This is a genomic window from Pseudocoprococcus catus (assembly GCF_019734885.1).
In the GTDB taxonomy this organism is placed as follows: Bacteria; Bacillota; Clostridia; order Lachnospirales; family Lachnospiraceae; genus Coprococcus_A; species Coprococcus_A catus.
Genome location: NZ_JAAXCM010000021.1, coordinates 173015 through 230685, shown reverse-complemented (window position 1 = coordinate 230685; position 57671 = coordinate 173015). Strand labels below are relative to the sequence as shown.

Below are 57671 nucleotides of genomic sequence, written 5' to 3'. Positions count from 1 at the left end.
AAACTTCTGAAGATGTACCGGCAAAAAATCCGGCCGCTGAACAATCTTATAAAAATCATAAACAAGCAGCACACCTTCACGGTCTGTATGATCCGCATTCTCCAGAAGCCAGGATGCCAGAAGCTTTAACTGCGTGTTAAAATTTTCTTTTCTCCCGGGAATGCAGGCTGCAGACAACGTATTTTCAGCCATATCCATGTACAGATATTCAGCTTCCAATAAGACGGCATCCGGATCCAAAAGATATTCTTCCATAGTCCGGTACAACTCCAAAATAAATACAATCAGCTGTTTCACTGCCTCCTGTCCCACCGACTGATGTTCCACATAGCTTTTAAATTCAATTTTACCGCTGACATCATAGTAGTATTTTTTCTGCTCATTTAATTGCTGTTCATGAAAGGGCAAAAGTGCAGAGGAATGCTGATTGGCCAACAATTTTTCTGTATCCTCCACGCCCTCTCCCAGAGAACCGTCTATCACCATATACGTCCGAAAAGCATCTCTGCTATACGATACATCCATCTGATTCTATTTCTTCCCCTTCCTCAAAATCACTGTCACCAGCCTATCCTGAGTATAATTGACCCGCACCGCACACATCTCCTTCTCTAACTGCCATTTTCCCCCTGTCACCATTTCCGCTCCCCTTGTTTTCATTGAGCCTGATACAGATACATTGACGCGCTTTCTGCTTCCAAGTACATCCAGCGCATTTGTCAGCCACTTTCCATCTGTCTTTTTCTCATGAAATCCAACCATGAAAACCGGCGGCCTGCCCTTTATTTCTTTTTCCCATGCTGTGCTTTCTGCCTGCCTCAAACTGTAGCTTTGCAGAACAGCCCGGTCATGAAGGAAAAAGCACAAATAAATAACAGCTGCCAGGATAAAAATAACCATAGGCACAACAACCGCTGCTTCAACCGTCATGCTTCCCTTATATTGTCTGTTCACCGCATCACCTTCCCGTAAAACCAGGAAATCTTTCCTATTTACCAGTAGTTCATCAAATAGGCTACAGCCAGAAAAGGCATAAAGGGTAATTCCATTCTTTTGCCGTCTTTCCTTCCTAAAAGGAGATAAACAGCGACACTTGCACACAACAGGCAGGCTGTAAAGCAGACAGAACAGACCATCCGCCACCCGATCACCATACCAAGTCCACCGATGACAAATGCATCTCCTTCTCCAATGGCACCTTCCGACCATCGGCTGAACAGCCATACTACCACTCCCGGTATACATCCTGTCAATATATCTATAAACTTTGTGTCTTTATTAAACAACTGTATAACAGCCATCAAAATACTCATGGCTATCACAGGCCAGACATAAAATTTTCTTTTGCGCAGATCCGCAATAACCGGATAGGTCAGCAGCAAAAAACCTTTTAACAAAAATCTTTTTATAATAAACATTCTCTCACCTCCTCAATGTTAACCGCAGCGCGAACAGGATCCTAATCCTTTTTCTTCTGCCTCATCCTGCGTCATCGTCTGAAGTTTCCGCTTCAGTCCGCTGCATGTGCGATCCGTATGCCATGCTCTTCCCGTATCCGTTATATAAACGGTTTCATTTCCAGCTGCATGCTTTCCGCAGCGTTCACATTGAACATATTTTGCACCATACTTATTTCTCAATGCCTGTATATCCTCTTGTCTGCATTGACGAATCGAAAGTTTCAGGTAACTGCAGCTTTCACTCTGGTGATAAACAACACCATTTTCTGCTACATATACTATTTTTGACTGTTGATTGTCTGAATCTTTTTTGTTTCTTCCCGGTGAAGCTCCCAACCAGGGGCGAACGTACACACTGTCCGTTATCCTGATATTCCTGGACAATCCGAAAAATCCTCCGGACTTTATAAAATAGGTTACCTTAATCTTTACAAGATCAGATTCTTTTGTCATAACAGGCACCAGTCCTGCCATACCGCCAACAATATCATCACTCTCTATACCGCTGTTCCGAAGATCTGCATAAAATAACTTGTACAGATCCCCACTGTCAACGCCATCAGCAGCTTCACTGTAGGCTGCCAATTTCCGACCTGTGCTACACAAATAACTATTGACCTGCTCATAAACTTCCAGTGTCTGAAATATCCCCGTCAGCAGCAATACAGCTCCCAGAAAAATCGGCATAACAAGTGCTGCTTCAACAGTCAGACTGCCTGAAAAGGGGACGGAGAAAAATGTCCTTCTTTTACTGATATCTGCTTCTCCGATTGCCTTATCATCATTTTTATAAAAAATATTTTTCCGACAAGTCCGCGTTATAATGCTTTTTAAAAGGGTTGGGATCGCATATATTACTGCATCATAAATTTTTGAACCGACCTTTCTTCCAAATATTTTTCCTGTGTGTGACCGGTAAAAAAAGGACATTTTTCTCCGCCTCCTTCCCATCAATCCTGCATTCATCCTATCGGTTGTCAGTAGCCGTACACCACATCAAAGTCATGCTGCACCTTCCTAGGATGGCCATAAAATTTGCTCCCTATTTTCACAGTTCCTGAAAATTCCGCCTGCACTGCACATCTTGCCAGTGAAAAATCTTCATACCCCTTCACAAGACGAACATTGCACTCAATCAGCTGACTCATCCTGCCCATCTTTTTTCCTGAAGGCGTAAGAAACATAAAAATCATCAGATATTGGTTATAATCCAGTCCTTTGCCTGAATCATGGAAATAATCTGCCGCTCGTTTTCCTCCCTTTGCAATGCCCTGCAGATCGTCCATCGAAAGATTACAGCTGCTTTTGCTTTTTATAAGAGGTACTTTACCTCCCTCCGCCAGCCCTGCACAATCTACAACAGCTTCCGCAGCTGACCAGCAGGCCATAATCAGCAATTTGATTACCTCACCGGCAACAGGTACTTTTTCCAACAGCTTCATGGACTTGATTGCCTTTTGCAGTTCGGCATTTTTAGCCGGACTGGTGTAGACATAAATCAAATTCAGAAAAGTCCGAAGGGTACAGATGGACATCACTGCATTTTCAAGATTCTCGCGGTCACTGTCTTTTCCATACAAAATATATTCATACTCATACTTTAAAACCGTATGACTCTGATCTCCATCAGACTGACCGTTGCCCGCCATTGATGAAAATTTGTCATTTATGTAGAGATTAAGAAGCAGATTTTCTTCCTGATCTTCAATGCCGTCCTGAATCTGGGATAAAAGCCCCTGATCTTCCATATAATCTGTTACATTGCTATAATCATCAAAGTCTTCCATGGGTTCAAAACTTTTTGTCCGGGATGTCTGCCATGAACATCCGGATGTATCGATCCGCCTTCCGGAGACTTCCATGCCATCCATAACCAGATTCAAAACCCCTGTTTTCAGCCAGCCCGTAATCCCCTTCCTCGGATCCTCCATCTCAGGCTCTTCTGCTTCTTCTCCTTCTAAATTCTCTGCCTCTGATTCATTCTCTTCCATTTCGCTTTCAGCGGCATCCATCTCTTCCCCCTTTGACTCAAGATCATTCATATAATCTTCTGTCTTCTCATTGATCCCCGAATTCTTAAGCTGCCCTATCACATCCTGCATTTTATCAATTCCTTTTGACACAGCCGCCATTTTCTCATAATCTGCCGCCTGACTTTTTAAGGATTTCCAATGATGATCCTGCAGTGTACAGATATTACTGATGCCGTCCATTTTCACCTGTCCGTACATCCCCATTGCCCGATGGTTATTGCCTTCATTTTCCAGATTCAGCTTTAAATATTTTTCAAAATCTTCCAGCTTCTGCTGCCCGTTCCCCATATCTACTGCCAACAGATCATACTGCTCGGCAAGCGGCTGTACATATCCGGCAAAAACCATCTCAGCTGCCATATTCGCATACCGTTCACTCATCGTACCAATAGTGTACACCCGTGACGACTCTAAAAGTACCAGAAGCAATGAAACTAACAGTATAAAGACCAGGCTGAGATAAACCGTAATGACGCCTCGGCGCATTATATCTTATTACTCTCAGTTGTAATTTTCTTGAAAATATTATTAACAATGCTCGTCAGCTGCTTTTTAAAAATAACAACCAGACTGATCAAAACAACCAGAATAAGAATAATCTCAACAACGCCAACTGCTGTCTCCTCATAATAAAACCTTCTCCACAATGACATCATACTCATTCCTCCCCTTAACCTACATTGACAAAAATGCAGGTACCATTACAATCATCAGCACAATCACCAACAATAAGATCATTGGCAGCAAAAGCTTTGTTCCTGCCATTTCCCCCATTTGCTTTGCAAAATCTCTTCTCTGTTTTTCCGCTTCCTCAGCCTCCTGAAGCATTAACCCCTCCATCCCTCTGCTTCCCCGGCGTATATACTGTGTCAGCAGCTGCATAAATTTGATATACTGATGCAGCTCCGTACGTTTTCCAAATTCAATATAAGCCTGTATCTCCGGAACACCGGACTGCATCTGAATATGGGCATATCTGAGCTCCTTATACAGCCACTTTTCCTGCCCTCCGCCTTCTTTCTCATAATCCTCCATCAGCTGATACCAGCTTCTTCTTGATGTCATGCCGGCACCAAGCATCAGGACCATACGGTAGACAAATCCCGGATAATCATGAAGCAATTGTTCTGTACGCTGTTTTAATTGCGCCTTCAGCCGCTCCTCTTGATAAAGCATGAGACAAATTACAGCAATGATGCTAATCAGAATCAGCAGCGGCATCTGAGAATGAACCTGGTAGTGCCATGTTACAGCATGTCCGCTCACCGAATCCGGCAGGATGAGCTGAAGCTTTTCCTCTGATTGCTTATCTGCTGATTTCAAAGCTTCCTGAAGATCATCCTGAAGCTTCTCCTGTTCCGTCTTTTTCACCGAGACAATACAGATATCCTTCTCATATTCCTTCAGGACTTCATCCCCGTATCGAATTTCTGCTGTCACTTTCGTCTGAACCGGCAGAGAAATTTCTGTCATATCACCAAGTGTACCATCCTGATTGATCAGATTATAATCATCAGTGGCCCACTCTATCGTTATATTCTCTCCCGGAAACTGCTCCGGAAATACCAGATTTGTCTCCACATGGCTCAAATCTGTATTTTCCCCGGGAAGCACCTGATCAATGTATGCAATGACTTTTTGAAGCAGTGCTTCCTGCTCTGACTTTGAATACTTTCTTGGTGCAACGTTCAGCGTCAGTTTCTGTGTCCCCTCCACCGATTCTATCTCAGCCTCCACAGCAACATCCCGGATCTCTCCCCTTGCATCTTCCCTTTCAATCACATTATCGACCAATTCCGGCACACGGTCCGATAAACGATACAAAGTTAAAAAAAAGAAGGCAAAGAGGACACAACCATAAAAGAGCATAATCTTTTCTATCGCATGTCTGCGGCAAAATTTTTCTTTTCTGATCCCGGGATACAGCTTTCCGGCTGCTTCACCGGCATATCCGGTCAGCCACCGGGATTCTTTTACAGATTCCGGCAGATGGTACAGCATCCATACAGCCACCATCTGAAGCCACCCCATTCCCTTCGGTACAGGAAAATATTTTTTTGCTTTATGTCTTCTGCACCATCGTTCCGCCAGAAATACCGGCAGCAAAACAATGCACAGGAAAATACTGCCGAACAAAAACCACCCCATAAGGCACCCCCTCATACCTGTATATCCAGAATTTTATAACCGATCAACATGGCAATACCATATAATACCAGTGCCGCCGTCATTAGAATTCTTCCGGTTAATGTTGTATAAAGCACTGACATATAATCCGCAGAGCACAAATTCATATAAATCAGAATTGCCGGCGGTACGATCAGCATGACTTTCCATTCTCCTTTTTTCCCTGCCAGCAGTGTATCAATTTCTGAATTGATCTCCATCCGAAGATTCATCGTATCTGACGTATGTCTGATAATATCTGACAGCGCTCCGCCGCTCTTTCTGGCGATATTCAAAATTTTTACAAAATATAAAATATCTTTGTCATTGCAGCGATCTGCAAAATCATTGAGCACTGTTTCTACTGAAATATTCCGGTCCAGCTGAATACATATCTTTTCAAATTCCGGCAGCAGAACCTGATAACGACCGGCAGATACAAGCATATCCTTTCGCACGTCCCGGAGTGCTTTTTCCAGTGTTCCTCCTGCCGCCGTGCTGCTGTACATCATGGCGGTTACATCCTTAAATTCTTTCCATAACCTTGTCTGTCTCTGATTAACCCTCTTTTTTGCCTTAAATCTGATAAAAATCGGCAGCACGACCATTCCCGCCAAAGAAGCAATCAGATTTCTATAGCACAGCCAACCCACCAGAAAAATGACAACAGCCCCCTGCAGAATATCCATCAGCAATATTTTTCTATTCTTATCCATCATCAGATCTCCGGTGATTCCAGTGCCGCCGCCCGAAGTTTTCTCCTGTTCATCAAACGATAACCGGTTCTGTCAAGACCGCCGCGGACTTTCTCCGGGGCATTGCCGTAAACACTTGTTTCTCTCAGCAGATCATCCCTCTCGTTGAACTGAAAAAGCTTGTTCAGCACATAGCCATTCTGATCACAGGAAAGTACCTCTGTAATCTCCGTCACACGCCTGGATCTGTCACGCAGGCGCCCCAGCTGAATGATAATATCAATGGATGAAGCAATCTGTTTGCGTATGGCAGGCAGCGGCATATCCGAACCCATCAGGATCATTGTTTCGATACGCGACAGCATATCCTCCGGTGAATTCGCATGACCGGTGGAAAGAGATCCGTCATGACCTGTATTCATACTCTGGATCATATCCAGTGCCTCCGGTCCGCGCACTTCCCCTACAATAATTCTGTCGGGACGCATTCGAAGACTGGCTTTGATCAAGTCTCTGAGTGTCACACTGCTGACTCCCTCTGCATCCGCCTGACGCACCTCCATCCGAACCAGATTGGCTATGTCATGGAGCTGAAGCTCTGCAGAATCCTCAATCGTGATCACTCTTTCCGTCTTCGGAATATAATCTGCCAGCACATTTAAAAATGTCGTCTTTCCGGTACTTGTGGCGCCGCTGATAAAAATATTGTAGCCGGCCTGAACAAGAATCTTCAGATAATCTGCCGCCTCCTGACTTAATGATTCCCACTCAATGAGCTTTTCCATCGTAATGGCCTCTTCCGGGAACTTTCTGATAGTCAGGATCGGACCGTTTAATGCCACAGGATCTAATACAACATTTACTCTGGATCCGTCACTCAGACGGGCATCCACAATCGGTACGGATTCATTCACCTGTCTGTTGGATCTTGAAACAATCTGCTGGATTACATCTTCCAGCTTTTCCCTGGATTCAAAGTGTCTGTCCCATGTATATATTTTGCCATTGCGTTCATAAAATATAGAATCTGCACCATTTACCATAATCTCCGATACAGATTTGTCATCAATTAGTTCTTGAAGCAGATCCAGTCTCCGGATGGCATTAAATAATTCCTGTCTGAGGGTTAGTTTTGTCACTGAGCTCATGTACATATTCCTGCTTTTTTCCATAATCACTTCATCAATCACATCTCCGATCGCCTCATCTGATAATTCCGTACTCATATCCAGCCTCTGATGTACCATCTCCTGAAGCTCCTGCTTCATCACCTGGAATTCCCTCATGGCACCACCTCCCTGATCTTCAAAACTCTTTCTTCAAAACTGCCCTCTGTCATCCTACTGACAATAGAAATAAATCTTTCCGTCAGTTTTTCTTCCCATTCTGTCTCATCTCCGGCAATAATCCATCTATCTCCGGCCTCAAGCAAGACCGCCGGCGGCAGCATCGCCCCAAAATCAAAAATCACCTGATCATATACAGTGCCCTGGTACAGCTGTTCAAGGCAAAACTGCCAGTCTTCAGCATTTAATTCCTCGATTTCCGCCGGATTCGCAGACGGCATCAAATAATCAAATTCGGCTCTGGTTACCATCATCCCCAATCTGGTTCCCAGATTATCCTGCCGCTGCTTCACATAATAAATCATCTCCGATATTCCTTCTTTTCTGCCACCACTCTCCAATAAATCAGTAAAACATGTCACAGGTTCCAGATTCAAATACAAAACCTTCTGATTTTCTCCCTCTTTTCTGCAAAATTCCAATACACTTCTGACCCTCTTCTCACTGCTGACAGGCATATAAATACCTGTCAGCATCCACTTTCTTCCTTTGCTTCCCATAGGCACAACTGCATTTCCCTTATCTGCGCAGCATTTCAAAATTTCCCCGTAAATCTTTACTGCCGACTGATACTTATACACATATTCATTCTCTCCCTCTGCCTGTCTCCCCTCTTCATCCAATAGAATGACCTTTTCATTGCTCACTTTTTCCCCATACAAATCCATCAATGAAGAAGTCATCAAAACTACATCTGCCTTTTCCCATTGCTCATCCCCGATCGGATGTTCAAGATACAAATGAACATTGAAGGGTGAATCTGTCTGCCGGCTGATAAAAGCGGCCAGCCTTTCGCCATACCCCTGTCTATTCTCCAGCATGACCAATGTCATATTTTTCAAACACCTATCCACCTCCTCTTTCCATCAATTCTATCTCTAAATTTTTCCCATATTTGCTGCCAGAAATATCAGAACTGCCAGAAAAACCGGGACCGCAAAATGGATCGTCCACTTTTCACTCTTTTGCGGATACGCCATATCCATATACGGCTCCCTTCTGCCAAATGCCATCTGCTGCACATAATTGAAAAAGTAAATCATTCTTTCTTTGAATAATCCATACTTCAAAATTTTTGCCAGTGCCAATACTGCCCCGCTGATCAAGGCCAATAAGAGGACTTTCACAATTCCGTATGGTCCTGTATAGACACCGACCGCCATCAAAAGCTTCAGATCACCGGCACCTAACATTGCCAGAGCAAAAAGCCATCCGAACAAAATTAAAGGAATGGCAGCTCCCAATACCACTTTTAAAATGCCTGACCATCCATTTGAATATACTTGCAGAAAAGCGCCATTGCATGCAGCGACAAAAATAAGTGCATTCGGAATTCTGGCACATTGCCTGTCTTTCACTGCAGCCGCAGCTGTAAAAAGCAGCAGCGTCATTTTTAAAAGCATTGCCTCACATCCTGTTGCTATTTAATTTTTTCATAAGTTGGGGAAAATTAAGATGATTAAGAATTTGTATCTGGATTATATCAGCATCCAGACTCTTTGTAAATGCGCAGGCATATGATTGGCCCTATCATTGGTCGACCCTGCATGACCGCTTATGACAGCAGCTAAGGTCCCACGACATAATCAGACATACATCTGAACAAAATACAGCCCATAAACCAGCAAAATCCCGGGAAATCCCAGAAAAGCACAACTAAAAAAGGTGATAACATTCATTCCGATGGGTATCACGATTCCAAATAACGTCAGCACAAATGAAATCAAAGAAATACACCCGGTGCCCACAACTCCGCGAATCAGAAAACGCAGCATAAAATACCATCCTTTTGAGACTTGTCTGTTATAAAAGAATATGTCCCTGCTCTTTTTATAGAACAGGGACATATAAAATGCCTGTGTTATTTGATTTTCTTGTAATGGCCGGCAAGATGATGGATATCTTCGCGTGTATATTTCTTTGTCGGTAATTTCTCCGGCTCAGGCTCCGGTTCCACATAATCGAACTTGAAAATGCAGACACCATAAGCACCCAGATGATACTTGATGGAATAGTCCTTGAAATCCCAGCTTTCCTTAACTGCTTCAATCGGCTCCGGATTGACCACACCTGTCCCGCCGTATTCCAGGGCATTGCTGTTGAAAACCTCTGTGTATGTGCCCGGACACAGAACACCTGACTGGAATGTATCGTAAGCCACTGGTGAAAAATTAAAATGACAGAGTAAACAATGCTTCTTGTCCTTCGTCATTCGGCAAAATGTCAGCATATTATGCTCCGCATCGGAGCCATTGATCCATGCAAAACCTTCCGGTGAATTGTCAAGTTCATATAATGCCGGATAGTCATGATAAAAATGAAGAAGATCTTTGTAGTAACGGTTCAGCTGCTGATGCTCCGGATACCTTTCAAGCAGATACCAGTCAAGGCTCTTTGCCTCATTCCACTCTGCCGTCTGAGCAAAATCCTGCCCCATAAACAGCAGCTTCTTACCCGGATGCATCATCATCAGGCCATATGCTGCCCGGAGATTACCGAACTTATCAGGCATGTTTCCCGGCATCTTGTAAATCATGGACTTCTTCAGATGCACAACTTCATCATGGGACAGAACAAGCACGTAGTTCTCGCTGTAAGCATACATAAAACTGAATGTAATCTGATTCTGATGATATTTTCTGAAAATCGGATCACATTTCATATACTCAAGAAAATCATGCATCCAACCCATGTTCCACTTGTAAGTAAATCCCAGGCCATCATCTGCCACGTCACCGGTCACCTTCGGCCATGCGGTTGATTCCTCCGCGATCATCATCGCTCCCGGATCTCTCTTCGCCACGATGCCGTTTAAATGCTTGATAAATGCAATGGCCTCATAATTCTGATTGCCGCCGTCTTCATTCGGGATCCAATTGCCTGAAGAACGTCCGAAATCAAGATAAAGCATGGAAGCCACCGCATCCACACGCAGACCGTCAATATGGAATTTCTCAATCCAGAACAAAGCATTAGCCACAAGGAAATTTGAAACTTCTGTTCTGCTGTAATTAAAGCAATAAGTTCCCCATTCCGGATGCTCACCTTTACGCGGATCCTGATGTTCATAAAGAGCTGTACCGTCAAAACGCCCGAGACCGAATTCATCCTTCGGAAAATGTGCCGGTACCCAGTCTAAAATAACACCAATGCCGCGCTGATGCATGTAATTGACAAAATACATAAAATCTATCGGCGTACCATATCTGGCCGTCGGAGCATAATATCCTGAAACCTGATATCCCCATGAACCGTCAAAAGGATGTTCCGACAGACCGATCAGCTCCACATGGGTATAGCCCATATCCAGAACATACTCCGCCAGTTCAACTGCCAGCCGTCTGAAATTGTAAAACTCACCCGGCATATCCGGATCCTTCTTCCATGATCCCGGATGCACCTCATAAATGGCCATCGGCACATTGATCTGCTTCTCCTGGTGGGCCGCTCTCCATTCATCATCCTCCCAGGCAAAATGACTGATATCTGTCACGACAGAGGCGTTGTCCGGGCGAAGTTGGGATGCATTGCCGTAAGGATCCGCCTTCAGAACAGTATACCCCTGGCTTGTCTCCACAGCAAACTTATAAAGATCTCCCTTTTTGACACCGGGGATAAATAAATCCCATATACCGGACTGCTGAACCGGCTGCATCTTGTTGGCTTCGGCATTCCACTCATTAAAATCACCTACGACACCCACACTTCTGGCATTCGGTGCCCATACTGCAAAATAAGTTCCTTTCTCTCCGTTCTCTTCTGCCAGATGCGCTCCCATCTTCTCATAAATCTCATAATGTGTGCCCTTGGCAAATAAATACGTATCCAACTCCGATAATCTGTGTTTATATTCCATTCCGTACCTCCCCATTACTTTTAAACATAAATGCCGTGTAAAAATTGATGTACCAGCTCATAAGCCTGATGTTCTGACAAAGCCGGTCTGTCTTTCGATGATTTGTTAAACCAGTATAACATATAACTGTTCAGTAAGCCGAAGAAAACGATGCTGTACTGCTCCTGCCGTCCGCGCATATTGCCAATCCTGTCACCGGCAGACACAAACAGCTGCGTCATCATGGCTGTAATCTCCGACATATAAGGCCGAATCGCCTTATATGTATCCGATTCCTTTGCAGAATACATCATTGCCATCATTAATCGGTAATATGCCTCATGACTGCTGCAAAATTTAAAATAAAAATTCGTCATCCTTTCAAGGTTTAATTGAAGATCCCCCTGATATTGGATGGCTTCTGCCATTCCCGTCTGCAGATCCGCATATCCTTCCATGGCAACCGCCTGCAGCAGCCCATATTTACTGCCGAAATAATGATACAGTGTCGGCTTCGTCACACCGGCCGCATCCGCGATTTCCTGAACACCGATAGCATCATAGCCTTTCTCATAAAAAAGATGCAATGCCTTCTCCAGAATATTCATCCGATTGTCCATGCTTTATCCTCCTGATATCAGTATACCATTCGGTATAATAAAAAGCAATGAAATTTCACTCTGTATACAGAAAAAGAGCCCGGTCACTGCAAATTGCAGTGACTGGGCTCTTCCCGATTCAATCAATAACGATTATTCTTCGTCTTCTCTTCTGGATTTTCTTCTGAGTTTTAATCCCAGACCGCCGATACCAAGTGAGGAAACTGCCGCGCCAAGAAGGCCTAATACGCTTACAGGATCTCCTGTCTTAGGGGATTTCTTGGAAGTTGTTGTATTATTCTTCTTTGTTGTGGTTGTTGTATTGTTCTTCTTGTTATTGTTTGTTGTGCTATTCGTATTTATTGTTGCAGAAGCCTTCTTCAGACCATCAATCGCTGCCTGCAGATTCTTTTCTGCTGCATCTATAGATTTCTGAGATTCTTTTGCTTCCACTGCCTTTTCAGCATTTGCCAGCGCATTCTGAAGAGTAGTCCATGTTGCTGCTGTATAATCATTCTTCTTGAGATCCTTAGCTGATGTAATCAGTTTTTCCAGAGAAGATGTATCAACAGCATCTGTCTTATCCTTCTTATCATCAGGTGCTGCTTTCACAAGGGCATCGATTTCTAACTGCAGTGTCTTAGCCGCTGAATCAACTGCTTCCTGTGATGTCTTTTCTTCAAGCACACGTTTTGCTGCTGCTACTTCTGTCTGGAAGTGCTTCCAGCTCTCTTCTGTATAATCGGATTTATTCAGAGCTTCCGCTTTTTTAATCACTGCTTCAAGGGCTGATGTATCTACAACTACTGGTTCCGGAGCAACCTTTGTTGTATAAGTAAAGCTTACTGGCTGATAACCTGTAGATGTTACTGTGATTTCAAATGTATCACCTTCGGCAAATGGTGCTGCATCTGTCTTAATTGAACCATCTTCATTAATAATAACTGTTGCTCTACGGCCTGTTGCTCTGTAATCTGTGCCATTAACACTGACTACCGTAATATTCTTGATGTAATCTGCAAATTCTTCATCTGTTGCATCTGCAGTCTTAACAAGTGACTTCTTATCATCATCATATGCAGCCGGCATTGCTTCTGTATAAAGTTCAAAATCTGTCGTGATATCCGCATATTTGCCGCTCTTATCAGAAATCGTTAATGTATATTTTCCCTTTGCTGCATTGTCAAAGCTTAATACACCATTCTGGACACTAACACCATTAAGGCCTTCTACTTTGTACTCAGCATCATAATCATCAGGTAAACCTGTCACTGTCACATTTGTCTGTCCAGCTGTTACAGATGCATTTTCAACAGATAATTCATGTGCAAATTTCACAGGTACATAAATTTCTCCTAACGGAACACTGTACATACCTTTATCTGTATAATAAGTAACAGATGTGATCGTCTGTCCCATCATAGCTTTATAATGCTCAGAGGATGTCGGGCAGCCGTGAACAGATTCTGTAAAGCCAGTTGCCCAAGCCAGTTCTTCCATTCTCCAGATATTTTCAAGATGACGCAGACCATAGCTGCTGCCTTCTTTTGTATCCACAACAACTGCATTGACATTTGCTACGCCAAGTTCTGTCAGTTTATCACGAAGACCGGTAATGTCAAGCTGGTAATCACCATATCCTGTTTCTGTAGATAAATCACCGGTAAATCCATCCAATTCTGTTACATCACCAACAGTCTTACCGAATACAAGATTACCCTCTGCATCAACGAATACCTCTTTGTAATAAGATGGTGTCTCGCTTAATGTATAATATGCATAATCCGCATTCTGGTATAATGCATCCTTGCCTGTATAAGTTGTTGTGCTTGTCTGTCCTCTGTTAGTAACTGTAATTTCAACAGAATCATTATCTGTTACCTGAGTATATTTTGACAAATCTACGCCTTCTCCAACTTTTACAGGGAATGTAATACCATTGATTTTACTTCCATCTGTATTTGCATGATAGGAACCACCTGAAAGACCTGGTGTTCTTGTCTTATTCAGTGTTGCTGATGTAAATACGTCTACATCCACATCATTGTTTACTTCTGCCTTGTAGAACTCTGCATATGGGATGTTCATCAGTACATATCCAGCTTCTTCAACCTGATTCTTAACTAATGCATCAATGGCTGCATTCAGATGCTCTGTTGCTTCATTTACTGCTGACTGGCTGTGCTTTGCTTCCAGTTCTTCTTTTGCTTCTGCAAGTTCTGTCTGCATAGAAGCCCAGGAATCTGCTGTGTAATCTGCTTCATTTAATGCTTCTGCCTTTGCAATGGCTGCTTCAAGAGCAGTTGTATCCTGTACAGGATCTGGTTTTACAATATTCTCATCTGTTGCCTGGAACTGGTAGGTTGCATCTTCATAACCAAGAGCACTGATTGTAATTGTCCAGTATCCTGTGCCATCTGTTCCTTCTGGCAGCTGGCATCTTAAGGAATCTGTCAGACCAAGCTGAATACCCATTTTCTTATGCATCCAGTTATCTGCTGCAAATTTTGTACCATAGGATACTAATGCATTTGTATAAGTACTGTCTTCACCATAATATGTCCACTTAACAGCCTGCATATTGGCACCAAGATCAGCAAAATTAGTTGTCAGATCCACTCTCAGGAACTCACCATATGAACCATTCGCTTCTTTTACAGTCAGCCCGGCTTCTTCTGCTGATGGTGCGGACTTTAATGCCTGTCCTTCGATACCTGATTCTGATCCGTCTTCTCTGGATGAGAAACTGAAGCTGCCATCTGCATTCTTTGTAACAGTCTTCAGTCCATTTGTATGTGCTGTTACATTGGCTTTCACTGCATAGGAAGCAAGCTCACCTTCACCATATCCGCCTGTCAGATCCATGCCATTTTCTACAACTGCATAAGTTTTACAGAAATCTTCATAATCTGCTGCCGCTACTTTTACCGGTACGTATTTAATACCTGTAACGTCATATTCAACCATTGTTGTTGTGCTGCCATCTGCCTCTGTAATATTACCTTTTTCAAATGTAATTGTACTTCCGTCTGTTAAAACAGCTGTATTGCCATCTGTCCAATGGGATACTTTGTATTCTTTGCCGTTTGCACCTTCAATGATGGCTGTGCACTGGTAACTTCCTCTGTGAAGACCATGGTTTGTTGTTGCTCTTGTGACTGTATCAAAGGCACCTTTATCATGTTCGCCCTTTGTATCCACATCATCAGATGATGATGCATCACCAGCCGCATAAACACCTTCATTTGCCCAGTATTCTGCCCAGCTGAGACCTGCATAAACATACTTGTACTGGCTTTCAGCTGTATATGTGAATTTGTAATTGTTTTCATAACTTGCTGCTGTTACTTCAATTTCAAATTCCTGTCCTTCTTTTGCATCAGCAAATGGTACTGCTTCTGTATTGATACTGCCATCTTCATTAATAATCTTAACAGCACCTTTTCCTGATGCCGCATAAGCTTTGCCGTCTACAGATACAGATGTAATATTCTTTACATAAGCTGCAACATCATCTGCACTGTATCCGTCTGCAGGTACAAGTGCTTTCTGATTGCTGTCATATGTAATTGGTGTAACTTCTGTTGTTAACGTGAAATCAGCAGAGATGTCCGCATATTTGCCGCTCTTATCTGTTACCTTTAATGTGTATTTGCCAACCTTTGCATCAGCTGCTGTATAAGTCAGCACGCCATTTTCTACCTTAACATTTTCAAGACCTTCGACACTGTATTCAGCCTCATAATCTGATGGAAGATTGTTCAATGTTACTTTTGTTTCACCGCTGGATGCTTTGGCATCAGCAACTTCCACACTGCCGTCAAATTTTACAGGAACATATACACTCATAGGGATCTCATAGATACCTGCATTTGTGTAATAGGTTACTTTATTGATTGTCTGTCCCATCATTGGAACATAATCCTTATACTGAAGCTGGTTGCCGTGCGCTGTTGTCACAAAACCTGTGCTCCATGCCAGCTTAGATATTTTCCAGATATTCTCTACATGACGAAGGCCATAGCTATCGCCTTCCTTTGTTCCTACAACAACACCATACACGGTTGTAATATCATCTGGCAAACCTGAAAGATTCATCTGATAATCACCGTATTTTGATGATGTTCTGAAATCCGCAGTCACATTACTCAGTGTCTGTACTTCCGCGCCTTCTGCTTTACCAAAGCTTAATGTGCCGTCCGCATTGACAGTTGCTTCTTTGTAATAAGAAGGTGTCTCGCTCAAAATATAATAAGCGTAGCTTGGACTTTCAAATAATGCATCCTTGCCTTCATAAGTTGTTGTTGTCTCTTTGCCTTTCATTGACACGGTAATATCAACTTTGCTGCTGTCTGTCACCTGTGTCAGCTTCTCAAGGGCTGAAGCATCATCAAGTTTAACCGGATAAACAATACCTGTAATATCTGAACCATCACTGTTCACATGATAAGAACCTGCGGCAAGGCTGGATCTTGTCTTATTTAATGTTGCTGATGTGACAGCATCGGCATCATCATCACCTTCTGCTGCGTAGAATTTGTCATAAGGAATATTCATTAATACATAAACTTCCTTTGCCACTGCGTTCTTTTCAAGACCATCAATGGCCTTTGTCAGTTTTGCCTCTGCTGCATCTACCTTATCCTGGCTTTCTTTTGCTTCAAGGGCTGCCTTTGCTTCTGTCAGGGCATTCTGCATTGTCTTCCAGCTATCTGCTGTATAATCTGCTTCTGTGAGACCTTCTGCTTTTTTAATAGCCGTCTGGAGCTTTTCTACATTGACTTCAGCCGCTGCCTTTACAAGACCGTCAATGGCCTTTGTCAGTTTTGCCTCTGCTGCATCTACCTTATCCTGGCTTTCTTTTGCTTCAAGGGCTGCCTTTGCTTCTGTTAAAGCATCCTGCATGGTCTTCCAGCTGTCTGCTGTGTAGTCTGCCTCTTTAAGGCCTTCTGCCTTTGTAATGGCTGCCTGAAGCTTTTCTGTGCTCACTTCAACTGCTGTTGTCTTTTCTTCAGCTTTTGCAATGGCTGCTGCTGCAGCTTCTTTTACAGCCTTGGATGTACGTGTTGCACCGGAAACAGAATCCCAGCTATTGACTGTATCAGCAGTTGCTTCTTTGCCTTCAAGTAATGTCTTGATACCTTTTGACTTGTTATAAGCCTTGTTGAAATAGCTGTCATTTCCTGAATCATAACCACTTGCTGGTGTTACTTTGATATCAGTAAATTTACCATCAGCTACCGTCAGGGAAACTTCTACATCATATTCATCCCACTCATCGTCAGAATCCTCTTCTGTTCGTGTTACATGAGCTGTTGCTTTATATGTACCATCTTTTGCAACCTGTGCCCCTGTTACAGCAAATGCTGTTGTCGGGCAAACACCGGCTGTCATCGCTGCGATCATCAGACCGGCAAGTGTCTTATTGATTAATTCATTCTTTTTCATATCGTCCTCCTTGTAAGTATGAAATTTGTATTATGAATTAGGCGCCGCTCTTCAGATTCCAAAATAATGATATCTGAATGAAGCTTATATTAAAAATCAGCGTTAGCACACGCTAATCATTAATCCTTTTTATGGAGCTGTCTGCACATGGCAGCCCAGCCCCGGTTTTCTAATTGAATAAAAAATTTTTCAGCACTTTTTCACCAATAATTAGATTCCCAGCCAGATAAACAGGCCAAGTAAAATCAATGCTCTGATAATAGTAAAAATAACTTCATTACCTTTGATACCCGGCAATCCGCAGTGAATATTAGCACGCGGACAAGTGTCAATACACTTCTGGCACTGGAAACAGTCACCGCTGACATTCATGGATCCTGCCTCCGGCAGACCGATATCTGACGGACACTGTTTTGTGCAGGCACTGCAGCCTTTGATGCACTGTTCCCGTTCTCTTCTCAATGTAAAGAACGGAAGCATCGGCAGCCATGAGAAAACGGCTCCCATTGGGCACAGAAAACGGCAGAAAAATCTTTCCTGCACAGCCATGCCAATCATGATCAGCACCAGCAGCACAACACCAAGAAGATAGCCGCCCAGCTTAAAATTAAAAGCATGGAGCATAGAGAATACATCCCAGGGACTGTAGCCCTGTGTCTGACTGTAAACACCTTTGAAACAAAGAATAACAATAACAGCCAGCACAACATATTTCATCATAGTCAATTTTTCAGTTACTTTCTCCGGCAGTTTCACCGTTTTTTTCTTCATCTTTTTGCACACCCATACATAAATGGCATGCACGGCATCTCCAAAACTGCCGAATGCACAGGCGAATCCGCAAAAGAAACGTCCGAATACAATAGTGTACAGGCACAGTACAATCAGCACTGACACAAAGGAGGTCAGACCGATTTTTTCTCCTGCACCCAGTTGTGTGAATATATACTTAACACCGGCAAAAGCCGCCGTATAAGCCGATGGCAGAAACAAAAAATATAAAAGCTGTATCGCTGCTCTCAACCAGCTGTGCATTTGTCTGCGCTGCTTTTTTGTAAGATTATGTATATCGATTTTGTTCATTTATTTTGCCGCCTCTTCCAGTGCCTGTGTGACTGCATTCTTGATACCTGTGGAGCTGAATGTAGCTCCGCTGATGGTATCAACATCTGCACTCTGGGCATCTATGATTTTCGGAATGATATCCTCCGCCATGGAAAGATAAGCGCCATCCTCCTTTTCTGCTGATACAATACTGATATCTGTAATGGAACCGCCTTCAACCGTAACTTCCACTTGAATATCACCGCCAAATCCCTGTGCCGTACCTTTCCATACACCATTCGTGTAGGCTCCGCCGGATGCCGCAGCATCCTGCGACTGCAGGACAGCCTGCTTATATAAATTGGCACTTTCCAGTTCAGCCGTCAGTTTTGCGATCTGATCGTCCTTGTCACGCAGCGTCAGTACTGTATTGTATCCGATAATCAACGCCGCAATGAGCACCAGATTCACCCCTCGAACCCAAAATGTCTTCATCTCTACTTACCTTCCTCTGCCAGTTTTTTTGCTTCTTCCAGTGCTTTCTGGCAGCCTTCTATGATGGCATTGGATGAACAGGTTGCCCTTGCCACTGTATCAATGCCTTCAGGCATACCTTTTTCTGTAATCTGTGTCACAACACCGACATATTTTGACGTTCCCTGCGCAGCCTTTTTGATGTAGCTGTCATTGTCGCTGCTGCCGTTGCCCTTGATATTGGTAATATCTGTAATTCTGTCATTTTGAACAGAAACAGTCATAGACAGATCATAGGCTTCAAAATCCTGCTCTTCATCCGGCTCGCATACAACAGAAACTGTGTAATCACCGTCTGCATAAGTTCTGTCTGCCGGTTCTTCTGCCCCTGTCTCATCAGGCGCTTCCGGACGCTTTGCAGCTTCCAGTGCCTTCCGGCAGCCTTCTATGATGGCATTGGATGAGCAGGTTGCTCTTGTCACTGTATCAATTTCTTCAACAGTTCCTTTTTCTACAATCTGTGTCACAACACCCCGCAGCTTAGATGTACCTTCTGCTGCACGCTTGATGTAAGTTTCATTATCTTTGGAACCATCACCTGACAGGTCTGTGACTGCTGTGATTTTGTCATTTTTGATATGAACTGTCATGGACAAATTATAAGCTTCAAAATCCTCGTCCTCATCCGGTTCGCATACAACGGATACAGTATATTCACCGTCAATATATTCACTGTTTTCATTTGATGTTTCAGATTCCGTCTCTGTTTCTGTCTCAGTTTCAGTTTCTGTTGGTTTCGTTGTTTCCGGCTTCTTGCCATCTGTGGCATTCTTCGCCGCCTTGAAGGCTTCTTTCAAAGCTTCCATGATACCATTGGAACTGTAAGTTGCCCCTGATACAGTATCAATTCCCTTCAGATCCGTTGTCTGTTTTTTCAGGACTTCATTGATAATATTCTTTGCTCTGTTAAAGAAGGCTGCATCGTCTTCACATTTTGTAATCAGAACGGCTTTAATTGTCTTATCCTGAATAACCACAGCCAACTCGATATCACCGGCATAGCCTTCACCGGTTCCATAATATATACCATCCTTATAAGGCACTTTTCCTTCCGGAATAGCTGTATTGCTATTATTATTATCGCTGTTATTATTGTTATCGTCATTACTGTCATCCGTATCACTGTCGGAGCCATTGACAGCCGCCTGTTTTAAAGCGGCACGCACAGCATTGATAATACCTCTTGAACTGTAAGTTGCTCCTGATACCGCATCTACATTGGTGCTCTGAGTGCTGATAATATCTGAAATCAGACCTTCTGCCTGTCCCATAAAGCTGCTGTCATCATTGTGACTGATAACGCTGATATCACTGATCTGGCCATTTGCAATGACAACTTTTACTTTCACTTCACCATTAAATCCGGTACCGCTGCCATAATAAGTACCGTCTTTCCATGTCTGATCAGAATCATCCACCGTATCTATAGTTGGCGAACTCTGATTACTGCTGCTTGATGCGGAGGCTGGTGTACTTGTATCCTGTTCACCAGTCAATGCATTTTTGACCGCACTGATAATACCGTTGGAACTGTAAGTTGCCCCTGATACCACATCTACATCCAGTGTCTGTCCTGCAATAATCTTATCAATAACACCCTTCGCTCTGTTAAAGAATGCTTCATCGTCCTGTGTGCTGAGAATGTTAATAGCAACGATACTTTTATCTTTGATTTCCACAGAAACAGAAACCGTACCTGCAAAGCCTGTACCACTGCCCTTATAAATGCCGTCATCCAGATCAAAGTTTCCTTTCGCCTGTGTTGTCTCTTCTGTTTCCTGTTTTTTCTCCTTTGCCGTGGTCTCAGCCGTCTGAACAGTTTCCGGCTGCTCAATCTCATAAACAGGGGCTGCATATCCCTTTAATGATGTTCCAACGCAGGCTGCAATCAGCACAGTCGAAAGAATCGGCACATAACCGCCAAATTTTTTCCAAAATTTCATTCTCAGTCATCCTTTTCTACTATATTCACATCTCTGCCAGAAGTAAAACTGTCTTTGATTCCCTCTGAAACATAAAGCTGCTCGTCATCTGTCAGCAAAATCATATCAAACTCATCGCTGTATGTTCTCCAATAATCAACGGCTTTATCCTTCCCCATAACAAACAATGAAGTAGATAGGCCATCTGCCAGTGTACCATCTGCGCTGACAATCGTCACTGAAATCAATCCGTTCTCCGCAGGATAACCCGTTGACGGATCGATGATATGATGATAGGTCACACCATCTTTTTCAAAATAACGCTCATAACCACCGGAAGTGATGATTGCTTTGTCTTTTGTTTCCAGAACCCCCAGATATTCATCTTCCGCATCCGGACTCTGAACGGCCACACGCCACAGGCTGCCGTCCGGTTTTGTCCCTAGTACCTGTGCATTGCCGCCAAGATTGACCAGACCGCTTGTCACGCCTTTTTCCTTATAAATATCCATAATTCTGGAGGAGGTATAGCCCTTGGCAATACCTCCGAAATCTATTTGAACACCTTTTTCTTCAAAGTTTACATCCGCAGTCGAAGAATCATATTCAATCAGCGACGGATCTGCCAGCTGAAGCAATGATTTCAATGTTTCATCATCCGGCACCCGATAATTGCCATCCGTAAATCCCCAGGCTTTCATCACCGGGTAAATAGCGACATCAAAAACACCTCCGGTACTTTTATAAAGTTCCAGCGAGCGTTCCATTAAAATCGCACCATCCTCTGAAAAATGGCCGCCATTATTGGCATTGATCCTGGCAACTTCACTGTCTTCATTGCCGGTTGACAAAAGTGCATCCAACCGGTTAATCTCCTCCACAGCTGCCTCCACAGCCGCATCCCCCTGGGGTCCATAGGCTTTTACTGTCATATAGGTATCCATAGCAAAAACATCTCTGACTGCCTCCATATCCTCTGATACAGTTTCTGAAGTCAATTTCGAAGATGTGGAAACGTTTTCAGAATTCACCTCAGAAAAGGAAGTTTCTGTAACCGCAGAATTCTTTCCCGAGCAAGCTGTCAATATAAAAGCAACAGATGATATCATAATAATTCTTATTATTTTTTTCATTCCTGTAATTCCTTCCTAAGGTTAGACTCTGCTAACGTTAAGTATTTTATCGTGTAAAAAAAAAACTGTCAATCAAAAAAGCCTTATAAATAAGGCTTCTTACTGATAAATTCTCTTGATAAAATTTAGTTATCAAATTTTCTCATTTACTTTCAGTTACTTGAAAATAACTATCAATAACAGGAGTGTAAACTGTTTTCATTTATGTATTTTAACCATTTCTTATCCACATACTTCTCCTCCGCTTCAGTGTGTCTTCACTTCTTTTCAGTTAGTGCATGACCATTATCCAACGGACACTGTGTACCCCCTAATCCTATAAACTATGAGAAACACGCTCCGCGAGTTTCTCAAGTTATCGCGGCCTCTACACTCCGTTTCGGTCGTTGCTAAACAAGCGCCACTGGCGCTTAGCAACGCCAAGGTCTCGTGCAAGCACGAACCTTGGCTCGTTGCTCGCGTAAATCAAAAAAGCCCTGTGGCTAAAGCCACAGGGCAAACATATTCAAAATATGAAATTATGCGTTTAATTTCTTGATCTGCTCGATCATGATAGGGATAACTGTGAACAGGTCACCAACGATACCATAATCTGCTACGTCAAAGATAGGAGCTTCTGAATCTTTGTTGATTGCTACGATGCAATCAGATCCGGAAATACCAGCTGCATGCTGGATAGCACCTGAGATACCACAAGCAATGTACAGCTTAGGACCCACAGTCTTACCTGTCTGACCTACCTGATGTGCACGTGGAATCCAGCCTTCATCAACAGCTGCACGGGAAGCACCAACTGTAGCACCCAGTACGTCTGCTAATTCACGGATAACGTTGAAGCCTTCTTCTGAACCTACACCACGACCACCGGATACGATGATTTCAGCTTCTTCAAGGTTAACAGCTGCAGCAACTTCTTCGATTCTTTCGATCAGTTTTGTTCTGATCTGATCAGCTGCTACATGAATGTCTTCACGTGTGATTGTGCCTTCTTTGCCTTCAACAAGTTCAGGTTTCTTGAATACACCTGGACGAACTGTACCAAGCTGTGGTCTGTTGTCCGGGCAAAGGATCATAGCCATCAGGTTACCGCCAAATGCAGGACGTGTCCAAACCATGTTGCCAGCTTCTACATCATAGTCAAGACCTGTACAGTCAGCTGTAAGACCTGTATTCAGATCACAAGCCATCTTAGGACCAAGGTCACGGCCGTTGTTTGTAGCACCGATCAGGATTGCTGATGGTTTATATTTGTCAACAAGTGTCTTCATAGCGATGCTGTATGCATCTGTTGTATAGTTGTAGTATTCGTCGCCTTCAACGAGGATTGCTTCGTCAGCACCGTATTCGATTGCTTTCTTAGCGATATCTTCAACCTTACCACCGATAACAACTGCAACAAGATTAGCACCCATCTTATCTGCAAGTTCACGACCTGGTTTCAGGAGTTCATAGCCAACTGGCTTTACTTCGTTCTCTTCTGTCTCAACAAATACCCAAAGATTCTTATATTCTTCAAAGCTCATGCCCATATCCTCCTTACAGTACTTTGGCCTCAGCAAGAACTTCAACAAGTTTAACTGCTGATGTTTCTACTTCACCTTCGTCAACGATTACACAGTTCTTATTCTTCACTGGTGTAAAGGTCTTTCTAACCTTTGTAGGGGATCCTTTAAGACCGCAGCGAGTCAGGTCGATATCTGGAATATCTTCTGATGTGATAACAGTGATCTCTTTTCTCATAGCTGCCATCTTGCTCTTGATAGATGGATATCTAGGATCAAATTCAGTCTTAACAACTGTTACGATAGCCGGTTTCTGAACAGAAATCATATCATAACCTTTATCGCTTTCTCTCTTAACGATGATATCATCACCTTCAACAGTAACTTCTGCTGCATATGTAACCTGAGCAAGGCCCATATGTGCTGCGATTTCAGGACCAACCTGGCCTGTATCACCATCAATAGCCTGTTTACCAGCAAGAATGAGGTCAAATTTGCCTTCTTTTTCTTCGATAGACTGGATAGCGGAAGCTAAGATGTAGCTTGTAGCCAGTGTATCGGAACCGCCGAACTTTCTGTCGCTGCAAAGGTATGCTTTGTCACCGCCAACTGCGAGACACTCTCTTAATGCATCTTTTGCCTGATCTGGACCCATAGATAATAATGTGATTTCTGTGCCTGGGTTAGCATCTTTGATTCTTGCTGCAACTTCAAGAGCGCATGCATCAAAAGGATTGACAATACTTGGTACACCTGCACGAATCAGTGTATTCGTTACTGGATCGATCTTAATCTCTGCAGTATCAGGTACCTGTTTTACACATACTAAGATTCTCAAAATAAATACCTCCTTATTGTACGTAAAGCTTCTTTCATATGTATTCATACGAGAATATAACTACGCTATGAATCTTCAGAAACGCCACTACATACATCCTACACGGTTTAGAATGTTTTGTCAAGATTTTGACCAACTTTTCAACGTTCCAAAAAGTACGCGAATTATTCCTAAAATTCATTTTTCCAGCAGGATAATCCAAAATATTTTGTACAAAAAACACAGATATTTTTCATTTATAATTCAAAAAAAGTCAAAATTGCACATAGTATACAGATGTTTTGTTTGTATTTTGTTTTTATTTTCTTTAATTTTTCCAAACACTATTTCTTAAAAAAAAACATACACTCCAACGCTTCTTTTCATATATTTCGGTGTTTTTTGTCAAATCCCGAAAGTAATTTAACAAAAAATGAGGATTATATGCTTATCAGGCATGATAATCCTCATTGATTCTATCGCTCTTCTGTTCTAATCCGGGATATTGATGTTCTTGAAGTCCTCCGGCTGAAGCATAAACATCGCTGCTTCTTCGTATTTGTTGTCCAGAACCGTCATAAAAAGATTTTTCATATTGCGTTTTTCAAGGCTGGCAATTGCTTCTTCTATAATTGCCATGATATCTTCATATTCAACAGAATAACCGGACTGCATACGTTCACGGAGCAAAGTCTTGAGCGAAGCTGCCGCCGGTGCTGAAATCTCATATCCCTTTTTCTTGGCATAGCCATCCGCCAGCTGAACCAGCTCATTCTCATTGTACTTGCCGATATGAATAATATTCAGGAACTTGCTGTGAAGTACTGGATACTTTCTGAACAGCGTCTTGATACTCTCTTCTTCACCTTCCAGTACAATAGCCACATCCTGATTTTCCTGCTGAACAAAATCAGCAATAATGCCTGCTGCTTTGTCATCAAGATCACCGGCACCTTCCACAACCAGGCAGCCGCCTTTGAGTTTTTCGAAAATCATAGCGAATTCCCGGCCATTCAGATCCTCTGCTGTAGCCCGGACGAGCTTATTCTTGTCACAGATACCATATGTATTCAGCGCTTTTGCAATACCAATAGCAATCTGGGACTTGACGCTCATATCATAACCAGTAACAACAAAGTTGATATCATAAGGTGCCAGAAGATCCATGTTGTCAAGGGCAGGATCCTCAAACTTTGTAAAGGTTCTGGCCAGCTGATTCTTAATGCTGTCTACTTCTGTAACTGAACCAAAGATATTTAAAACAGTATCCGATGCATGAATGTCATCAGATATCTCATCTTCATCATCATCGTCACTATCATCATCCCTGACTTCCCCCGGCTGAGCTTCATCGATGACTTCGTCATCATCGTCGTCATCACCGTCATCATCAATCAGTTCTGCTTCCCGGCCGCTTCCTGCAAAGCCGAACAAATCATCAAATGTATTCTGTTTCCTGTTTTCCTGATCATCAATGTTCTCATCTTCAATGGTTTCGTCTTCATCTTCACTTCCATCGTCCTCAATAATTTCGTCGCCATCTTCGATTCCATTGTTCTCAATGACTTCGTCTTCATCTTCACTTCCGTCGCCCTCAATGTCTTCGCTGCCATCTTCGATGATCTCATCCTCATCGTCGTCCTCGATGATAACTTCTTCCGTTTTCTTATTGCGCACATAGTCCGCAGACAAATCTTCTCCCATGAGTTTTCCAAAGAAATCCGCATCTTCCTGGCTGAAACCATCTGTCAGAATACCCATATCATCTGATTTCTCTGTTTCCTCATATGCTTCATTCTCAGCTTCTTCATAATCCACATCCACAGTATCTGCCTCTGCTGCTGCATTTCCAGCTGTATCTGTCTCTTCCGTGGATTCAGCCGAAGGTATCTCTTCTTCCGGCACCGCTTCCGGATGCCCTTCAGTATTCATCGTTTCCGACACTTCCAGGCTATGATTCCCTTCTGATTCTGCCTCTGAAACTTCAAAAAGATCATCATCGCCGCGGCCTTCTGCTGCTGTAATAGCTGCCGCTGCCAGCTCGATTTCATCCGGCTTATCTTCTTTCTCTCTTGGAATCTTCAGCGTTGTCCAGTCAAAATGCTTTTCTTTCTCTTTTTTGCCAAACATAAGGGAGCTGAACAGATGGGCAATATGTGATTTTTCTTTTTCCTCTGTGACTTCCTCTTCCTTATCATTCGCATCATTGTCTGAATCATTGTCACTATCTATATCTGCAGTTTCTGCATACTCTGACCCAGACATATCTTCTGCTTTCTCTGGCACGGAAGCATTTCCTGATAATTCATCTGTATCCTGAAGCTGCATATCCGCGACTGTTTCTTCAACAGCTGCCGACGTTGTCTGCTCTGCCCCTGCAGCATTCTCGCTCACAGCCTGCAGGTTTTCTTCGGATCCGGTTTTCTTCGCAGCAGGAGTTGTATCACCATCCAATGCGCGCTGAATCAAGTCAAGGTCTATGCTTCCTTCATAATCAGCACCTGCAAAGCCTTCGATCCCCATCTCTGCTCCAAGGGCTTCTGTCATCTGCTTCTCGTGAGCTGCACGCTCCTCTTCCTCAACACGGTGCTGCTCAACCGTTGAAATCTCCGGCAGAGGCTGCCCTGTCAGTTTGCATTTTAATGCTATGGCCTTATCTACATATTCCCCGTGTCCGAACCAGAGAACAATCTCGTCACATTCATGAATACACTTCTTCGTCTCACCGCTGGCTTCATATAATGTGGCCAGTTCATACGCCCACTCTTCGATATATTCATAGTCCTTTAACTTCTCAAGGGTATCGATCAGTACTGAAAGGCGTTCACCTTTGCCTTTGTCCAATCTGTATCTTAAAATATAACGATGCAGATCTCTGGAAGCCACACCTATAAATTCCTTGTAGTAATATTCCGCTTCAGAATATTCACCTTTATCAATGTATAACGTTGTCAGAAGATCAAGAATTCTTCTTGTATTCGGATTCTTCTCATAGACACGAAGAAGAATCCGTTCTGCTTCATCATAACGTTCCAGTCCCATATAAACTTCGCCAACCAGGCAGAGGATGGATATGTTGCGAATCTTGCTCACATCAATCTCATCCAGCTCTTTCATGGCTTCTTCATAACGCTCCTGCAGCACAAGGGTCTTGATCCGCTTTGTCAGGGCGCCTTCATTTATTTTATTATTCTCCAAATTATTCATCTCCTCACTGCAAAAGCTGACTGCTCCGCTAAAGGCATTTTAACACACAAGTAAAAACTTGACAACCGACGCACTAAACAAAGTCAAAAACTTCCTGCTCATAATTGATCTTCACATACTCCATTTCGTCAATCGTTACATTGGAATGATAATCCACGACAATCGTCTGCTGACGATGATTCATCAGCTTCTGTCCAAGAACATAATTCACATCAAATTTGCCGGTAATGGCCGGTGTCGCACCTCTGGCAGGAACGATCAGCTGAACATCATTTGTTTTCAGCAAAGCAAAAATCGGCTCCCAGATATAAATATCTTTGGCTGCACCAAATGGATTATCAATAAACAGGACCTTTTTGAGCCTCTCACCGGAAGCAGTCCCCGCATGAATGGCAGAAATATAGTGGATCACTGCAATCAGAAACTGAATATAAATACCCTGGGACTGTCCTGTACTGCCCACAGCTTCTTCATATTTGAGGTACCTGCTCTGGCTGGAAATTCGTTCTCTCTTATACAGTGTCAGACGAATCGCATTCATATCCGTGACAATAACAGAGAACAACCTTTTCCAGGCCAGCTGCTGACGAATGAAACGTATCTTTTCTTCCTGAGAGCCCAATGCATCCGACCGTTGAACAATATCATCAATATACACTGACATCTTTTCTTTATAAAAGCTTTCTTTGATATAAGGGATCGTCAGTCCCACCATTTGTATCTGCTCGCCTTCCATAACGATGGTTGACATTTTCGGCAGCTTATCCAGTTCCATACGGATATTTTGGCAAATTTGCAGGCACTGGCTTTCAAAACTTTCTTTGATGCTGACGAGGTCCTCCATATTCTTGCTGACACGTTCCTTTTCTATGCCGATTAATGCGATTGTCTCATCAATTTCCTTCATTACATGGCCTGCCGCCTGTGCACTGTCCGGAAGGCTCAGATGATCCCGCAGCTCCGCAGCCAGCCCTTCCGCCCCAAGCTGCTGCAATTCCGAAACAGCCTTTGCCTTATCCTTTTCAAAGGCATCCCTTTTTGCAAAATACTGTGCCTGCATCTGCTCATAACGATTCAGAAGCTCCTCATACTTACGTTTCAGGCTCACCTGGTCATCCCAGGTTTTTGTCGTCATATTTCCCTCTGTATGACACATTTTCATCAAACGCTCAATGTCATGTCTAAGTCCCTCCAGTGCATACAATTCCTTCGTCAGACGCTCACTTTTACCTGTGGATGTGCGGTACGTTTCAGCTGCCCCGTCATAGAGCTGCCGCATATTTTCAACATATGATTCATAGCTCTGGTCATTTAATGCAACCTCTTTATAAGCACCGTATTTTTCTTCAATTACATTGACTGCCTGTGTGACACTGCCAAAAAGACGGTTCTTATCTGCCTCAATAGATGTCAGTTGCTGTTGCATTGCATCCGCTCGCTGAGTCATCTCCTCCAGCTTATGGCGGATTCCTCCGATCACATCTGCTTCCGTGCAGAAAAGCTGTCCCTCTGTACGCAGCTTTTCCATGCGCTCTATCGGAAGATTTCGGTCTGTTATGCTCTTTACAAGACGCTCCATGGATCTTGCATAGCTTTCCATTAGCTGTTTTTTGTCATCCAGATCCATATGCTCCTTCTCATAAGCATCCCTGATTCCATAAAAAGAAGCCTTCAGTGCATCATCTGTCTGATCTGCAAAATTTGACACATCTTCATCTGATCTCTGACCGTCTTCTGCCTGATTTTCCGTTTCCACGGCATAAATCTTCCAATTCTCATCCCAATCTTTCATGAGTTGTTCTTTTGCACCAACGGTATGATCACATACCTGTCTCTGTCCCTGCATTTCGGACTGAAGCATTGCAAAGTTTTCGGCCTCATCCTGCTTTCTGGCCAGGAGCTGTACATGCCGCTTGTCAATATCCTCTGCCAGAGTTTTAATTTCCGTTAATGCATCATTGACCCGGCGCAGATTTTCCAACACATTATACTGATGCTGAAGCAGCTGTATTTTATTTTCAGTTTTTTCTATCTGCACAGAATTTTCTGATAATTGCCCTGTCAGTTTCTGCATCTGCCCTCTGACTGCCTTCTGTTCTTCCAGAAGTGCCAGTTCTTTTTTCTGATTTTCCCGGAGAAGTTTCTGCTGTTCATCCTTTTTACTATCATAAACCAATAGAAAACTGCTGACAGCTTCCATATCTTTTTCATAGGTTCCCAGCTGATCCTGCATTCTTTTCAATAATTTTTCAAGCTCTTCCACCTGCTCACGGCTCTGTGCGCAGATTTTCCTGCGCATCTTCTCATCCAGATAAAAACTGCTGCCTTTTCCTGCAAAAAGTACTTTATTCCTATCTGCCGGTTCATCCTCAGAAAGCAGCACTTCCAGACTGAGTACAGGAATCGCATGCTCACCAAAATCCTTTTCCTTTAAAAGTACATCCGCCGCTACTTTTGAAAAACCATCCTTCAAAATAACCGCATAAGGCAGAAACGGGATCCTTTCTAAAAGTCCGCACCGTTCTGTTTCTTCTGCTTCCTGAAGATACTGGGCCCCATAAACACAGGTCACACCATGGCAGGTCCGGATATAGTCCATAAAGTTCTGAACATCCTCCGGAACATTCAGCAGACCACCCTCCTCCAGCTGACGGATTTTCTCCCTGAGTGCCTTCTCTTTTCTCTGTCTGTCTTCAATATCACAGATCAGCTTTCTGTAACAGTCAAAAAGTGCTTCCTTCAACTGAACGGCACCTTCTGCACGGTACACCTTCAGAAGTCCTGTCATCCGGTCATACTGTTGCTGCCATGCCTCCATAAACTCACTGCCGTCCCTGATCTGCTCCCGGACACGGATTGCCTCCTGCTCTATCTGTGAGGCACGGATCTGCTGTGCATTTTTCTCCTCTTCTGCTGTTTTCTCCTCTTCTTTCAGCCGTAGCATTTTTTCTTCTGTTTCTTCCAGTTTTCGTTTTTGTTCCCGGATTTCTTTTTCTACTTCCTCAACAACAAGAAGACCTGCCTCTTCTCTCAGTTCTTTGAACTCTTTCAGGTAATCCTTTTCTTTTCGGCTATTCTCCTGAGCCTGATGCTCTAACACCGCCAGCATCCTGTCCGTATCCCGCTCCAATGCCGTCAATTCATCAAGCTGTTCCTGAATCGTCTCCATTCTGCTGTGTCCTGCAGCAATCCGCTCATCTAAAACATGAAGCTGTCTGTGATAACGCTTCTGCCACTCAGAAGTATAGGCATGAAGCTGTGCTAACTGATCTTTCTGTCCATCAGCACTGTGCCTGATGGTACTGTCCACAGCCTGATATTTTTGCTGTTCCTCCAGATATTCCAGATAATCATTCATGCTCTCCCTGAGATTGAGATCATCTCGTCCCACAGCCTGCTGCAGCTGCAGTTTCTCAAGCTCTGTCTGACATCTGTCAGCTTCTTTTTCAAGATAAGCCAGCTGTTCTTTACTTGATTGGATCTTGACGGTTTCCAGCTTGCGGGCATAGTCTTCCATACGGCTCTTTGCCAGCTCCTGTTCTTTCCTGGCTGACGAAAGATCTCTTGTTTTCGCCTTACTTCGAAGCAGCACAGACTGCCATGATCTGGCAATATCCATCCGCAATGCCGTTTCCTCGCCATACATCTGGTCCAGTGTCCGGATCCGTGCGCCGAGGCTTTGCATCACTTCCTGCTGTTTGTCATACTGCCCAATCTCCGCTTTTTTACGAGTCAGTTCTGTCAGCTGATCCTTGATCTGATACAGTGTATCCGCCATCAGTGCCATATTATCGCCATTTTCTGTCTGTTCCGATGTCCGTGCCATAAAAGCTTTCTGAATGATTTCTTCAATCAGCAGATCCTCCACCACTTTTCGTGTTGTTCTATAATGGCTCTCAAAGTATGTACGTACATGACCTTCTGTCTTATTGATGCCGCGGATAATCTCCCATTCACTCTCATAAAGCCCATACTGACTGATAAAGTGCTGGTATTCACCTTTACGTTCAAATAAATGCACCTGCAGCTGGTAATCTTTTCTGGAAAGATTTCTGATATAGTTCTTCAATCCCGGCCAGGTAATTCTCTCTTTTCCGTCGCTGAGGGGCAGATTCACAATATCATTGTCATTGTAATGTCTGTAAAAAATCACATAATTAAAATATTCGATGGCCGCTGCATCCTTTGCCGCATTCTGGCTTTCATCCTCTTTGGCTTTTCTTGCACAGAAGCCCGTCAGCATATAGCGATAATCATCTTTCACCAGATAATCATCCAGCTTCCACTCGATCAGTGAATGAATCACCGTACTGCCATTACTGCCCCGGAATAACTTTTCTACCGGCTGTTTATCATCCAGCGTACAATTCGGAATCAGGTTCTGGAGCAAGAGCAGCAAAAGAACACTTTTGCCTCCGCCATTGGCCAGATCGTACAGTACATTTTTGCAGTCAAAACGCATAATAAAATCGTCATAAAACTGTGTACCGAAATTGTAACGCACATTATTGACACGTACTCTGTTAATATGCGGCATTCTTCTCAACCTCCTCCGTATTCCCCCGGCAGCTCTGTTCGATTACTTCATACAACCGTCCTTTGCAGCTGTCATAATAATTCTCGATCAGTGCCCTCATTCTGTCTGTAATATAATATTTGCCAGCTGATTCTGCAAAAAGGTCCTGACTTATCAGAAAATTAAAAACCAGCTTAATAAAACCTGTTTTGGAACCTCTGGCCGCCTTCAAAGTAGAGATATCATCATTTTCTGCCATCAGCGGAAGTTCATCCCACAATAAAGCCAATGTTCTGAAACTATTCTCCTCTATATCATTCTGAACAATACTCTCAAGTCTTGCCATCACCCCTGAAAGCAGTGATGTCGTGCTCTCGATCACCATGTCTGTCTTCACATAAGCCAACGCTGCCTCACCTGAGGTTGTCTCATAAAACAGTATCATCACATCGTAAATAATCAGATACGCCAAAAACAGTTCCCTGTTCAATCGAAGTCCAATCGCCTTTTTCAGTTCATCATTGGTATAACCAAATACTCTGTTTTCATCCCCGGCAGTGACATACAACGTATTGCGATATTCATAAAGCCGGAGATTGGATTTCTTCAAAACTGCATCCAGAATATCATAAACCTCCGCCTGGCTGCTGTAAGCATCATAAAGATCTCTGTGATTGTCTTTGCCCACCGTCTCGCCTGTAATCAGGCAGGCAAATATCTCCATTGCCTTATCCAGATTTCTGTGATCCATTATTCTTCCGTCCTTTCAAATCGAATATTGCTCATTTCAAACCGTTCCAGAATTGAAATCGTCTCATCAGGAAGGTAATTCAGCCTGAATTTCAACCCTTCATATCCCGGATTCACCTTCAGGAACTCTGACATGGTCTCCTCAAGAAATGTATCAGGATGTTCTTTGATTGTATCCAGATCATACCGCTCCTTCTGACTCAAATGCACAAGGAATGCATAATAATCTCCGTTCTCCAATACCTGGTCCGGAAATTTCATGGCATAAAGATAGTTTAACTGCGCCAGTGTGACTTCTTTTTTTTGCTTTAACTGATCCAAAAGCACCCTTAAAAGATAGCCGAAATTATCTTTCATGCGCTCTTCTGCCACTTCATCCTCATAGACATACATCTGTTCCCTGCCTTTTTCCACCGGCTCACCGGCTGAAGATTCCTCCGGTTTATAAAGGAGCAGATCATCCACTCTGGAGACCGGAAAGGTTTTCCTGATCTTCGGAGCCATCAGCGGCAATACCAGATGGGTAAGAAGTTCCGGATCATCTGCTTTGATCATCCGCTGTCCGACATCTATCAGATCAACCGCCGGCCGGAAACGTGTCCGCTTCGCCTTGGCAAGTGCTTCATCTCCGGCCTTCTGCATCTGCATATATGCATGCATCAATTCCTCATGGCGCTTCATTGCATTTTTCAATGCCGTATCCAGCCGATGGACTTCTTCTGCCGCCTCCCCGGTGATGCGGTCTGCCTCCATTTTCTGCACTGCCCTGGCTGACAATGCCATATTTGATGCAAATAATCTCTGCTCCTCACTGAACCATTTCATCAGACGATCATGATAATTTTCAAGCGCCTTCAAGCCCTCTGTTACATGCCGGTTTAAAAGCGTCTGTATCTCATGGCGCTCCTCCATCAGGCGTCCCACTTCCATATTGATCCGTCCGATGACCTCCAGACCACCTTTAAAATTCTGAGCTTTGATCATTTTCTCAAGCAGCAGCTGGGCTACACTGATATGACTTTCCTCCCGCACTTCCTTCGTATCAAGATAAAAAGCCACCGCATCAGATGAAATTCTGTAGAGTACCTGCTGATCCTTTAATTCACTCTCAATCAGACGTACTCGCAGCATTTTCTGCTGATGGGCGGCCGGGTCATAATAGTTCAGTTCAAATGGTCGTCCCTCGTTGCATAATTTATCAAAAATATACTGATACAATTCATCATTCTCTGCCTCTTCTTCGGTGAAATCAAAATCTCTCACCAAAAGCTTTGCCATGAACTGTCTGTAATCCTCATAATATACCGGCTGATCATGAAAATGATTCGCCTCAATAAAAAAACGCAGGACAGCAAGGACAATATACGACATATCCAGGCGTTCATACGCGCCGTCTCTGTACTGAGACAGTCCGCTGTCCATTAATCTGAAAAATGGATAATAACGCTTCAGATGCATCATTCGTTCCTCATGGGCCTGCACCATATCATTCATCAAAATATAATTGTCCACTTTTTTCTCCTGTCTGTCATTGATGATTTTCTCACAAGTTCTGATGCACATTGCGTTCCGGCACAGGAACACCATTCCTATCCTGATGACCGCACATCCATGCAAATTGTTCACCGCATCGTCTCAGTTCACCCAAAACTGTATCCAGCCCTTTCTGACTTTCCATCCAGCTACAGCGGCTGATTCCCTGTGTAACTGCCGGGCACATCAGAAATTCTACATCTGTATCCTGAAAAACATACTCAAAATACATCCTGCATCTTCTGGCATGAAAAGCCTGACAGCAGATCAGTGCTTTCTTCACTGTCATCTTCTTCTCTTCCAGCAATCTTCTGATATATCTTGCATTCTCAAGGGTAAATTCCGCTTTCCGTTCCTGCAAAACCGCCGTCTCCGGCACTCCCTCCCGTATAAGCACATCCGTCAGGAAATCTGCCTCCGTCATATAAGCTCCTTTGTAGCGATCACCTTCGCAGGCTGCTCCCGCAAACGTCTGCTGCCCTTTGCTGTACCTGCCGGACACAACGATATAAGGTGCCATTCCCTCATGATATAATGCCGCAGCTCTCCTTGCAGGCTGCGGCCATGTATTCCCGGGTACAATGATCAGATCTGCCTTCTCCGGCAGATCTTCAAGGAAAATAAACTCCGTGATATCTCTCAAAAACTTCATGGTCCTAATTCTCTTTATCTTTTGCAGCCTGCTTATTTTCTCTTGAAAGTTGCTGCATATGCCTGCACAGCAACGGCTTTTTCAGAATCCGAACCATATTCTGACTTCGGCACAACCTCTTCAGAAGCAACTGTCCACTGTCCGCCCTTATTCTGAGGCAGCAAAATGACTGTCTTCTCTTCATCATAATTGCAATACCAGGCAACATCTGAAAGCGGCGCTTTCACTTCATAAATCTTTGCAGTTTCAGGGAACCAGCATACAGCATAATTTTTCGCAACTTCTCTGTCCAGACTGAAGGCAAAGCCCTTCTCGATCACTCTGCTGGCATCTTCTTCTCTGCCGAAAGGACGTTCAAAACTGCCTCGGTACACAATCAAATGACCCTCATCATCCAGATATTCCGCCAGTTCTTTTTTCATCCCTTTGATTCTCTGCTTTTTATCTTCTTCCGGTTCCTGTTTGAAAGCCCTGGCAAATGTATTGACAAAACCGCCGTCCACACTGCTGTCCAGATAAATCTGAACAACAAGCGGCAGTGCTACATTTGCCGGGATCAGCCCTTCCCTGAAATAATATTTGAACCATTTAAATGTTTCATCGGAATCTCTGCCGTATGTTCTCGCCAGATAGGCAAAGCTTTCTGCCCACTGAGACAAATCGTTATTCTGCTCTTTTGAAAGCTTCTGAATATCATCCAGCACTTTCTTTGTTCTCGTCTTTATAAAATCTGCCACCAACGCTTCATCCGGTGTCAGTACTTCACTCTTTGGCATTTTTGTGTTCTCCATTGTTCTTCCTCCTGTTCCTAAACTCTTTCTCACATTGATTGATTATCCAGTCAATCGCCCCATCTATGATACTCTCAAAAAGACTGATGATAATGTTCATTGATCTTTTTCCTGCCAGTCAGCTTACTTCATAAATAAATGCTGACTGAGTATCTTCAGCATCTGAGCAGCCTTGGCATTGCCGTTATCCGCAGACTGTTTAAACAGTTCAATGGCTCTGTTCTTGTCTGTCTTCACACCTTCACCATACCAGTAACAGTAACCCAGATTATACTGTGCACTGGCATGACCGCCTGCTGCTGCTTCTTCATAAAGTCGAATTGCCTCTTTGACATCCTTATGTACACCTCTGCCCTTCTGATAGCAGAACGCAAGATTATTCTTGGCCTGGATATTCCCCTGAGCTGATGCCATCTCATACCAGCTGACAGCCTCTTTGATGTTGCGGACAACACCCTGTCCGTATTCGTAGCAGTAACCGATCTCACTCTGTGCCTTGGCATGACCGCCGAATGCCGCCATCTGACACCACTTGGCTGCCTCAATAATACTCTTTCTGACACCGATACCTCTGTCATAGCAGACACTGAGCTGATACTGTGCTTCTGTATGTCCCTGGCTGGCCGCCTGTCTCAGGTACTTGAACGCCTTTACACCGTCTTCTCTTGTGGTGCCTGTTTCAAGGATACGCATACCCTCGGCAAATAAATCATCTCTTGTGGTAAGTAGTTCAGCAGTTTTTTCTGTCTCCTGCTGCTGTAACTGCTTTTTCTGTGTCTCATCAATATTTTCTGTTCTCACCCGGGCTTCTTTTGCCATTGGTTCCTCCGCTGTTGATTTTGCAGCTTCAACCGGTTCTTCCGCAGATTTAACAGCTGCCGCAGCTTCAGCTTTTATTGTTACATTCTCCGGTTTTATTGACAATTCTTCAGCTCCTGCCTCTGCTTCACTCTTAACTTCCACGGATGCAGCTACATCAGCTGTTTTCGCCTTCTGGCTCATCATCTGATACTTATACTTAAACAATGCATGCAGTACATCCAGCTGAACATCCAATTCTGATGCCATCTGTACCCCATCCAGATGAAACAGCATGGTATCCAATTCATGCTTCAATGTATAATTCATGACTTTTCTATAGCTCCTGGATGTATGAGCTGCCGGTGTCCAGAAATGAATAACACACACACTGCCTGCCACTCTCTCCTCACTGCCGCTGCCATGATAAACTTTCACACCCGTCTTCTCAATATCCTCGATAATTCTCTGTACAAGCCGATAATCTTCATATGCATAATTGATATATATATATCTTTCCATTTCGTACTCCTTTGTGAAATGTCGAAATTTCCCGATGATAATCATACCATAAATAACCGTGAAAATCCACCGCATTCCAAAAACTGGCGGCGTGAAATTGCAGTTTTCAATTGACATCTGCACAGGTTACCGCTATGATGTTCATACAGGAGGTACTTATTTATGTTCCGTTTATGGGGAAAGACATTTCTTCACAATCGCATGACCAATGATATCGTAGTCTGCAATGATTCCGAAGAATCCCGAACATCTAAAATATTTCAGGCCGTTACAGAAATCTGCCAGACTTTTGACCTTTCCGAACCCATCTGGCTCGATATAAATATCCGTGACTTCAAACGTCACAGCAAAACAAGATTTACACAGGATAATTTCATTGACAGTATCGACTTTGATTATCTGGAGATACAGGTAATTGAAGAGGATTAAAATCAACTATCATCCATGAATCATAAAAATGGGATCCGCAAAGAGCTTTTCTGTATCGAATGGCTCTTTGCGAATCCCATTTTTATTAAAATTCCATATGTCTGTTCTGCTGCTTATTCAGCAGCGTCAATCATCATGCCGACTTTCAGTACGCCATTGTCAAGGGTAACAACGAAACGTCCTGCATTGGCTTCAACAATCTTTCTTGCATTGTCAAAGCTGTTGTCACCGGCTGCTGCCATCTGAGCTTCTGATAACTTCTCTTCCGCTACAGGAATCTTGACAATGTAGACAACCTTGCCGTCCTGTCTGTAAACTTCCACATAAGCTCTTGCATTGTCTGCTGTGAAACGCTCAATCTGTGTAAAGATATCTGTAATGATCATCTTCAGGCTATTGCGGTCAATATCGATAATCACCGGTTTCTCCGGTGCACGTACTGTAACACCCACACCTCTGATCTTCAATGCTGATCTAAATTCCTTACGGACATCCTTGTTGAGTTGAACGAAATTAACTCTGCCTTCATCAACAGCATCCAAAACCGGCTGCTGTATAACTGCCTGTTCACTGACATTCTCTGACAACTCTGCATCCGCCTTCTCCTCTTCCACAGGCTTTGCAACCAGGGTCTCTCCCGTCGGTGTCTCATCATCAGCCGGAACCTCAATACGGTGGATGCTGTCTGTTCCCGGTTCATGAATATCCGGTGTCAGGCCCGAAGCACGAAGAGCCTTCTCTACATCCTCTACAGAAAGGATTTCTGTCTTCTGAGAAGCATTCACACGTTCACTGCCAAATCCCGGTACAGAAGTCTGAATATTCATCACTGTCTCTTCCTGAAGAATATCCTTCGAAGGCTCATTAGAAGACTGCTGTTTCTCTGCTTCCGCAATGGCCTTACCAAGATCCAGTGCTTCCCAATCCATTGTCTCACCCTGTACAGGCTCTTTATGAATATCTGAATGTTCACCTTCTCCTGCACTCTTAGCTGCATTCACATCCGCTGTATCAGAATCACTCTCTATTTCTTCCTCATCTTCATCACTGCCGCCATTATGTACAAGCAGTGCCAGAAGTTCAATAATAAAAACAACTGGTGCAGCAATAAACATAATTGGAATACCCTTAACAGTATACTGTCTCAGGAAAATAACACCATATATCAATCCGCCGTTGATGGCAATCAGAACAATCGCTCCGACGATCACATTCAATGGAGACGGCAGTTTGCCGATACCGTGTGCAATACCGCCTACAATCGTTCCGATGATAGAACATCTCAGCAGACGTCCTGCTTTGATACGTCTGACAATACTGAAATAAGAACGAATGATCCAGCCATAGGTCACAACCGCAAGTCCGGCTGCACCATAGCGGTACATATCACCATCCATCTTCAGCAATCTGCGGATCACCATCACAAGTGCCGCTGCCACTGCAATCATCACAACCAGTGCAATTTCAGTAAAGACCTTGTCCCACCATGTCAGGCAGACGCCGTCATAACCACGTTTCATACCCGTTGACATGATACAGAAAATCAGACAGATAACAAAGATCACCGCTGCAATAATGCCGATAAATCTTGCCATGCCAAAATACTCACCCATCTTCTCAAAAGACTGTTCTGCCTTATAGAAGGAATCCTGCTGAGCAAGTTCATTGTCAACAGCTGAATAGATAATATATTTGTTACTTGCTGCTGCAAGCTTCTCGGTCCACTCATCTTTGTTCAGCAGCTTACCCGCGATAGGACTCTGAACAGTTGTCTGTCCATCAGTATTGGACAAAGCAACGTAATGATTGCTTCCTTCAATACGTTCCTTGGCATCATCACCGCTTGCTGCGATACGATACTTATCACTGTCAAGAATCATAAATGAGAAATTAGAATCCTTACCCATATAATTCTCTACCAGTGTTGTCAGCAATTCTTCATTGCCAGCCTGCGTCACAGAGGGATCGGCCTCCATCGCCTGAACAAGCTGAAGCAGCTGATCCATGCTTTTATTATATTCTTCTGCAAAACTTCTGCTGTCAAAGAAATCTGTGCTGTAGCTGCCGCCCGCATATCGGTCGTCCACATATGCGTAAGCCACATATGCGGATACCAATGCAACCAGACAGGATATCATAAGCAGGAATCGCATGATCACCTTCAACGGCAGGCTCTTCACTGCTGACCATTCTTCATCTGCTGCTGTACTTGCAGTTGAATCATCCTCAGACTGAGTCTCAGAAGCTTCCACTTCTTCCACATCATCCCAGAAATCATTTTTTTTCTTTCTAGCCATTCTGTCCTTCTCCTTACCTGATTTTGTATAATGAACCACTAATTATTCGGCATCTTAACTGCCGGGATTCATCTATATCATAATGATTTATTGTACACCATTCGAGGCTTTGAATCAATCCCCGAACTGTTTTTTTATGATTCTATTTCCCGATGGCAGAGTATCCGCAGCATATTTTCCACCAGTTGTTTTTCTTCCATCAGAAGTTCATGTTCCTTAAATCCCTTCATATCAATTAGAAAATACGGATTTTTTGCCGTTGATTTAAACTTCATTCTTTTGCCGTATACCGCCAGAAAATCCGGTATGGCAGCCACATCCACATCCGCACGCTCATGCATATAAATTCTCGTTTCTTTTTCCTTATGCACCAGCTGCACCACGCCTGCCGCATGGGCTTCAGCCCGAATCAGAGCCACCAGCAAAAGATTGGCTGCCGGTTTCGGAAGTTCACCAAAACGGTCAATCAGTTCATCCAGCATTTCCCCATATTCTTCTACATTCTGTATTGAAGCGATCCTCTTATACATATCCAGTTTCTGGAATTCATTCTTAATATAAGAAACCGGAATAAAGGCATCAATGTCAATATCCACAGATGTCTCAAAGTCTTCCTGGATTTTTTCTCCTTTTGCCTCCATAACCGCCCGATTGAGCATCTTACAATAAAGATCGTACCCAACTGCCTCCATATGGCCGCTCTGTTTTTCTCCGAGAAGACTACCTGCACCGCGAATCTCCAGATCACGCATGGCAATCCGGTAACCGGAACCCAGTTCTGTAAATTCCCTGATAGCGGACAGACGTTTTTCTGCCACTTCTTTTAACAGTTTGTCCCGTTTATACATCAAAAAGGCATAAGATGTTCTATTTGACCTTCCCACACGGCCTCTGAGCTGATACAGCTGTGAAAGCCCAAGATTATCCGCATCATGGATAATCATAGTATTGGCATTGGAAATGTCGAGGCCGGTTTCTATGATCGTTGTTGAAACGAGAACATCAATTTCACCGTTAATAAACTGATACATGATTTTCTCCAGTTCACGCTCACTCATCTGTCCATGGGCATAAGCGACAACTGCATCCGGCACCAGCTCTGCAAGATTTGCGGCAATTTCCTCAATGCCATTGACTCTGTTATACACATAATAAACCTGTCCGCCCCTTGCCATTTCTCTTAATATCGCCTCCCTGACCATCTCATCATTATATTCCATGACGTATGTCTGGATCGGCTGACGATCCACAGGTGCTTCTTCCAGAAGGCTCATATCACGGATGCCGATCAGACTCATATGCATCGTTCTCGGAATCGGCGTAGCCGTCAATGTCAGGACATCTACATTTTCCTTGATTTTTTTGATTTTCTCCTTGTGCGTCACACCAAAACGCTGTTCTTCATCTACCACCAGCAATCCCAGATTCTTGAATTCCACATCTTTGGACAATAACCGATGTGTACCAATGATAATATCCACACGTCCGGCCTTCAGATCCTCCAGAGTCTTTTTCTGTTCAGCTCTTGTTCTGAACCTTGACAGCAGACCAATATTTATCGGATACTCTTTCATACGCTGACAAAATGTATTGTAATGCTGCTGGGCCAAAATCGTTGTAGGTACAAGCACCGCACACTGACGGCCTTCCTGAACCATCTTAAAAGCTGCCCGGATCGCCACTTCTGTTTTGCCGAAGCCCACATCTCCGCAGACCAGACGATCCATGATTTTCGTGCTCTCCATATCCCGCTTGGCAGCCGCTATGGCATCCAGCTGATCCTGGGTCTCCTCGTAAGGAAACATTTCCTCAAACTCCCTCTGCCAGACAGTATCCGGTCCGCAGACGTATCCTTCTGCTTCCTGACGTGCCGCATACAGTTTCACCAGATCCATCGCCAACTCTTTGACAGCGCCTTTGACCTTCGTCTTTGTCCTTGTCCACTCCGGCCCGCTCATCTTATTGACCTTGACCTGTTTGGTGTCCTTATCTGCATATTTCTGAATCATATCAAGGTTAGTTGCCAGAATGTACAGGCTTCCGCCTCCGCCATATTCAATCTTGATATAATCTTTGGACACCCCGTCAACTTCAACATTCTCTATACCACGATAAATGCCGACACCATGTCCTTCATGAACAACATAATCACCTACAGACAACTCTTTGAAACTCCGGACACGCTCGCTATCCGATGATGACTGGCGACGCTTCCGGCGCTTCTTCTTGTCCTCACCAAACATATCCGACTCTGCGATAATCGCAAACTTGATCATCGGATACTGGATTCCTTTGTGCAGGCTGCCATGAATGATCATAATTTCACCAGGCTCCGGCACTCTATCCCTGTCATCTGAATAAAATGCTGTCAGGTCATACTCCGCCAGATCTTTTACAAGACGCCGTCCTCTCGTCTCCGAACGGCAGACGAGAATCAACCGGTAGCCGCTGTTTTTCCACCCAGTCAGTTCTTTCACCAACAGCTGAAAATCTCCGCGATACGTATGCATACTGCTGGCCATCATGCTGTATTTATTCTTTACCGCAATATGTGCTGACTTATAGGAAAGCGTACTGAGTAAGACCGTCCGCTGGCTGCCCATCTGTGCCAGAATTTTGCGGCACTCATAAATGGCATCTGTCTGTCCCGGCAGCACATATCCTTTCTCCAGTCTACCCATCATACTTTCCCGGTATTCTGTTGTTACTGCCTCGCCCTTTTCTGCCGCACGGGCCGGTTCATCCAGAACGATCAGACTGTCATCCCTGTCAAAATAGCTCAGGAAGGAAACCGTATGTCCGTAAAAATACTGTACCAGACTGTCTATCCCGGAAGATGCACTGCTGATTTCAAGATTCTCTTTTAATTCAGCAATGACCTGTGTCAGCCGCGTGGCTGTCTCATAATTTTGACCATCCTTCAGCCGCTTCACCTGCCGCTTCATATCCTGATCAATCATTTTCAGTCCTCTATCACGAACAGCAGCACTCATAACATATTCCGTGGCCGGATAGATGATGACTTTATCCACCTGCTCGATGGAGCGCTGACTTTCTGCATCAAAACTTCGTATCGAATCGATTTCATCGCCCCAAAGCTCCAGGCGATAAGGACATTCATCTGCCAGATTATATATATCAAGGATACCGCCTCTGACCGCAAACTGTCCCGGACTTTCTACCTGACTGACTCGCTCAAACCCCATGGCTGTCAGCTCTCTGCTCAATGCTTCCAACGGAAGTACATCTTCCGCCCTAAAAATCAGACGATTTTTTGCAATCTCTTCCAAAGGAAGCAGTCTGTCAAAAAGTCCATCTATGGTAGTGATCACCGTCACCGGTTCGCCTTCCAGCATTCGCTTGATAACAGCCATTCTCTGGCTGACGATCAGATTACCGTGAATGTCCGCATTGTAGAAAATAATATCTTTGGCCGGATAGTAAAAAACATTCCGGTCAAAGAATTGATAATCCGCATATATTTCTTTTGCCTTGATTTCGTTATAAGTCACAATCAGCTTCACTGGATAAGGTTCACCGATACTGCTGATGAGATGGCATTTCTGCGAATCGATACAGCCGTCTATATGAATCGGCGTCCGATGTCCGGCCAGATCGCTGACAATCTGCTCATATTCACTTAAATCATGCAACGGCTGTGTAAATGCTTTCATCCCTGGCTCCTTTCATTTATCAGGCTTTTTTCTTCGTATTGTAACGATTCATAGCCCCTCTGACATCATCTGTCACCATCAGCTTGACAGCATCCGCTGCCTCCTTCTGTGCCTCATCAATTATCTTTCTGTCCTCAGCACTGTAACGTCCCAGCACATAATCGGCCAGATCCCATCCCTTTGGCTTTTCTCCGACGCCGACTTTAATTCGCGGAAATACTTCTGTTCCAAGATGCAAAATAATATTCTTGATACCATTATGTCCGCCGGCACTGCCTTTTTCACGGATTCTTAACTGACCGACCTCCAAACTGATATCATCATAGATAACAATGATATTCTCCGAAGGTATCTTGTAATAATCTGCCAATTCTCTGACACTTTCCCCGCTGAGATTCATAAATGTCTGGGGCTTCGCCAAAATAACTTTCTCACCTTCAATATAACCGCTGCCGTAAAGTGCTTTGTGTTTCTTTTCCTCCACCCGGATCTGATTCTCTGCGGCAATCCTGTCAATTGTCTCAAATCCCACATTGTGTCTTGTTCCTTCATACTGTTTTGTTGGATTGCCCAACCCTACGATCAAATGCATATATTTTCTCCATATTCTGTATTTTATTGATAGCCGGAATCTTCTGATCCCTGCTTTTATTTTTCTCAAAACTTCCTTCTATACTATAAAAGTTTTGCTTTTCTTTGTCAACTTACATCTGTTTTGCAGAGGAAGTCATTCTTCTGTGCAACAGTCCGTCACTTATATGCTTACATCAAAACAGGCCCCAAAAGAAGCTTGACCGGTCATTGACACCTGTGTCAAATTACTTCTTCTGAAGCCTGCTATTCAATCAATAAGAGCTGCCGGATGATGTCTCCGGATCTTCAGTCCCTTATTCCTGTTCTGTTTCCAGTGCAGCTTCCTCGTACTTCTCAAGGATCTCACGCTGAATCCGCTCACGTGTATCCGAATTGATCGGATGTGCGATATCTCTGTACTCGCCATCTGCAGCCTTACGGCTCGGCATTGCAATGAAAAGGCCTTTTTCCCCATCAATCACCTTGATATCATGAACAACAAATTCATTGTCAATGGTAATCGAAACCACCGCTTTCATCTTTCCTTCCTTCGTCACCTTGCGGACTCTTACGTCTGTAATCTGCATATGTATACCCCCATTATTCTGATACTCCCGCAGCTGATCATGTCCTGCAGCTGCCTTTTAATTATCAGATTATATATCTCTCGTTTTCTTCAACAACGATCTTAATCTCGCCGTCTTCACCCCTGTAAGTTTCATTCGCACGAATTGTTCCACGACTTTCCACAATACAGTTCTCAATGATCGTATTGTCCCCTATATAAACGTCATTGAGTATGATAGAATTTCTGATCACACAATTATTCCCCACATATACCTTGCGGAACAGAAGTGAATTCTCAACCTTGCCATTGATAATACAGCCGCTGGCTGCCAGGCTGTTCTTCATAGACGCCCCCGGATTATACTTGGCCGGCGGCAAATCTTCAACTTTGGAATAAATACTGTCATAACCACCAAAGAAATAATCTCTCACATCCTTCTTAAGAAAATCCATATTCGTCTTGTAATAGGATGCAACAGTTGCAATGTTGTTCCAGTAGCCCGGAACTTTATAGCCGTAGATCTTCTTTGTCTCACGATATCTAACAAGAATATCCTGTACAAAATCATATCTTTCTTCAGCATTCGCCTTCTCCAAAAGTCCAATGAGCAATCTTCTTCTGATAATATAAATACCTGTTGAAACCGTCATATTGTCTGTGATAACCGGTTTCTCCTCAAAACCAAGGACACGGCCATCGGTATCCATCTGCATCACACCAAAACGTGTCGGATCATCCTGACCTGCTGCCAGTTTTGTATAGCCCACTGTAATATCTGCTTTCTTATTGATATGATATTCCAGCATCTTATTGAAATCAATCTTGTAAACACAATCACCGGATGTAATGATCACATAAGGTTCATGACTTTCCCGAAGGAAATCAATATTCTGATACATCGCATCTGCTGTACCTCTGTACCAGGAATTATTCTCAGTTGTCATAGTTGGTGTCAGGACAAAAAGTCCGCCCTGCTTACGTCCGAAATCCCACCACTTGGAGGAATTCAGATGCTGATTCAGTGAACGTGCATTAAACTGTGTGCATACAGCGACCTTCTGTATATGAGAGTTCGACATATTGCTCAGTGCAAAATCTATGCTCCTGTAACTGCCCGCTATCGGCATAGCTGCAACGGCTCTCTTATTCGCCAGTATATCCATCCTGCTGCTGTTTCCGCCTGCTAAAACAATACCAATCGCTCTCATTACATCTCACCTGCCTTAATAATAACCTGTCCGCTGGCCAGCAGTCCGTCCGGATAATCCTCCGGTACAGTCTCACCGACAATCGCTGTGTTCTTACCGATTTGTACATGATCCGGAATGACAGATTTCTCTGCAATTGTCACAAGATCAAAGGCGTAAACCTTCGGATTGTAAACATTCGGAGCAAATTCTCCGATGCCCAGACGACAGTCCTTACCTACCTGTACGGACTCTGCAATAATTGCCTTGTCCACAGTTGTACCGTTGCCGATCACCGTTCCCTGCATCACAATAGAATCATGAACAACAGCTCCTTCTTCGATGATAACGCCTGCTCCGATGACACTGTTCTTCACTTCTCCGTAAATCTCCGCTCCTTCTCCGATGATACATCTGTCTACAACAGCCTTCTCACCAAAATACTGCGGTTTAATCATATCATTGTTCGTATAAATCTTCCAGAATTCCTCGTAAAGATTAAATTCAGGAATAATATCGATCAGTTCCATATTCGCCTGCCAGTAGGAACCAAGGGTACCAACATCCTTCCAGTAACCATTAAATTCATAGGCATAGCAATTATGTGTATTGTTATGTACATAAGGGATCACATGCATACCGAAATCACACCCCGGCTGATCCTTCAATGCGATCAAAGCCTCTCTCAGTATCGGCCAATTGAAAATATAAATACCCATGGAGGCCAGATTGCTGCTTGGCTTCGGTGGTTTCTCCTCGAAATCCTTGATATTGCCATTGTCATCGGCAATCACAACACCAAAACGGCTGGCTTCTGCCCAAGGTACAGGCATGCAGGCGATTGTTACATCTGCGCCCTTCGCCTTGTGATAATCCAGCATCACCTCATAATCCATCTTGTAAATATGGTCACCGCCAAGAATCAGCACATACTCCGGATTGTACTTCTCAATATATTCCATATTCTGGTAAATAGCATTGGCTGTTCCTGTATACCAGTCTGAGCTCTCACTCTTCTCATATGGCGGTAGTAGAGTCACACCGCCGTAATTGCGGTCCAGATCCCAAGGAATACCAATGCCGATATGGCTGTTCAGCCGTAAATGTCTATACTGTGTCAGGACACCCACTGTATCTACACCAGAATTGATACAATTGCTCAACGGAAAATCAATAATACGGTACTTGCCGCCAAAAGCAACCGCCGGTTTTGCCACATTCGCAGTCAGGACACCCAGTCTGCTGCCCTGCCCTCCGGCAAGAAGCATGGCTATCATTTCTTTCTTAATCACGCTATCACCTCTGTTGTTATTTGTGAACTTATTATACCACTATTTATATAAAAAGTGAACAGTATTTACTAATTTATTTACGACAAAAAAAGAAAATATATGCAATCCTCATAGCATCAGTTGCTTTTAGGCAACCTTTTTCTGACAATTTCCAACAATTTTTACATAGTTTTTTTGTATACAATACATAATTTACATTTTCATAATTTTCATTTGATTTTTCATTAAATGCGGTTATAATAGCAATAGGTAACTGCACAGATATAAACGCCCCGTAAATTGACGTCTATTTTCGGCCGTTACACACCCTTTAACAATATTATTTTATAGATAGGAAGGATTCTGATGTATCAAATCAATTTCAATAAACCAGTCAAAATTCACTTTATGGGAATCGGCGGCATCAGCATGAGCGGTCTTGCAGAAATTCTGCATGCCAAAGGCTTTACTGTTGTCGGCTCCGATGCCCATGAATCTGCCATTACAGATCACCTGGAATCTCTTGGTATCCAAATTACCTATGGCCAGCGTGCCGAGAATATCACACCTGATATCGATGTGGTTGTTTATACCGCTGCGATCCATCCTGATAACCCTGAATTTGCCGCTGCCAAAGCAGCCGGTATCCCGATGATGGACCGCGCCGACCTGCTTGGCCAGATTATGACCAATTATGCCAACGCCATCGCCGTTTCCGGTACCCACGGCAAGACGACAACAACCTCTATGCTGTCTCATATTCTTCTGGCTGCTGATACAGACCCCACTATTAGTGTGGGCGGTATTCTGAAAGCAATCCACGGCAATATCCGCGTGGGTCATTCCGACAATTTCATTACAGAAGCCTGCGAATATACCAACAGCTTCCTGAAGTTCAATCCAAGTCTTGAGATCATCCTTAATATAGAAGAAGACCATCTGGATTTCTTTAAAGATATCAATGACATCCGTCATTCCTTCAGGAAGTTTGCAGAAAAACTGGATGAGAAGGGTATCCTCATTATCAACGGTGAAATCAACAACGTCACTGAGATTACTGAAGGTCTGCCATGCCACATCATCACTTATGGTCTGAAACCGGCATGTGATTACACTGCTGAGAATATTGCTTTCGACGAATTTGCCAAAGGCAGTTTTGACCTGATAGCTTACGGTGAGAAGATCGACCACATCCAGCTGAATGTTGCCGGTATTCACAATGTATCCAATGCCCTGGCTGCCATTGCCGCCGCAAGAGAATTACATATCCCTATGGATATCATCAAAAAAGGACTCATGGCTTTCGAAGGAACTGACCGCCGTTTTGAATATAAAGGACAATTCAACGGCGTCACTGTCATTGATGACTATGCACATCATCCCACAGAGATCAAAGCCACACTGACTGCGGCACAGAAGTATCCGCATCGCCAGATCTGGTGTGTCTTCCAGCCGCATACTTACACACGTACCAAGGCTTTCTTCCACGAATTTGCTGATGCTCTTTCATTGGCTGATAAAATTGTTCTGGCAGATATCTATGCTGCCCGTGAAACTGATCCGGGTGACATCCATTCAAAGGATATCCAGAAGCTTCTCCTTGAAAAAGGCAAAGAAGCCTACTATTTTCCATCCTTTGAAGAGATTGAAAAATTTTTGCGTGAAAAATGTATCAACGGCGACCTGTTGATAACTATGGGAGCCGGAGACGTTGTTTTAGTAGGAGAAGCGCTCATTAAATAAAGTTATCCACAATATCCACCGATTTATCAACAAAAATCCTTGATAACTCCGGTGGATATTTTTGTTTACATAATTGTCCCCAAACCTTTATTTATTTTTCGCCTAAACACCGCATTTTACGGGCTTTTTCGACATTTCAAAAATAAAACTTCAGGAGACTATCCACCAGTTATCCACTTTATCCACAATTTTCTCCACAAAACTATCCACATTGCTTCACAAAGTCCCTCTATTCTCAAATTTTACGCTTTATGTTATACTATTCATAATTAATATTACTTCCCCGGAGGTGGGTTTATGCCGAAACCTATTACATTATCTGCAAGTTATTCCGATGACGCTACCATCATACCGAATGCTTTTTTTGATCACTATCTGCCGCGGGCCAATGGAGAATTTCTGAAAATTTATCTTTATCTCCTGCGCTGGCTTTCACAGCCGGATCATGCCCTCTCTTTAAGCGGTATCGCTGATATATTTTTTATGACAGAGAATGATGTGACCCGTGCACTGAAGTACTGGGAATCAGAAGGCCTTCTGCGTCTTTCCTTTGACCGTGACGGCAGCATTGCCAGTATCTGCCTCAATTCCATCCCCCCATCAGACTCCCGGGCATCTTCCTCTGCAGTTAATTCTGAGCATATCGCTGTACCAGCTGTCTCCCATCAGTCCGGCAGCAGTCAGAACAGCAATTTAACGACAGCCACTCCTGCTTCAGACAACCGACAGCCCCATTCTGCCCAGGAACTCCATCACTTTTCCGAGAGTGATGATGGTGCCCAGCTGATTTTTATCATTCAGCAGTATCTTGGCCGTCCGCTGAGTCCCACGGATCTGAATACGATCTATTATTTCTACGATGAACTCGGTTTCTCCAGAGATCTCATAGAATATCTTTTTGAATATTGTGTATCCAACGGCCATACCCATATGCGCTACATAGAGAAAGTCGCTTTATCCTGGGCAGATCTGCATATCACCACAGCGGATGAAGCACGTGCTCAGAGCGAGACCCATCAGAAAGCCTGCTTTGCAGTTTTGAAAGCCTTTGGTCTTGGCGGACGCATGCCTGCCGCCGGAGAAGCGGAATATATCAATAAGTGGACACGCACTTACGGTTTCAGTATCGATCTTATCCTTGAGGCCTGCCGCCGAACCATGATGGCCGTCCATACACCAAGTTTTGAATACACCGATAAGATCCTCAGCAACTGGAAATCCCTGGGTGCCTATACAATGACCGAAGTACTGGCTGCTGACAAAGCGCGCAGCGCCCAGAAGGCCTCTTCCCCTGTCAAACGGCCGATGACTGTCAAGCAGTCCCGCCCATCTTCCAACAAGTTTCATAACTTCAATCAGCGCAGCTACGATTATGCTGCTCTTGAGAAGAAACTGGCTGCGAAGATCCAAAACGGTTCCGCCGATAAATAAAAGGAGACATCAGTATGAACTTAAAGAATTCTCAATATCAGGCCATCATGCGTCAATATGATCTCCGCCAGATGGAACACCGCCATCAGCAGACGCTGCGCTATGAAGAGCTCTGCAATAAGCTTCCCGCTTATCGTAACCTTGAAGATCAGATTGCCGCCCTTTACGCTGACAGAGCACGTGCCGCAGTTCTTGGACAGGCCGTCCAGCTGCAGGATATGCTGCAGCAGATTCAGACACTTCAGCATCAGCAGAGGATTCTCATGACCCAGGCCGGTTATCCGTCCGACTACCTGGCATTAACCTATACCTGCCCGGACTGTCATGACACCGGCTTCATCGGCGACGAAAAGTGTCACTGCTTCAAACAGGCTATGGTCGATCTGCTTTACCGTCAATCCAATATTCATGAAGTTCTTGAACGCGAGAATTTTGATACCTTCGATATCCGCTATTATTCTGACGCCAAAAACCGCAATCTCGGTATCAGTCCCCGTGAGAATATGCAGGCAGTTTTAAATACCTGCCATGATTTTATTGACCATTTTGATGAACAGGCCCGCAATCTTCTTTTTTATGGAGACACAGGTGTCGGCAAGACATTTTTGACCAATTGCGTTGCCCGTGAACTGCTCAACACATCCCACACTGTTATTTATCTCACCGCCTTCCATCTGGTAGATATCCTTCAGAACAATACCTTCGGGAATGATGATATGGATGACAGCGATGAGAATATGTTTCATTATATCCTTGACTGTGATTTGCTGATCATCGATGATCTTGGAACTGAACTGAACAATGCCTTTGTTACTTCACAGCTTTTTCTGTGTATCAACGAACGGCTTCTTGCCAGGAAATCCACGATTATTTCTACCAATTTATCTCTGGATGAATTACAGAACGAATATAGTGAAAGAATATTTTCCAGACTGATCAGCAATTATGAGATTATGCTGATCCTGGGTGACGATATCCGAATTAAAAAGGCAATTTCCGACTAAGACGCCTTGACATCCTATGACGGATACGTTATAAATAAAGTGGACGACAATGTCGATTTTTGTTTGATTAAGTTAACACATGATGGAGGTATATTATGGCTCAGAACATTGAAGAGTTTAGAAACTCAATTCCAGTAGGTGATTTAGGTATTATCCCGCTTCAGAGCTGCAGTGAACTTGGCAAAATGGTCAACGAATACATCGTTGACTGGAGAAAAGAACGTGAAGATGTTCTTCACCAGGATGACAAAATCAAAGATTCTTATATCGTGAATACAAAATGCTCCCGTTTCGGTTCCGGCGAAGCGAAGGGTACCATCCTTGATTCTATCCGCGGTAAGGATTTATACTTACTCGTTGACGTAACGAACTATTCAATCGAATATTCCCTTTGCGGACATATGAATAAGATGTCACCAGACGATCATTATTCCGATTTAAAACGTATTATTACAGCAGCAGCAGGCAAAGCGCGCCGTATCAATGTCATCATGCCATTTCTTTATGAGAGCCGCCAGCACAAACGTACATCCCGTGAATCTCTGGACTGTGCAGTTGCGCTTCAGGAACTTCACGCTCTCGGTGTTGAAAATATTATTACTTTTGATGCACATGATCCACGTGTACAGAATGCAATTCCTAACAGTGGTTTTGACAGCATCCAGCCAACTTATCAGTTTATCAAAGCACTGTTCAACAACGTACCTGACCTTCAGGTGGACAGCGAGCATATGATGATCATCAGCCCGGATGAAGGTGCTATGGGACGTGCAGTTTACTATTCCAACGTTCTCGGTCTTGATATGGGTATGTTCTACAAGAGAAGAGACTATTCCAGAGTTGTCAATGGCCGCAATCCGATCGTTGCTCACGAATTTCTTGGCTCATCCGTTGAAGGCAAAGACGTATTCATCGTGGATGATATGATCTCCTCCGGCGAAAGCATGCTGGATGTTGCCAAAGAACTGAAGAAGCGTAAAGCAAACCGTGTCTTTGTTGCCGCAACATTTGGTCTGTTTACAAACGGTCTGAAACAGTTCGATGAATATTATGAACAGGGTCTTATCTCCAAAGTTCTGACAACCAACGTTATTTATCAGACACCGGACTTATTATCCCGTCCATATTACATTAACGTAGACCTGAGCAAATACATCGCACTCATGATCGACAAACTGAACTACGATCACTCCATCAGCGAACTGCTCGATCCAAACGCGAAGATCCAGAACGCACTGACTTACTACCGTAAATACCACAAATAAAATCTGCGCAATGCAGGCAGTGATATAACAAAGAAGCGAAACCCACAGCCTTCTGAAAAATGCCGCCAATGAACGAATTCATATGCAGTGCGAATGTGCCTGCATTGAATCGTTCATTGGCGGCATTTTTTCAGTATACTTGAAGTTTCGCCCTCATTTACAGTTCAACATAATGATAATCACAATTTAAACTTTGCAGCATCTCTGCTTCTCTGTGATGACATGTAAATATGAGAATCTGACTAAAAGCTTTCTGCTCTGCCAGCCATCTCAATGTATTCTTCAAACGCTCATCATCATACAGGGCAAAACTGTCATCCAGAATCAGCGGCATCGGCTCACTAAAAATCATCTGGCTGACTGCCATCCTCACAGAAAAATAAATCTGATCCACTGTACCCGCCGATAATTGCTGAGGCAGCAGAAGCTGTCTGTCATCATCTACCGTTACCTGAAACTTCTCATCAATATTCAATTTCTTATGGGCACCATCTGTAATATAAGAAAAAAGCTGTGAAATATAATCTGCCAGCTGTGTGCCGAAGGAACCATGAATTCTGGCGGTGATATCCTGTATGGTCTTCTGACTGAGCTCAATCGCTTTAATCTCTTCCTCACTGTTTTTCTTCTGTTCTTTTAGTTCACTGATCTTTGTCTCAAGCTTTTCAAGACTGTTCTGTTTTTCATCCAGCTGCTCCATCTGCCAGTTCAGCTGTTCTGACTGTCTAAGCAGATCAGAGGCCTGCTTTCGCAGCTGCTGGATAGTCTGTTTCTGTTTCTGACCGGCTGAAGATTCCAGTGTCACACTTTCCCCATACTTCTCTATATAAGGCTTCAGCGGCTCCTGCAGCTGATCATAACGTCTTCGCAGATTTTCCAGTTCTTTTCTGAGTCTCACAACGACTTCCTGCCGGCTTCTCTGATCCTGCCCTCTTTCCTTCAGCTGAGCAATATCATCAATCTGGTACTTTTCAAGTATCGCCTGCTGCCGGGATTCAAGCTCCTCTATCTCTGCTTCAAGCTGTTCTATGCGTTCTTTCTTCTTTCCTGATGTCCTGATCAGCATAAACGCAAAGCCAGCTGCCAGAGCCGTCAAAAGAACCGCCGCTGCAATATGTGCGATCCCTTTCAATCCAACCAGGCCGCCTGCCAGCCAGACAAGCACAGCTACTGCAGCTACCGGAAAAATAAGTGCCAGATTCCGTATGCCGTTTCCCTCATTTTGCTCTTCCAGTTCACTGTATCTTGATCGATCATCTTCCAGCTTATTCTGACGCACTTCATAGTCTTCCATCACATCATTTAAATGCTGCTGATATTTCTGGCTACCTGTCTGATTCTCCATTTCACGAAGCTCGGCTTTTTTTGCCTTATACATGGCGGCCACATCATTATTCTCCTGAATAAGCCGGATTGCCTTCATTCGCTCCTGCCGATCCTGCTTCATGGCATCATCCACATCACACTCAAGCTGCCGGATGCGCTCCAGTATATTCTCCCGCTCCCTTTCAAGGGCTTTCTGCTGTGACATCAATGCCATCCGGCCTTCTAATTCCCTTCGGAGATTTTCTGCTTCCTTCACACAATCCTCATATTCCTGATGAGAAAACTTTGATGCTGCCTTTTTGCGCTCCTCCTTCAAATAATTCAGTGCTTTACCCACATCCACATTATCAGTCGCTCCCATGGCCATATTGGCCATATAGGACTGCATTCCCGTAGTAAACTGACCATCCGGCTGCAGTGACAGCTGACCGGAACTAATAGAATTGCGATAATTTGACAGGGTCATTCCGTCTATCAATGATGAAATATCATCCTCCCTGCATGGGATCTCACGCCCGCCCGTTTCGTCAATCACCGTCAGATGACTGTCATCCTTGTGAAAATTCCTCATCAAACGCCAGTTTTGATCCTGACAAGTCAGACGCATCCTGCCTTCGTAGCTTCCGCCGCCATCCCAGGGCTGATATTTTGTGTAAATATCTTTACCGGCTCCGCGCCCTCTCAGGCGCTCTGTTCCAAAAAGCATGCACTGTATAAATGAATGTACCGTGGATTTACCGGATTCATTGGCACCATAAACAATATTGATCCCCTTCTCCAGATGAATCTCCCGATCATGGAACTTTCCGAAATGGTCCAGATTCAGTTGTTTTATAATCACTTTTCTGCCTCCTGATTCTCTATTTCATTCAGTCTATATCATGATGTATCTCATCGTGTCTCCAACAATGCTTTCATCCCATAGCCTAATGCCTTCGCCTTCAGTTCATCACTGATATCCATCTCTGAAATCTGCCGGATATACATTCCGATAATATTATTCTGATTTTCTTCGTATAAGTGCTGGAAATCAAAATCCGGAACCGAATGATCACGGACGGATAATACCCGTCCCAGCCGCATCAGCATTCCCTCATCCAGTTCAAAATCCACATTTCTGAACCCCTCTATCACAATCTGAAACATATTCTGCCGGCCGCACTGTCCCAGCAGCCCCTTTACTGACTCTGCCAGCTGACGCATGGTCATATCCGGTGTCACTTCCGCATTCAATGTAATATAGGACCTTTCCGCAAAAGGAACAAATTCAATCTTTGTCTCTTTGTCACTCAATATTCCCTGTATATAACCATGGATGCCTTCATCATTGCGGTCAATGGGTTCCAGCGCACCAGCATAAGCCATTGGGCTCCTATCATCTATCCATGGTTTGTGGATATGGCCCAGCGCCACATAATCAAACCCTGCCTGTCTGAGTTTATCCTGATTGATCGGAATATGACGGCTGTCACCGCCATGGGCCAGAAGGATATGCCTGCAGCCTTCCGGAAGAGGCCTTCCGTCCTTCAATCTGCGCATCGGTCTAAGCTGGTCATACATCGCCTCTGTAATCTCCTGCCTGTCGTAACTCATGCCATAAACAACTAAATTCAACGAAGCAATATACACATAAGATATATGATTTTTTCTGAAAAAGACAACATTGTCCGCCCACTCAAAATCCTTATAAAAAGACTGCGTGCCAATGTAATCATGGTTGCCTGCCACTATCACGATCCTTGTGTGGGTTAATTGTGAAAAACGATAATTCAATTCTTTGAGTTCCCTCTTCAGCGGCTGCCTGTGAAAAAGGTCCCCTGCGATCAATAATAGCTCCACATCAGATTTTTCTGCTTTATCCAAAAGCCGGTAAAAGGTCTCCCATAGTTCACTTCCTCTGTCTGCTGCCCAGGGCATACCGCTGTCCGGAGCTGCTCCCAGATGGATATCTGCCGTATGTATAAATTTCAAAATGTCACCTCTGTTCCTTATGTTATCCTGTATTGTCAAAACATTGATATTTTCACATAGTATACCATATTCTGCCGCTTTGTGCCACTCTCGCTGCCCAGTGATATACCCACCTTCATCAAAGGCAACTGACCATATGAAATAATATAAAACTGGCCATTTCAAAAACGTCACATTCACAGTATGATATCAAGTAATGTTAATACAGAAGAGAGGTTTTCGGTTATGAACAAGTTAAATTCCAGAACAATCAGCATCAATGCACTGGCCATCGCTCTAGTGTGTCTTTCAACAATGTTTTTACAGTTCCCGATTCCATTGGGTTACGCCCACCTCGGCAACTGTTTCATTCTCATCTCAGGCGTCTTCTTCGGCCCTGTGACAGGTCTTCTGGCCGGCGGCATCGGCTCTGCACTTTCTGATCTGCTGACCGGTTATGCCCAGTGGATCATCCCAACACTGATCATCAAAGGTATCATGGGCTTTGTGATCGGTTACATTGCCAACCGCACAGGACTCACCGCCAATATGTTTAAGATCCGTACAGCCATCGCCGGCGTTGTCGGTATCGTGATCATGGTGATCGGTTATTTCATCGGCGGTTCTATTCTTTACGGCAGTATCTATACAGGTGCTACACAGATTCCGGGACTTGTCATGGAAGGTATCATCGGCATCCTTCTCTTCTATGTGATCGGTTCCGCACTGCAGGCCGCACATCTTCCGAAATATATCCAGCGCCTTACCCAGCGCTGACGAATATGCCATCATATGAAAGGCAGTTAACTCATCTGTTCTTGCACATGATGACTTGAATTTTGTTTCATGAAAGGAACTGAATATGTCAGATTATCATAATCATCAGAAGAAAATTGCATTAATCAATGACATGACAGGATTTGGCCGCTGCTCTATTGCAGTGGCTCTTCCTGTCATCTCCATGCTTCGTGTTCAATGCTGTACACTTCCCACAGCCATTTTTTCCAATCATACAGGCTTTGAGAGCTTCTACTATCAAGACTATACAGACCATATGCAGCCAAGCATCGACGAATGGAAGAAGCTTGATCTGTCCTTTTCCGGTATCTGCACCGGATTCCTCGGCTCTGCCAGACAGATCGCTATTGTATCGAATTTTATCCGGGATTTCAAACGTCCGGACAACCTGGTGATCATTGACCCCGTTATGGGCGATTACGGCAGACCTTATCCAACCTACACCAGAGAGATGTGTGACCATATGAAAGATCTGGTCCACTATGCAGATATTCTGACTCCAAATATGACAGAGGCCTGCATTCTGACAGACACCCCGTACGAAGACAAGAAGTGGCATCTCTCAGAAATCGAGGCTATGGCCGAGAAGCTTTCCAAGGCCGGTCCTTCAAAGATTGTTATCACCGGCATCACGCAGGGTCAGTATGTTGCCAACTTCTGCCATGAAGCCGGCAAATCTTCCCGTGTTCTGAGAACACACCGCATCGGTACCTCCCGTTCAGGCACCGGTGATATTTTCACTGCCATCATTGCAGCAGATGCCGTCAATGGCGTCCCATTCGACCGTTCTGTCAAGAAGGCCTCCAACTTTATTAAAAAATGCATCCAGCGTTCCATTGAACTTGACATACC

Annotated in this window: 44 protein-coding genes (2 of these 44 running past the window's edge); 7 read left to right on the top strand and 37 right to left on the bottom strand. The window is 43.9% G+C overall.

Annotated elements, in window-relative coordinates:
- The 29 genes from HED67_RS05045 to HED67_RS04910 form a co-directional block, all read right to left on the bottom strand.
- A protein-coding gene (locus tag HED67_RS05045; RefSeq protein WP_221717709.1) for a DUF6382 domain-containing protein crosses the window boundary here: on the bottom strand, window positions 1–525 show its beginning. 831 nt of this gene lie to the left of the window's left edge; 525 of the gene's 1356 nt are visible here — the first part of the coding sequence; the start codon lies at window positions 523–525; its stop codon lies beyond the left edge, outside the window.
- Window positions 526–531: 6 nt separating this feature from the next.
- On the bottom strand, window positions 532–954 hold the full coding sequence (locus tag HED67_RS05040) for a TadE family protein (protein WP_178441550.1): 423 nt from the start codon (window positions 952–954) through the stop codon (window positions 532–534).
- Window positions 955–992: 38 nt separating this feature from the next.
- Window positions 993–1418 carry a prepilin peptidase gene (locus tag HED67_RS05035; RefSeq protein ID WP_221717708.1) on the bottom strand — a complete coding sequence of 142 codons (426 nt, stop codon included), beginning with the start codon at window positions 1416–1418 and terminating at the stop codon, window positions 993–995.
- An 18-nt stretch (window positions 1419–1436) separates the two neighbouring features.
- A complete protein-coding gene (locus tag HED67_RS05030; RefSeq protein ID WP_221717707.1) occupies window positions 1437–2390 on the bottom strand; it encodes a TadE family protein in 954 nt (317 codons plus the stop codon).
- 47 nt (window positions 2391–2437) lie between these two features.
- Entirely contained in the window at window positions 2438–3892 is a 1455-nt protein-coding gene (locus HED67_RS05025; RefSeq protein WP_221717706.1) for a DUF5702 domain-containing protein, read from the bottom strand.
- An 86-nt stretch (window positions 3893–3978) separates the two neighbouring features.
- On the bottom strand, window positions 3979–4149 hold the full coding sequence (locus HED67_RS05020) for a Flp1 family type IVb pilin (protein WP_246612106.1): 171 nt from the start codon (window positions 4147–4149) through the stop codon (window positions 3979–3981).
- 19 nt (window positions 4150–4168) lie between these two features.
- Window positions 4169–5641: a type II secretion system F family protein gene (locus HED67_RS05015; RefSeq protein ID WP_221717705.1), complete on the bottom strand. Its 1473-nt coding sequence runs from the start codon at window positions 5639–5641 to the stop codon at window positions 4169–4171.
- Window positions 5642–5652: 11 nt separating this feature from the next.
- A complete protein-coding gene (locus HED67_RS05010; protein WP_221717704.1) occupies window positions 5653–6375 on the bottom strand; it encodes a type II secretion system F family protein in 723 nt (240 codons plus the stop codon).
- A 2-nt stretch (window positions 6376–6377) separates the two neighbouring features.
- The gene (locus tag HED67_RS05005; protein WP_178441556.1) at window positions 6378–7640 is read right to left on the bottom strand and encodes a CpaF family protein; all 1263 of its coding nucleotides are present in this window, start codon (window positions 7638–7640) and stop codon (window positions 6378–6380) included.
- Complete coding sequence (locus HED67_RS05000; protein WP_221717703.1) at window positions 7637–8542, bottom strand: P-loop NTPase family protein; 906 nt, start codon at window positions 8540–8542, stop codon at window positions 7637–7639. Before HED67_RS05000 ends, HED67_RS05005 begins: the two co-directional genes overlap by 4 nt.
- A gap of 36 nt (window positions 8543–8578) precedes the next feature.
- Window positions 8579–9103, bottom strand: coding sequence for an A24 family peptidase (locus tag HED67_RS04995; RefSeq protein ID WP_221717702.1), 525 nt, complete (start codon window positions 9101–9103; stop codon window positions 8579–8581).
- A gap of 183 nt (window positions 9104–9286) precedes the next feature.
- Entirely contained in the window at window positions 9287–9547 is a 261-nt protein-coding gene (locus HED67_RS17625; protein WP_408639817.1) for a pro-sigmaK processing inhibitor BofA family protein, read from the bottom strand.
- Window positions 9548–9561: 14 nt separating this feature from the next.
- On the bottom strand, window positions 9562–11556 hold the full coding sequence (glgB, locus tag HED67_RS04985) for a 1,4-alpha-glucan branching protein GlgB (RefSeq protein ID WP_215631721.1): 1995 nt from the start codon (window positions 11554–11556) through the stop codon (window positions 9562–9564).
- 20 nt (window positions 11557–11576) lie between these two features.
- Window positions 11577–12155, bottom strand: a complete 579-nt coding sequence (locus tag HED67_RS04980; protein WP_178441561.1) for a TetR/AcrR family transcriptional regulator — start codon at window positions 12153–12155, stop codon at window positions 11577–11579.
- A gap of 132 nt (window positions 12156–12287) precedes the next feature.
- Window positions 12288–17582 (bottom strand): penicillin-binding Tp47 domain C-containing protein, encoded by a 5295-nt coding sequence (locus HED67_RS04975; RefSeq protein ID WP_221717700.1) that lies wholly within the window; start codon window positions 17580–17582, stop codon window positions 12288–12290.
- Window positions 17583–17792: 210 nt separating this feature from the next.
- Window positions 17793–18665, bottom strand: a complete 873-nt coding sequence (locus tag HED67_RS04970) for a 4Fe-4S binding protein (RefSeq protein ID WP_178441563.1) — start codon at window positions 18663–18665, stop codon at window positions 17793–17795.
- Window positions 18666–19121: an FMN-binding protein gene (locus HED67_RS04965; RefSeq protein ID WP_178441564.1), complete on the bottom strand. Its 456-nt coding sequence runs from the start codon at window positions 19119–19121 to the stop codon at window positions 18666–18668. It lies immediately after the preceding gene.
- A gap of 2 nt (window positions 19122–19123) precedes the next feature.
- Window positions 19124–21103, bottom strand: coding sequence for an FMN-binding protein (locus HED67_RS04960; protein WP_221717699.1), 1980 nt, complete (start codon window positions 21101–21103; stop codon window positions 19124–19126).
- A 2-nt stretch (window positions 21104–21105) separates the two neighbouring features.
- Window positions 21106–22215, bottom strand: coding sequence for an FAD:protein FMN transferase (locus HED67_RS04955; RefSeq protein WP_221717698.1), 1110 nt, complete (start codon window positions 22213–22215; stop codon window positions 21106–21108).
- Window positions 22216–22733: 518 nt separating this feature from the next.
- The gene (locus HED67_RS04950) at window positions 22734–23738 is read right to left on the bottom strand and encodes an electron transfer flavoprotein subunit alpha/FixB family protein (RefSeq protein WP_215631714.1); all 1005 of its coding nucleotides are present in this window, start codon (window positions 23736–23738) and stop codon (window positions 22734–22736) included.
- A gap of 13 nt (window positions 23739–23751) precedes the next feature.
- On the bottom strand, window positions 23752–24555 hold the full coding sequence (locus HED67_RS04945) for an electron transfer flavoprotein subunit beta/FixA family protein (RefSeq protein WP_178441353.1): 804 nt from the start codon (window positions 24553–24555) through the stop codon (window positions 23752–23754).
- A gap of 471 nt (window positions 24556–25026) precedes the next feature.
- Entirely contained in the window at window positions 25027–27732 is a 2706-nt protein-coding gene (locus tag HED67_RS04940) for a tetratricopeptide repeat protein (RefSeq protein ID WP_221717697.1), read from the bottom strand.
- 82 nt (window positions 27733–27814) lie between these two features.
- Window positions 27815–32278, bottom strand: coding sequence for a hypothetical protein (locus HED67_RS04935; RefSeq protein WP_221717696.1), 4464 nt, complete (start codon window positions 32276–32278; stop codon window positions 27815–27817).
- Entirely contained in the window at window positions 32265–33008 is a 744-nt protein-coding gene (locus HED67_RS04930; protein WP_178441356.1) for a DUF6063 family protein, read from the bottom strand. Before HED67_RS04930 ends, HED67_RS04935 begins: the two co-directional genes overlap by 14 nt.
- Entirely contained in the window at window positions 33008–34519 is a 1512-nt protein-coding gene (locus HED67_RS04925) for a hypothetical protein (RefSeq protein WP_178441357.1), read from the bottom strand. Before HED67_RS04925 ends, HED67_RS04930 begins: the two co-directional genes overlap by 1 nt.
- 31 nt (window positions 34520–34550) lie before the next feature.
- Entirely contained in the window at window positions 34551–35192 is a 642-nt protein-coding gene (locus tag HED67_RS04920) for a YdcF family protein (protein WP_221717695.1), read from the bottom strand.
- Between the two features lie 32 nt (window positions 35193–35224).
- The gene (locus tag HED67_RS04915; RefSeq protein WP_215631707.1) at window positions 35225–35983 is read right to left on the bottom strand and encodes a hypothetical protein; all 759 of its coding nucleotides are present in this window, start codon (window positions 35981–35983) and stop codon (window positions 35225–35227) included.
- On the bottom strand, window positions 35955–36083 hold the full coding sequence (locus tag HED67_RS17205) for a hypothetical protein (protein ID WP_260702695.1): 129 nt from the start codon (window positions 36081–36083) through the stop codon (window positions 35955–35957). The genes HED67_RS04915 and HED67_RS17205 overlap by 29 nt, the downstream gene beginning before the upstream one ends.
- A gap of 23 nt (window positions 36084–36106) precedes the next feature.
- Window positions 36107–37303 carry a tetratricopeptide repeat protein gene (locus HED67_RS04910; protein WP_221717694.1) on the bottom strand — a complete coding sequence of 399 codons (1197 nt, stop codon included), beginning with the start codon at window positions 37301–37303 and terminating at the stop codon, window positions 36107–36109.
- 162 nt (window positions 37304–37465) lie between these two features.
- On the opposite strand from HED67_RS04910, the gene HED67_RS04905 reads away from it, so the two are divergent.
- Complete coding sequence (locus HED67_RS04905; protein WP_178441361.1) at window positions 37466–37732, top strand: hypothetical protein; 267 nt, start codon at window positions 37466–37468, stop codon at window positions 37730–37732.
- Between the two features lie 113 nt (window positions 37733–37845).
- On the opposite strand, the gene HED67_RS04900 is transcribed toward HED67_RS04905, so the two are convergent.
- The 6 genes from HED67_RS04900 to HED67_RS04875 form a co-directional block, all read right to left on the bottom strand.
- Window positions 37846–40029: an MATE family efflux transporter gene (locus tag HED67_RS04900; protein WP_221717693.1), complete on the bottom strand. Its 2184-nt coding sequence runs from the start codon at window positions 40027–40029 to the stop codon at window positions 37846–37848.
- Window positions 40030–40163: 134 nt separating this feature from the next.
- A complete protein-coding gene (gene mfd, locus HED67_RS04895) occupies window positions 40164–43703 on the bottom strand; it encodes a transcription-repair coupling factor (protein ID WP_221717692.1) in 3540 nt (1179 codons plus the stop codon).
- Between the two features lie 19 nt (window positions 43704–43722).
- Window positions 43723–44295 (bottom strand): aminoacyl-tRNA hydrolase, encoded by a 573-nt coding sequence (pth, locus tag HED67_RS04890; RefSeq protein WP_221717691.1) that lies wholly within the window; start codon window positions 44293–44295, stop codon window positions 43723–43725.
- Between the two features lie 295 nt (window positions 44296–44590).
- Window positions 44591–44863 carry a septation regulator SpoVG gene (gene spoVG / locus HED67_RS04885; RefSeq protein ID WP_178441365.1) on the bottom strand — a complete coding sequence of 91 codons (273 nt, stop codon included), beginning with the start codon at window positions 44861–44863 and terminating at the stop codon, window positions 44591–44593.
- Window positions 44864–44927: 64 nt separating this feature from the next.
- The gene (glgD, locus tag HED67_RS04880) at window positions 44928–46052 is read right to left on the bottom strand and encodes a glucose-1-phosphate adenylyltransferase subunit GlgD (protein WP_178441366.1); all 1125 of its coding nucleotides are present in this window, start codon (window positions 46050–46052) and stop codon (window positions 44928–44930) included.
- Window positions 46052–47323 carry a glucose-1-phosphate adenylyltransferase gene (locus HED67_RS04875; protein ID WP_178441367.1) on the bottom strand — a complete coding sequence of 424 codons (1272 nt, stop codon included), beginning with the start codon at window positions 47321–47323 and terminating at the stop codon, window positions 46052–46054. The genes glgD and HED67_RS04875 overlap by 1 nt, the downstream gene beginning before the upstream one ends.
- A gap of 345 nt (window positions 47324–47668) precedes the next feature.
- On the opposite strand from HED67_RS04875, the gene murC reads away from it, so the two are divergent.
- From murC to HED67_RS04855, 4 genes are all read left to right on the top strand, one after another.
- Entirely contained in the window at window positions 47669–49045 is a 1377-nt protein-coding gene (murC, locus tag HED67_RS04870) for a UDP-N-acetylmuramate--L-alanine ligase (protein ID WP_221717690.1), read from the top strand.
- A gap of 297 nt (window positions 49046–49342) precedes the next feature.
- Window positions 49343–50476: a DnaD domain protein gene (locus HED67_RS04865; RefSeq protein ID WP_221717689.1), complete on the top strand. Its 1134-nt coding sequence runs from the start codon at window positions 49343–49345 to the stop codon at window positions 50474–50476.
- A 14-nt stretch (window positions 50477–50490) separates the two neighbouring features.
- Window positions 50491–51480, top strand: coding sequence for an ATP-binding protein (locus HED67_RS04860; protein WP_221717688.1), 990 nt, complete (start codon window positions 50491–50493; stop codon window positions 51478–51480).
- Window positions 51481–51575: 95 nt separating this feature from the next.
- The gene (locus HED67_RS04855) at window positions 51576–52745 is read left to right on the top strand and encodes a ribose-phosphate pyrophosphokinase (protein WP_178441371.1); all 1170 of its coding nucleotides are present in this window, start codon (window positions 51576–51578) and stop codon (window positions 52743–52745) included.
- A gap of 157 nt (window positions 52746–52902) precedes the next feature.
- Here the strand turns inward: HED67_RS04855 and HED67_RS04850 are convergent, their stop codons facing one another.
- Window positions 52903–54912: an ATP-binding protein gene (locus tag HED67_RS04850; protein ID WP_221717687.1), complete on the bottom strand. Its 2010-nt coding sequence runs from the start codon at window positions 54910–54912 to the stop codon at window positions 52903–52905.
- Between the two features lie 50 nt (window positions 54913–54962).
- A complete protein-coding gene (locus tag HED67_RS04845) occupies window positions 54963–56042 on the bottom strand; it encodes a metallophosphoesterase family protein (RefSeq protein WP_178441373.1) in 1080 nt (359 codons plus the stop codon).
- A 225-nt stretch (window positions 56043–56267) separates the two neighbouring features.
- Here HED67_RS04845 and HED67_RS04840 point away from each other — a divergent pair, with 225 nt between their 5' ends.
- Together HED67_RS04840 and HED67_RS04835 are read left to right on the top strand one after the other, a co-directional pair.
- A complete protein-coding gene (locus tag HED67_RS04840) occupies window positions 56268–56798 on the top strand; it encodes an ECF transporter S component (RefSeq protein ID WP_178441374.1) in 531 nt (176 codons plus the stop codon).
- 85 nt (window positions 56799–56883) lie between these two features.
- Window positions 56884–57671: the 5' portion of a pyridoxamine kinase gene (locus tag HED67_RS04835; protein WP_221717686.1), read on the top strand. It continues 55 nt past the right edge of the window; 788 of the gene's 843 nt are visible here — the first part of the coding sequence; it begins with the start codon at window positions 56884–56886; its stop codon lies off the right edge, out of view.

Bases quoted from the DNA above. Each gene is read 5' to 3' on its own strand.
- HED67_RS04915 (WP_215631707.1), bottom strand. From the start codon at position 35,983: ATGGAGAACACAAAAATGCCAAAGAGTGAAGTACTGACACCGGATGAA.
- HED67_RS04965 (WP_178441564.1), bottom strand. From the start codon at position 19,121: ATGAAGACATTTTGGGTTCGAGGGGTGAATCTGGTGCTCATTGCGGCG.
- HED67_RS04980 (WP_178441561.1), bottom strand. From the start codon at position 12,155: ATGGACAATCGGATGAATATTCTGGAGAAGGCATTGCATCTTTTTTAT.
- HED67_RS05020 (WP_246612106.1), bottom strand. From the start codon at position 4,149: ATGATGTCATTGTGGAGAAGGTTTTATTATGAGGAGACAGCAGTTGGC.
- HED67_RS04910 (WP_221717694.1), bottom strand. From the start codon at position 37,303: ATGGAAAGATATATATATATCAATTATGCATATGAAGATTATCGGCTT.
- HED67_RS05035 (WP_221717708.1), bottom strand. From the start codon at position 1,418: ATGTTTATTATAAAAAGATTTTTGTTAAAAGGTTTTTTGCTGCTGACC.
- HED67_RS04920 (WP_221717695.1), bottom strand. From the start codon at position 35,192: ATGAAGTTTTTGAGAGATATCACGGAGTTTATTTTCCTTGAAGATCTG.
- HED67_RS04860 (WP_221717688.1), top strand. From the start codon at position 50,491: ATGAACTTAAAGAATTCTCAATATCAGGCCATCATGCGTCAATATGAT.
- HED67_RS04865 (WP_221717689.1), top strand. From the start codon at position 49,343: ATGCCGAAACCTATTACATTATCTGCAAGTTATTCCGATGACGCTACC.
- HED67_RS04960 (WP_221717699.1), bottom strand. From the start codon at position 21,103: ATGAAATTTTGGAAAAAATTTGGCGGTTATGTGCCGATTCTTTCGACT.
- glgB (WP_215631721.1), bottom strand. From the start codon at position 11,556: ATGGAATATAAACACAGATTATCGGAGTTGGATACGTATTTATTTGCC.
- HED67_RS04950 (WP_215631714.1), bottom strand. From the start codon at position 23,738: ATGAGCTTTGAAGAATATAAGAATCTTTGGGTATTTGTTGAGACAGAA.
- HED67_RS17625 (WP_408639817.1), bottom strand. From the start codon at position 9,547: ATGTCCCTGTTCTATAAAAAGAGCAGGGACATATTCTTTTATAACAGA.
- HED67_RS05015 (WP_221717705.1), bottom strand. From the start codon at position 5,641: ATGGGGTGGTTTTTGTTCGGCAGTATTTTCCTGTGCATTGTTTTGCTG.
- HED67_RS04930 (WP_178441356.1), bottom strand. From the start codon at position 33,008: ATGGATCACAGAAATCTGGATAAGGCAATGGAGATATTTGCCTGCCTG.
- mfd (WP_221717692.1), bottom strand. From the start codon at position 43,703: ATGAAAGCATTTACACAGCCGTTGCATGATTTAAGTGAATATGAGCAG.
- HED67_RS04970 (WP_178441563.1), bottom strand. From the start codon at position 18,665: ATGAACAAAATCGATATACATAATCTTACAAAAAAGCAGCGCAGACAA.
- pth (WP_221717691.1), bottom strand. From the start codon at position 44,295: ATGCATTTGATCGTAGGGTTGGGCAATCCAACAAAACAGTATGAAGGA.
- HED67_RS05030 (WP_221717707.1), bottom strand. From the start codon at position 2,390: ATGTCCTTTTTTTACCGGTCACACACAGGAAAAATATTTGGAAGAAAG.
- HED67_RS04995 (WP_221717702.1), bottom strand. From the start codon at position 9,103: ATGCTTTTAAAAATGACGCTGCTGCTTTTTACAGCTGCGGCTGCAGTG.
- HED67_RS04955 (WP_221717698.1), bottom strand. From the start codon at position 22,215: ATGAAAAAAATAATAAGAATTATTATGATATCATCTGTTGCTTTTATA.
- HED67_RS04905 (WP_178441361.1), top strand. From the start codon at position 37,466: ATGTTCCGTTTATGGGGAAAGACATTTCTTCACAATCGCATGACCAAT.
- HED67_RS04975 (WP_221717700.1), bottom strand. From the start codon at position 17,582: ATGAAAAAGAATGAATTAATCAATAAGACACTTGCCGGTCTGATGATC.
- HED67_RS05005 (WP_178441556.1), bottom strand. From the start codon at position 7,640: ATGAGGGAATTCCAGGTGATGAAGCAGGAGCTTCAGGAGATGGTACAT.
- HED67_RS04840 (WP_178441374.1), top strand. From the start codon at position 56,268: ATGAACAAGTTAAATTCCAGAACAATCAGCATCAATGCACTGGCCATC.
- glgD (WP_178441366.1), bottom strand. From the start codon at position 46,052: ATGAGAGCGATTGGTATTGTTTTAGCAGGCGGAAACAGCAGCAGGATG.
- murC (WP_221717690.1), top strand. From the start codon at position 47,669: ATGTATCAAATCAATTTCAATAAACCAGTCAAAATTCACTTTATGGGA.
- HED67_RS17205 (WP_260702695.1), bottom strand. From the start codon at position 36,083: ATGAACATTATCATCAGTCTTTTTGAGAGTATCATAGATGGGGCGATT.
- HED67_RS04900 (WP_221717693.1), bottom strand. From the start codon at position 40,029: ATGGCTAGAAAGAAAAAAAATGATTTCTGGGATGATGTGGAAGAAGTG.
- HED67_RS05010 (WP_221717704.1), bottom strand. From the start codon at position 6,375: ATGGATAAGAATAGAAAAATATTGCTGATGGATATTCTGCAGGGGGCT.
- HED67_RS04935 (WP_221717696.1), bottom strand. From the start codon at position 32,278: ATGCCGCATATTAACAGAGTACGTGTCAATAATGTGCGTTACAATTTC.
- spoVG (WP_178441365.1), bottom strand. From the start codon at position 44,863: ATGCAGATTACAGACGTAAGAGTCCGCAAGGTGACGAAGGAAGGAAAG.
- HED67_RS04855 (WP_178441371.1), top strand. From the start codon at position 51,576: ATGGCTCAGAACATTGAAGAGTTTAGAAACTCAATTCCAGTAGGTGAT.